The 55,965-nt window shown below is 65.3% G+C and carries 53 protein-coding genes (2 of these 53 cut by a window edge); 19 read left to right on the top strand and 34 right to left on the bottom strand.

Going from position 1 to position 55,965, the window contains the following annotated elements; translation table 11 throughout:
- The 3 genes from CLV78_RS02320 to CLV78_RS02310 all read right to left on the bottom strand — a co-directional run.
- Positions 1–466 carry the 5' portion of a P-loop nucleotide/nucleoside kinase family protein gene (locus CLV78_RS02320; RefSeq protein ID WP_106203147.1) on the bottom strand. 35 nt of this gene lie to the left of the window's left edge, so the window shows 466 of its 501 coding nt (coding positions 1–466); the start codon lies at positions 464–466; its stop codon lies beyond the left edge, outside the window.
- 300 nt (positions 467–766) lie between these two features.
- A complete protein-coding gene (locus CLV78_RS02315; RefSeq protein WP_106203146.1) occupies positions 767–1,996 on the bottom strand; it encodes a sigma-54-dependent transcriptional regulator in 1,230 nt (409 codons plus the stop codon).
- Positions 1,993–3,771 (bottom strand): sensor histidine kinase, encoded by a 1,779-nt coding sequence (locus CLV78_RS02310; protein WP_245924807.1) that lies wholly within the window; start codon positions 3,769–3,771, stop codon positions 1,993–1,995. The genes CLV78_RS02315 and CLV78_RS02310 overlap by 4 nt, the downstream gene beginning before the upstream one ends.
- A 384-nt stretch (positions 3,772–4,155) precedes the next feature.
- Here CLV78_RS02310 and CLV78_RS02305 point away from each other — a divergent pair, with 384 nt between their 5' ends.
- Together CLV78_RS02305 and CLV78_RS02300 are read left to right on the top strand one after the other, a co-directional pair.
- On the top strand, positions 4,156–5,340 hold the full coding sequence (locus CLV78_RS02305) for a cytochrome P450 (protein ID WP_106203145.1): 1,185 nt from the start codon (positions 4,156–4,158) through the stop codon (positions 5,338–5,340).
- Positions 5,341–5,484: 144 nt separating this feature from the next.
- On the top strand, positions 5,485–6,363 hold the full coding sequence (locus tag CLV78_RS02300; RefSeq protein WP_106203144.1) for a hypothetical protein: 879 nt from the start codon (positions 5,485–5,487) through the stop codon (positions 6,361–6,363).
- A gap of 48 nt (positions 6,364–6,411) precedes the next feature.
- Here CLV78_RS02300 and CLV78_RS02295 read toward each other — a convergent pair whose 3' ends face one another.
- Complete coding sequence (locus CLV78_RS02295) at positions 6,412–8,058, bottom strand: calcium-binding protein (protein WP_106203143.1); 1,647 nt, start codon at positions 8,056–8,058, stop codon at positions 6,412–6,414.
- A 289-nt stretch (positions 8,059–8,347) separates the two neighbouring features.
- Positions 8,348–9,088: a sulfite exporter TauE/SafE family protein gene (locus CLV78_RS02290; RefSeq protein ID WP_106203142.1), complete on the bottom strand. Its 741-nt coding sequence runs from the start codon at positions 9,086–9,088 to the stop codon at positions 8,348–8,350.
- 513 nt (positions 9,089–9,601) lie between these two features.
- On the opposite strand from CLV78_RS02290, the gene CLV78_RS02285 reads away from it, so the two are divergent.
- The 9 genes from CLV78_RS02285 to CLV78_RS02245 all read left to right on the top strand — a co-directional run bounded on the left by CLV78_RS02285 (position 9,602) and on the right by CLV78_RS02245 (position 17,910).
- Positions 9,602–10,594 carry an ABC transporter substrate-binding protein gene (locus CLV78_RS02285; protein ID WP_342751782.1) on the top strand — a complete coding sequence of 331 codons (993 nt, stop codon included), beginning with the start codon at positions 9,602–9,604 and terminating at the stop codon, positions 10,592–10,594.
- 100 nt (positions 10,595–10,694) lie between these two features.
- Complete coding sequence (locus tag CLV78_RS02280; RefSeq protein ID WP_245924806.1) at positions 10,695–11,495, top strand: ABC transporter ATP-binding protein; 801 nt, start codon at positions 10,695–10,697, stop codon at positions 11,493–11,495.
- On the top strand, positions 11,492–12,340 hold the full coding sequence (locus tag CLV78_RS02275) for an ABC transporter permease (RefSeq protein WP_106203141.1): 849 nt from the start codon (positions 11,492–11,494) through the stop codon (positions 12,338–12,340). The genes CLV78_RS02280 and CLV78_RS02275 overlap by 4 nt, the downstream gene beginning before the upstream one ends.
- A complete protein-coding gene (locus CLV78_RS02270) occupies positions 12,340–13,608 on the top strand; it encodes a cytosine deaminase (protein ID WP_106203140.1) in 1,269 nt (422 codons plus the stop codon). Before CLV78_RS02275 ends, CLV78_RS02270 begins: the two co-directional genes overlap by 1 nt.
- Complete coding sequence (locus CLV78_RS02265) at positions 13,605–15,008, top strand: FAD-binding oxidoreductase (RefSeq protein WP_106203139.1); 1,404 nt, start codon at positions 13,605–13,607, stop codon at positions 15,006–15,008. Before CLV78_RS02270 ends, CLV78_RS02265 begins: the two co-directional genes overlap by 4 nt.
- The gene (locus tag CLV78_RS02260) at positions 15,005–15,586 is read left to right on the top strand and encodes an NAD(P)H-dependent oxidoreductase (RefSeq protein ID WP_106203138.1); all 582 of its coding nucleotides are present in this window, start codon (positions 15,005–15,007) and stop codon (positions 15,584–15,586) included. Before CLV78_RS02265 ends, CLV78_RS02260 begins: the two co-directional genes overlap by 4 nt.
- Before the next feature lies 1 nt (position 15,587).
- Complete coding sequence (locus tag CLV78_RS02255; protein WP_106203137.1) at positions 15,588–16,226, top strand: NAD(P)H-dependent oxidoreductase; 639 nt, start codon at positions 15,588–15,590, stop codon at positions 16,224–16,226.
- Positions 16,223–17,140 carry an isopenicillin N synthase family dioxygenase gene (locus CLV78_RS02250; RefSeq protein WP_106203136.1) on the top strand — a complete coding sequence of 306 codons (918 nt, stop codon included), beginning with the start codon at positions 16,223–16,225 and terminating at the stop codon, positions 17,138–17,140. The genes CLV78_RS02255 and CLV78_RS02250 overlap by 4 nt, the downstream gene beginning before the upstream one ends.
- A complete protein-coding gene (locus CLV78_RS02245) occupies positions 17,137–17,910 on the top strand; it encodes a creatininase family protein (RefSeq protein WP_106203135.1) in 774 nt (257 codons plus the stop codon). Before CLV78_RS02250 ends, CLV78_RS02245 begins: the two co-directional genes overlap by 4 nt.
- A gap of 195 nt (positions 17,911–18,105) precedes the next feature.
- Here CLV78_RS02245 and CLV78_RS02240 read toward each other — a convergent pair whose 3' ends face one another.
- From CLV78_RS02240 to CLV78_RS02165, 16 genes are all read right to left on the bottom strand, one after another.
- Positions 18,106–22,119 (bottom strand): ExeM/NucH family extracellular endonuclease, encoded by a 4,014-nt coding sequence (locus CLV78_RS02240; RefSeq protein WP_106203134.1) that lies wholly within the window; start codon positions 22,117–22,119, stop codon positions 18,106–18,108.
- Positions 22,120–22,432: 313 nt separating this feature from the next.
- The gene (locus CLV78_RS02235; protein ID WP_106203133.1) at positions 22,433–23,497 is read right to left on the bottom strand and encodes a YeeE/YedE family protein; all 1,065 of its coding nucleotides are present in this window, start codon (positions 23,495–23,497) and stop codon (positions 22,433–22,435) included.
- 68 nt (positions 23,498–23,565) lie between these two features.
- A complete protein-coding gene (locus CLV78_RS02230) occupies positions 23,566–24,513 on the bottom strand; it encodes an MBL fold metallo-hydrolase (RefSeq protein WP_425427905.1) in 948 nt (315 codons plus the stop codon).
- Positions 24,513–25,430 carry an MBL fold metallo-hydrolase gene (locus tag CLV78_RS02225; RefSeq protein WP_106203131.1) on the bottom strand — a complete coding sequence of 306 codons (918 nt, stop codon included), beginning with the start codon at positions 25,428–25,430 and terminating at the stop codon, positions 24,513–24,515. Before CLV78_RS02225 ends, CLV78_RS02230 begins: the two co-directional genes overlap by 1 nt.
- 121 nt (positions 25,431–25,551) lie before the next feature.
- Positions 25,552–25,986, bottom strand: a complete 435-nt coding sequence (locus CLV78_RS02220) for a DUF302 domain-containing protein (RefSeq protein WP_106203130.1) — start codon at positions 25,984–25,986, stop codon at positions 25,552–25,554.
- An 83-nt stretch (positions 25,987–26,069) separates the two neighbouring features.
- Positions 26,070–27,341: an NAD(P)/FAD-dependent oxidoreductase gene (locus CLV78_RS02215; RefSeq protein WP_106203129.1), complete on the bottom strand. Its 1,272-nt coding sequence runs from the start codon at positions 27,339–27,341 to the stop codon at positions 26,070–26,072.
- A gap of 54 nt (positions 27,342–27,395) precedes the next feature.
- Positions 27,396–28,109 (bottom strand): c-type cytochrome, encoded by a 714-nt coding sequence (locus CLV78_RS02210; RefSeq protein WP_106203128.1) that lies wholly within the window; start codon positions 28,107–28,109, stop codon positions 27,396–27,398.
- On the bottom strand, positions 28,109–29,197 hold the full coding sequence (locus tag CLV78_RS02205) for a c-type cytochrome (protein WP_106203724.1): 1,089 nt from the start codon (positions 29,195–29,197) through the stop codon (positions 28,109–28,111). The genes CLV78_RS02210 and CLV78_RS02205 overlap by 1 nt, the downstream gene beginning before the upstream one ends.
- Positions 29,198–29,567: 370 nt before the next feature.
- Positions 29,568–30,851, bottom strand: coding sequence for a sulfite dehydrogenase (soxC, locus tag CLV78_RS02200; RefSeq protein ID WP_106203127.1), 1,284 nt, complete (start codon positions 30,849–30,851; stop codon positions 29,568–29,570).
- A gap of 68 nt (positions 30,852–30,919) precedes the next feature.
- Positions 30,920–32,623 carry a thiosulfohydrolase SoxB gene (gene soxB / locus CLV78_RS02195; RefSeq protein ID WP_106203126.1) on the bottom strand — a complete coding sequence of 568 codons (1,704 nt, stop codon included), beginning with the start codon at positions 32,621–32,623 and terminating at the stop codon, positions 30,920–30,922.
- A gap of 122 nt (positions 32,624–32,745) precedes the next feature.
- The gene (gene soxA / locus CLV78_RS02190) at positions 32,746–33,597 is read right to left on the bottom strand and encodes a sulfur oxidation c-type cytochrome SoxA (protein WP_106203125.1); all 852 of its coding nucleotides are present in this window, start codon (positions 33,595–33,597) and stop codon (positions 32,746–32,748) included.
- An 80-nt stretch (positions 33,598–33,677) separates the two neighbouring features.
- Complete coding sequence (gene soxZ, locus CLV78_RS02185; protein WP_106203124.1) at positions 33,678–34,007, bottom strand: thiosulfate oxidation carrier complex protein SoxZ; 330 nt, start codon at positions 34,005–34,007, stop codon at positions 33,678–33,680.
- 30 nt (positions 34,008–34,037) lie between these two features.
- Positions 34,038–34,454, bottom strand: a complete 417-nt coding sequence (gene soxY / locus CLV78_RS02180; RefSeq protein WP_106203123.1) for a thiosulfate oxidation carrier protein SoxY — start codon at positions 34,452–34,454, stop codon at positions 34,038–34,040.
- A gap of 53 nt (positions 34,455–34,507) precedes the next feature.
- Complete coding sequence (gene soxX / locus CLV78_RS02175) at positions 34,508–34,990, bottom strand: sulfur oxidation c-type cytochrome SoxX (protein WP_106203122.1); 483 nt, start codon at positions 34,988–34,990, stop codon at positions 34,508–34,510.
- Between the two features lie 200 nt (positions 34,991–35,190).
- Positions 35,191–35,763: a thioredoxin family protein gene (locus CLV78_RS02170; protein ID WP_211300928.1), complete on the bottom strand. Its 573-nt coding sequence runs from the start codon at positions 35,761–35,763 to the stop codon at positions 35,191–35,193.
- A gap of 26 nt (positions 35,764–35,789) precedes the next feature.
- The gene (locus CLV78_RS02165; protein ID WP_106203121.1) at positions 35,790–36,521 is read right to left on the bottom strand and encodes a cytochrome c biogenesis CcdA family protein; all 732 of its coding nucleotides are present in this window, start codon (positions 36,519–36,521) and stop codon (positions 35,790–35,792) included.
- Between the two features lie 72 nt (positions 36,522–36,593).
- Here CLV78_RS02165 and CLV78_RS02160 point away from each other — a divergent pair, with 72 nt between their 5' ends.
- Both CLV78_RS02160 and CLV78_RS02155 read left to right on the top strand, forming a co-directional pair.
- A complete protein-coding gene (locus tag CLV78_RS02160) occupies positions 36,594–36,977 on the top strand; it encodes a thioredoxin fold domain-containing protein (protein ID WP_245924805.1) in 384 nt (127 codons plus the stop codon).
- Positions 36,978–37,155: 178 nt separating this feature from the next.
- Positions 37,156–38,211, top strand: coding sequence for a YeeE/YedE family protein (locus tag CLV78_RS02155; RefSeq protein WP_106203120.1), 1,056 nt, complete (start codon positions 37,156–37,158; stop codon positions 38,209–38,211).
- A 25-nt stretch (positions 38,212–38,236) separates the two neighbouring features.
- Here the strand turns inward: CLV78_RS02155 and CLV78_RS02150 are convergent, their stop codons facing one another.
- From CLV78_RS02150 to CLV78_RS02125, 6 genes are all read right to left on the bottom strand, one after another.
- On the bottom strand, positions 38,237–39,235 hold the full coding sequence (locus tag CLV78_RS02150) for an ABC transporter ATP-binding protein (RefSeq protein WP_106203119.1): 999 nt from the start codon (positions 39,233–39,235) through the stop codon (positions 38,237–38,239).
- Positions 39,236–39,247: 12 nt separating this feature from the next.
- The gene (locus CLV78_RS02145; RefSeq protein WP_211300927.1) at positions 39,248–40,267 is read right to left on the bottom strand and encodes a Gfo/Idh/MocA family protein; all 1,020 of its coding nucleotides are present in this window, start codon (positions 40,265–40,267) and stop codon (positions 39,248–39,250) included.
- Positions 40,264–41,103, bottom strand: coding sequence for a carbohydrate ABC transporter permease (locus CLV78_RS02140; RefSeq protein WP_106203118.1), 840 nt, complete (start codon positions 41,101–41,103; stop codon positions 40,264–40,266). The genes CLV78_RS02145 and CLV78_RS02140 overlap by 4 nt, the downstream gene beginning before the upstream one ends.
- 12 nt (positions 41,104–41,115) lie before the next feature.
- Positions 41,116–42,039 (bottom strand): carbohydrate ABC transporter permease, encoded by a 924-nt coding sequence (locus CLV78_RS02135; protein WP_106203117.1) that lies wholly within the window; start codon positions 42,037–42,039, stop codon positions 41,116–41,118.
- A 314-nt stretch (positions 42,040–42,353) separates the two neighbouring features.
- Positions 42,354–43,610, bottom strand: a complete 1,257-nt coding sequence (locus CLV78_RS02130) for an ABC transporter substrate-binding protein (RefSeq protein ID WP_106203116.1) — start codon at positions 43,608–43,610, stop codon at positions 42,354–42,356.
- A gap of 33 nt (positions 43,611–43,643) precedes the next feature.
- Complete coding sequence (locus CLV78_RS02125) at positions 43,644–44,537, bottom strand: N-acetylmuramic acid 6-phosphate etherase (protein WP_106203115.1); 894 nt, start codon at positions 44,535–44,537, stop codon at positions 43,644–43,646.
- 208 nt (positions 44,538–44,745) lie between these two features.
- On the opposite strand from CLV78_RS02125, the gene CLV78_RS02120 reads away from it, so the two are divergent.
- From CLV78_RS02120 to nagA, 4 genes are read left to right on the top strand one after another with little or no spacing between them, the layout of a single operon-like run.
- Positions 44,746–45,612, top strand: coding sequence for a glucosamine kinase nucleotide-binding domain-containing protein (locus tag CLV78_RS02120; RefSeq protein WP_106203114.1), 867 nt, complete (start codon positions 44,746–44,748; stop codon positions 45,610–45,612).
- Positions 45,609–46,373: a GntR family transcriptional regulator gene (locus CLV78_RS02115; protein ID WP_106203113.1), complete on the top strand. Its 765-nt coding sequence runs from the start codon at positions 45,609–45,611 to the stop codon at positions 46,371–46,373. The genes CLV78_RS02120 and CLV78_RS02115 overlap by 4 nt, the downstream gene beginning before the upstream one ends.
- 8 nt (positions 46,374–46,381) lie before the next feature.
- A complete protein-coding gene (locus CLV78_RS02110; protein ID WP_106203112.1) occupies positions 46,382–47,410 on the top strand; it encodes an SIS domain-containing protein in 1,029 nt (342 codons plus the stop codon).
- The gene (nagA, locus tag CLV78_RS02105) at positions 47,407–48,564 is read left to right on the top strand and encodes an N-acetylglucosamine-6-phosphate deacetylase (RefSeq protein WP_106203111.1); all 1,158 of its coding nucleotides are present in this window, start codon (positions 47,407–47,409) and stop codon (positions 48,562–48,564) included. Before CLV78_RS02110 ends, nagA begins: the two co-directional genes overlap by 4 nt.
- 199 nt (positions 48,565–48,763) lie before the next feature.
- Here the strand turns inward: nagA and CLV78_RS02100 are convergent, their stop codons facing one another.
- The 3 genes from CLV78_RS02100 to CLV78_RS02090 form a co-directional block, all read right to left on the bottom strand.
- Positions 48,764–49,378: a ferric reductase-like transmembrane domain-containing protein gene (locus tag CLV78_RS02100; RefSeq protein WP_106203110.1), complete on the bottom strand. Its 615-nt coding sequence runs from the start codon at positions 49,376–49,378 to the stop codon at positions 48,764–48,766.
- Between the two features lie 18 nt (positions 49,379–49,396).
- Complete coding sequence (locus CLV78_RS02095; protein WP_106203109.1) at positions 49,397–49,885, bottom strand: peptidase associated/transthyretin-like domain-containing protein; 489 nt, start codon at positions 49,883–49,885, stop codon at positions 49,397–49,399.
- 228 nt (positions 49,886–50,113) lie between these two features.
- On the bottom strand, positions 50,114–50,650 hold the full coding sequence (locus CLV78_RS02090; protein WP_106203108.1) for a peroxiredoxin-like family protein: 537 nt from the start codon (positions 50,648–50,650) through the stop codon (positions 50,114–50,116).
- A 107-nt stretch (positions 50,651–50,757) separates the two neighbouring features.
- On the opposite strand from CLV78_RS02090, the gene CLV78_RS02085 reads away from it, so the two are divergent.
- The gene (locus tag CLV78_RS02085) at positions 50,758–51,519 is read left to right on the top strand and encodes a helix-turn-helix transcriptional regulator (protein ID WP_106203107.1); all 762 of its coding nucleotides are present in this window, start codon (positions 50,758–50,760) and stop codon (positions 51,517–51,519) included.
- Positions 51,520–52,139: 620 nt separating this feature from the next.
- On the opposite strand, the gene CLV78_RS02080 is transcribed toward CLV78_RS02085, so the two are convergent.
- Both CLV78_RS02080 and CLV78_RS02075 read right to left on the bottom strand, forming a co-directional pair.
- Positions 52,140–52,490, bottom strand: a complete 351-nt coding sequence (locus CLV78_RS02080) for an NIPSNAP family protein (RefSeq protein WP_106203106.1) — start codon at positions 52,488–52,490, stop codon at positions 52,140–52,142.
- 4 nt (positions 52,491–52,494) lie between these two features.
- Entirely contained in the window at positions 52,495–54,207 is a 1,713-nt protein-coding gene (locus tag CLV78_RS02075; protein WP_106203105.1) for a thiamine pyrophosphate-binding protein, read from the bottom strand.
- 595 nt (positions 54,208–54,802) lie between these two features.
- Here CLV78_RS02075 and CLV78_RS02070 point away from each other — a divergent pair.
- Positions 54,803–55,489 carry a fumarylacetoacetate hydrolase family protein gene (locus tag CLV78_RS02070; RefSeq protein WP_106203104.1) on the top strand — a complete coding sequence of 229 codons (687 nt, stop codon included), beginning with the start codon at positions 54,803–54,805 and terminating at the stop codon, positions 55,487–55,489.
- Between the two features lie 51 nt (positions 55,490–55,540).
- Here the strand turns inward: CLV78_RS02070 and CLV78_RS02065 are convergent, their stop codons facing one another.
- Together CLV78_RS02065 and CLV78_RS02060 are read right to left on the bottom strand one after the other, a co-directional pair.
- Positions 55,541–55,876: a cupin domain-containing protein gene (locus CLV78_RS02065; RefSeq protein ID WP_106203103.1), complete on the bottom strand. Its 336-nt coding sequence runs from the start codon at positions 55,874–55,876 to the stop codon at positions 55,541–55,543.
- Positions 55,869–55,965 carry the final stretch of a cysteine hydrolase family protein gene (locus CLV78_RS02060; RefSeq protein ID WP_106203102.1) on the bottom strand. 569 nt of this gene lie beyond the right edge of the window, so the window shows 97 of its 666 coding nt (coding positions 570–666); the start codon falls outside the window, past its right edge — the gene reads right to left on this strand; the stop codon is at positions 55,869–55,871. Before CLV78_RS02060 ends, CLV78_RS02065 begins: the two co-directional genes overlap by 8 nt.

Raw genomic sequence — 55,965 nt, 5'->3', positions numbered from 1 at the left:
ACCCCTCTTCGTCCCGCGGCGCGACATAGTGGCGGGCAATCCGCCGGAACTGGACCTCTGTGGCGGCAAACGGGTGCTCATCGCGCGCATTGCGCGTCTGTAGCCGGGCGAGGCAGACCTCATCGGGAACGTCGAGCACATGCAGCCTGTGGGCGGCGTTGGTCTGCTGAAGGAGGCGCTGCATCCAGCCTCGGGTCTCGATCGTGTTCGCCGGGAAGTCCAGAACCACCGAAACGCCAGCCGTCAACAGCGTCGCAACGTGCGGCTCCATGATCCGCCTCAGCTTCGCCGCGCAGCGCACGTAGTCCGACAGCGAGGCCATGTCATCGGCAAAGAGGGCCTCCAGCCACTCATCTTCGGAGATCACGATGGCACCGGATCCAAGGGCGAGTTCTGCTGCAAGGGTGGACTTTCCGGAAGCGGGCTTGCCGCACAACAAGTGCAGCATCGGAGATGTGGGGAACATGGGTCAGCCTCTTGTGGCGTGTGGTGTGCAACAGGGGATCGAAGCGCATTCACCCGGCCTGCGACGTCAGGCCGGGATGCTAATTCGAGCCTGCAAGGGCGTGTAAGATGTCCAGCACAAGGTCCGCATGGGGTTTGGATGGCACGTACGCGCGTCGAGGTCCAGATCTGTTGCACATCACACCCGGTCCGGATGCAACTCCAAGAACGGACGGGCGCCCTGTCACCCGCCTGTCGCGGAACGCGATCGGGACACCGTGGAGGTCATCGCCCGGCACCGGTCAGCCATGTCGCGCACCCCTCACACCTTGCGGTAGTCTTCCGCCCTCAGCCCATGCCGGGCCAACTTGTCATAGAATGTCTTGCGGGGAAGCTTCAGAGCCTCTGCCGCCTGAACCGCCCTGCCCTCGGCCTTCTCCAGCGCCGCGATCAGCAAGGTGCGCTCCACCTGGGTCATCTGCTCCGCCAAGCCCAGTTCCTCCGCCGGAGCCGGATCGCTCACCCCCATGGCAAACCGCATCGCCGCATTCATCAGGCTGCGCGCATTTCCCGGCCAGTCCTGCGCCATCAGCCGGGCGATCACCTCCGGCGAAATCTCCGGCTCCGGCAAATTCGCCTGTTCGCAGGCCAGGGCAACGTAGTGCCGGAATAGCGGCGCGATATCCTCCTTGCGCTCGTTCAATGGCGGGATGGCGACCCGCAGCATGTCCAGCCGCATCGCCAGATCGGCCGAGAACCGTCCAGCCTCGACCTCCGCATCGAGATCTCGGTAGGTTCCCGCGATTACCCTCGGTTCAGCGCCGGTATCCAACCGGTCGAGCAGCGCCAGTTGGGTGGCCGGACCGAGCGTCGTGACCTCGTCGAGGAACAGAGTGCCAGAGCCCGCCGCATCGCAGGCGTCTTCCAGCGCCTCGGGAGTCAACGCCGCCGCGGAGCGTTTCACGAAGGGATGTGGCGCGGCAGAGGACACCAGATGCACCACCTCCGCCACCTTGGCCGTGCCCGAGCCCAGCGGGCCGGTCACCAGTACTTCCGCGCCCGAACGCGCCACGAGCCTGACCCGCGCGCGCAACGCCTCCGACTGCGGCGATGTCCCGCGCAACATCCGCGCGGCCGCATCGCCCGAGGCAAGCTCCCGTTTCAGCCGACGGTTCTCCATCACCAGTTCCCGTGCGGCGAGGGCCTTGTGAACAACGGACAGCAAGACTTTGGATTCACATGGCTTTTCCAGAAAATCGAAAGCACCGTTCGACATCGCCTTTACCGCCATCGGCACGTCGCCTTCGCCGGTCAGCAGGATCACAGGCAGATCCTCGTCCACTTTCTGCACCCAGTCGAGAAGCGCGAAGCCATCCTTTCCGGGCATGCGGATATCCGTCACGACCACGCCGCCGAACTCAGGCGACACGTGGTCCTTCGCCTCGATATAGCTACCCGCGGTGACCGGGCGCAGGTCGGCCAGTTCCAGCGTCTGCCCAAGCGCCTCGCGCACGGAGGCATCGTCATCCACCACCAGAACCCTGTCGGTCATGCCGCCACCTCCTGTTCGGCCGGTTCAAGCTCCACCGTGAACACCGCGCCGCCCTCCGCTCTGTTCGCTCCACGGATCACGCCACCGAAGCTCTGCACGATCCCGTAGGAAATCGACAGGCCCAGCCCCATGCCCTCGGACTGGCCGACCTCCTTGGTGCTGTAGAACGGGTCGAAGATGCGGTCGGTGTCGGCGATGCCCGCGCCGGTGTCGGCAACGCTCAGCCGCACGACCCGGCCCCGCTCCAGCCCGATGGTCAGGACGCGGCGGGACCGGCCAGCCATCGCGTCCACCGCGTTGGAGAGGAGGTTCATCACCACCTGCTGGAGCCGCACCTCGCCGCCGCGCACCATCACCGGCGCCTCCGGGACCTGCCAGTCCACCGTCACGCCATCGCGTTTCAACCGCCCCTCCGAAAGCTCCAGCACCGCCACAACCACCGCACGCAGGTCCACCGGGCGCACCGGCTGAACCTCCTGCCGGGCAAAGGCGCGCAGGTTGCGGATGATCCGCCCCATGCGCCGCGCCATCTCGCTGATCCGTCCAAAATTCTCCGCGGCGCGGTCGGGCTTTCCCCGCCCAAGGAAGGCCGCGCCGTTTTCCGCGAAGGACGTGATCGCCATCAGAGGCTGGTTGAGTTCGTGGCTGATCCCGGCCGACATCTGCCCCAGCGCCGACAGCTTGCCAGCCTGGACCAGATCCGCCTGCGCCCGCTTCAGTGCCTCCTCAGCCGCACGGCGCTCGTCGACCTCTCGCCGCAGCGCCAGGTTGGCGGCCGACAGCGCCGCGGTGCGCTCTTCGACCCGCGCCTCCAGCACGACATTCGCCTCCGCCTCCATGGCCAGACGGTCCGCAAGCGCGCGCCGACGATCCGCAAGCACAAGCAGGAATGCACCGGTCACCAGTCCAAGGGCCGCTGCCACAAGTGCCTGCCATCCGGCAAGCGCCATCGCCGGCGCAAGGTCCACCAACGCCTCCCCCGTCATGCCGATAACCGGAAGCGGGCGGGTCAGGTGGATCGCCGTGTAGGGAAGGTATCGACCGGCATCGAGGCGCCAGATCTCCCGGTCCTGTACGTTCAGCACGCGGACGTTCGGAAAGGGCACGAGATCGGTGCCAATGTAGGCGGCGCTGGCATTGCGCGGCGGGATCTCCCGCGCCCGGTACAGCAATTCCGACCGGTTGGACGCAAAGATCACCCCGGCGTCGTCGGAAAAGGCCACCATCGTCTCGTCGCCGCGCCACTCGGCCTCGATGGCACCGATGTCGGCACGGACGATCACGGCGCCTGCCACCGGTCCGGCCTCGGAATAGACCGGCGCGGAAAAGGTGAAGTTGCGGATCCCGGTTTCAGGATCGACGGCATGGGCCGCGCCAAGCGCCCCGTCCTGCACGGCGCGCACGAGGTAGGGTGCCCCTACAACCGAGGTTACAGCCCCCGCAGACCGCGCCAGCACCTGCCCCCCCGGCGCCACGGCGAGGATTTCCAGCGACCCGGTCTTGTCCGCCGTTTCCTGCAAAACGCGCGCCGCAAGGGCGGCATTTCCCTGCCCGTTCAGCAACGCCGTCAGGTCGGGATGGTCGGAAAGCAGAACCGCGAGTTCCCGGAACCGCTGCAACTGGCTGACCAGCCGGTCGGACGCCACGGCGAGGTTCGCCTCTCCGCGTGCGGCCAGCGCGTCGAGGTCCGACGTCAGCGAAAACCACCAGACGCCGCCCGAAAACCCGGCCACGGCAAGCAGGTAGATCAGTGCGACAAAAGGGCGACGGATCACGGGCGGTCCTCCTGAAGGCTCACTCTAGAAGGGCCCGGCCGGGAAGGAAACCCGACGAACGGACACGTCGGGTTGGTGCGATGGCCCGTCTGCCTGCGGGGCTGCCAGCGTCATTGCCACTCGCCACGGCGTGGCCCGGACCTTGCCCTGCCACCACCGCGTCGATGCCGCCCGGCGGGTCCATTCCATCGGTCGCACGCAGCCCGCACGGAGGTCGCCATAGGGGTGTTGGCACGCCTCGGCGTCCTTCCCGCGCGCAGACTGGTTGTGCCGACCCCATGGACCCGCCCGGCCCTGTCGACCTCTCCCGATGTCCACCGCACATGGGGCAGCCGGACCTCCCCGGGCCTTGCCAAACCGCAACTTTCCGGCCACCAGACAGGAATGCACCGCCTAAGCCAATCCCCGACCGATCCGGCCTTCGTGCAGGACCCCTACCCGTTTTATGCCCGCGCTCGCGCGTCGGGCGACCTGGTCTTCTGGGAGGAGTACGGCATGGTCGCGGCCACGACCCACGCGGCCTGCAATGCGATCCTGCGCGATCGCCGCTTCGGCCGCGAGGTGCCCCCGGAAGTCTCGCCCGACATCCCGCCCCACCTGCAACCGTTCTACGACCTCGAGGCGCATTCGATGCTCGAACTGGAGCCGCCCCGGCACACCCGTCTGCGCGGGCTGGTGGTGCGGGCCTTCACAACGGCCCGGATCAATGCACTGGTCCCCGATATCGATGCCATCGCCGCGCAGCTTCTTGCCGGGATTCCGGATGGTCCCTTCGACCTTCTGGATGCGCTGGCACGCCCCCTGCCCGTCACGGTGATCGCCCGCCTGCTTGGGGTGCCGGAAGATCGCACCGATGACCTTCTGTGCTGGTCCAACGCCATGGTCGGCATGTACCAGGCCGGCCGCACCCGGCAGATGGAGGACGAAGCCGTTGCCGCGACACTGGCCTTCCGCCACTGGCTCGAAGGTGTCCTGGCTGACCGTCGGGCCAACCCGCGCGCGGATCTTCTCAGCCACCTCATCGCGGCTGAGGAGGATGACGGCGACCGACTGTCCTCCGACGAGCTTGTCGCCACGATCATCCTGTTGCTGAACGCCGGGCACGAAGCCACGGTGCACACGTTCGGAAACGGGATCAAGACGATCCTTGAACAGGGGCTCGGCACCGTCACGCAGGATGCCGCCCGGCTGCCCACGCTGGTGGAGGAAGTGCTGCGCCACGACCCGCCGCTCCACCTTTTCACTCGCTATGCCTACGAGGATATCGACCTCTTCGGGCACAGCTTCCGGCGTGGCGAACAGGTGGCCTGCCTTCTGGCGTCGGCCAACCGGGACCCGGAGGCGTTCCCCGACCCCGACCGGTTCGATCCCGACCGCCCCGTCACGACCAATGCCAGTTTCGGGGCGGGCCTGCATTTCTGCATCGGGGCGCCGCTGGCCCGGCTGGAGCTGGCCCGCACCCTGCCCGCGCTGTTCGCCGCCTGCCCCGGCCTGCGCCTTGTCGAACCGCCCCGCTACGCGCCGGTCTATCACATCCACGGGCTGGAGCGGCTGCTCGTCACCCGCTGAGCCGCGCGCCGGACGACCCAACAACCACAAATGCCGTTGAATTCCCGAGGGCTGGCCGATTGCAGTTTACCCACCGACCGCCGCACGGATAGGGTGCCGTGAAACCGCCCCCGCAGAGGCGGCAACGGAGGGCATCGAGCGTCCATGAAGGTCATCTACCACATCGGTCTGCATTGCACCGACGAGGACCGCGCCCTGCGCTGCCTTCTCAGGAATGCCGACACGCTCGCCCGGCAGGGCACCGTTGTTTCGCTTCCGGGCCGCTTCCGGCCGGTGCTGCGGCAAGCGATGATCCATTTGCGCGGCGCGGTGGCCGATACCCGGATGCAGGAACAGGTTCTGGACGCAGTCACCGATGTCGATCACCCCGAGCGGTTGATCTTCTCCAACGACAGCTTCCTGTGCGTGCCGCAGCGCGCCATCGACGGCAATGTGCTCTATCCGCTTGCTGGCGAACGGGCGCCGTGGATCCGCAACCTGTTTCCCGATCACCCGGCGGAATTTGCCTTCGCGCTCCGGAACCCGGCCACGCTGATCCCCGCGATGCAGGCCAGGTTTGCCGACAAGGAGAGCTTCGGAGAATTTCTGGCCAGGATCGAGCCGGAGGAGATCTCCTGGATCGACATGATCGAGCGGTTCCGCGCGGCGGTACCCGATTGCCCGGTGACGATCTGGGCGAACGAGGACACGCCGTTGATCTGGACCGACGTGCTCGAAACGCTGGCCGCCCCCGCGCCGGGCACCGATCTGGAGGGCAGCACCGACTTTTTGGCGACCCTCATGTCCGCCGAGGGCGTGACGCGGATGGAACGTTACCTCGAAGCCCACCCGCCTCGAACGCGGGAGCATCGCCATCGGGTGATCTCCGCGTTTCTCGACAAGTTCGCCCGGGAAGATGCGGTGGAGGTCGAATACGATCTGCCCGGATGGGACGCCGCGCGGGTCACCGCGCTGACCGACCGCTACGAAGCCGAGCTCTCCGTCATCGCCGAAATGCCGGGAATAACCTTCCTGCAACCGTGATCCCGGCTGTCAGTGCCGCCCGCCGGGGCACGCAACCGCGCTTCTGCGTCAAAACAGGAAATCGTCCGCCGACAGTTCCCGCGGGAGGACGCCCTCGATGACGATTTCTTCGTCTTTCCAGTGCACGACAGTGTGGAACCCGAGCCGCTCGAAAGAGAGATCCCGGAAATCGGCGCCATTGACCTGTACCTTGTCCCTGCCCTGTTCGAAATCCTTCACCCAGTCCCGCCCGGCGTGCCGCTGAAAGACGAACACATCGCCTCCCGCGCCTCCAAAAAGCCGGTCATTTCCGCCGCCGCCGCGAAGCGTGTCCCGGCCGTCGCCGCCAAGCATCCGGTCCCGACCGCCGCCGCCATTGAGCAGGTCCTGGCCTGCTCCGGCGAGTATCGTGTCGGCACCGGCGCCGCCCTTGAGCAGATCACTGCCGCGCCCGCCGTCCAGCAGGTCAGGGCCGCGCCCGCCCGACAGGGAGTCCTTGCCGCCACCGGTAAGCACCACGTCGCCCCCATTTCCGCCGATGACCGTGTCGGCGCCGCCGTAGGTATAGATCTCGTCATTGCCGGACCCGCCTAGAACCTTGGAGCGGCCATTCCCGTCATAGAAGACATCCGCCCCCTTGCCGAGCTGGATCCGGTCGACGCCGCCACCAAATTTCTCGTCGTCGTTGACAACGAGGTCATCGTAGCCGGAGCCGACGACCTTCCGCATTCGTTCGCCGATGACCGCTGTCATCCCTTCGCCGCTGGCCACGAGGGCCCGGAACGTGCGGCCGAAATCGGCGAAAACCGAATTTTCCTCGTGCTGCGACACGGAGAGTTCCTTCAGGAGCAGTCGCGCGCTGTCGGACACTCCGAGATCCTTGAGCCCGTCGTCCAGCGCGTCGCCGGGCAGGGATTCGATTTTTGCCTTGCGCCAAGCCTTTTCATGGTCGCGGTAGCTGGCTTCTCCACCTTCCAGCTCGGCTCTCAGATCCCGTGTCGGAGAGCCGAAGACGAAGTCCAACGCCTTGCCGAGATAGTCTTGCAGGAGGTTTTCCTTTCGCTCCAACCGGTCCTGCATCTCGTCGTAGCCGCGTCCGACGCCATACCTTCCCAGATCGTCGAGGTAGTTCAGCAATGCCCCCGCGAGAGCCGTGCCAAGTGCCTCTCCGGATCGTCCGTTGCTGGGCAGCTGGAGCTTGGGCAATTCCGCCGACCACGAAGGATCCCCTGCCGCGAACTTGTCGGACAACGCATCGAAATCGATCTTGTCTCGCAAATCGTCGCCCGGGTCCGTGCCGGGATCTGTTCCCGGGCCCGTGCCGGGATTGCCCGGATCGCCGGGACTGCCAATGACGAACGCGTCACCGGGGACACCGGTGGCCGCCAGTGCCCTCAGATCCATGTCGCCCACGGCATACTTGGTCTGGAACGACGCTCCAACCCTCACTACGGCGGTTGCAAACTCGTCGAAATCGGCCGGTCTCTCCAGATGATAGCGCTTCACCAATCGCTCGTAATACCCGGTTCCGTTCGGATAGCTCGCCACATAGGTGACGCCGTAGGGATTTCCCGAAAGCGTCACGCCCGCGATCGTCTGCGTACCGCCATAGGCATCGAACGGCGGGTTCACGGCCGGCGTCGGGGTCACGTTGTAGTCGAACTCGAGGTAAACCGTGTAAGCACCGGCTTCTGCAGGGGAAATGTAGATTGTCACAATGGTCGTCCGAGTCAGTTGTCAAAACATCGGGTCCGGACAAACCGGCCCCTTGCATCCCGGCGGCGGGCCGGTCCATCCGCAAACAGAATAGACCGGCGCCCGCACGCCGCAGTTTGCCAGACGTCATAATAGACCGGGTGGCGCCGGATCCGAGGGATTCCCCCTGGCGTCGAGCTTCATGACCCAACGTCACGTTGCGAAACTGCAACAATGTAGGGGCACGCGGATCGCCCCGGTCGCACGGACCTGACCGACGGTCCGCGGGCCGCATGAAGCACGTGGCGGGCTATCCCCAGAATACCTCGAACAGCAGTTTGAAGGAGACGGCCGCTAGCGCGACCTCGATCAGGATGAAGAACACGCGGTCCGACAACATCCGCGCAATCACCGCCCCGCTTCCGGCGCCAAGCAAAGCCAACGGAGCAAGCCAGATCGCCTGCAGGAACGAGTCCATAGTGATCTGGCCCGCGAGGATGAAGGGCGGCACCTTCATCGCGTTCACCACCGTGAAAAAGATCGTCGTGGTCCCGAGGTAGACCATCTTGTCGAGTTTCTGCGGCAGGACATAGGCTTGGAACGGCGGGCCTCCGGCGTGGCTGATATAGCTCGCAAGCCCGGCCAACGCGCCCCAGATCAGCCCGCGCGGCACATCCGCATCCCGTGGCGGCACCTCCCGCGCCCGCAGGCGGTTGCGCAGGGCATTGAAGAGGTAGGACAGGCCGATCGCCGCCACCAGCAGTTTGGCGAAATCGGGCGGGACATAGGCGACGGCCATGTAGCCGGTGAAAATACCGACAACGGCGCCCGGCAACATGATCTTCAGGATCCGGAGCGAAAAGGCCTTTCGGAACAGGTAGATCGCATGGAGGTCGGCGATATTGTAGATCGGCAGCAGCAGCCCGGCCGCCAGCGCCGGCTCCATGTAGAGCGACATGATCGGCACCGAGAGCATGGCGATCATCGGCACTCCACCTTTGGATAACCCCATGAGAAAGGCGGCCAGCCCGGCCACGATCCAGAAATCCATAGGCGTTCCCTTGTCTGTTGCACCGTATGCCCATGCCGCCCAATTAGAGGGCATTGGCAGCCACCGGTGTCCCGATCCCGCGGGGCGATTGGCAATCGGCCGCCCGTTCGTGGTCATCGCCGGGAATCCGCCAGATGGCAATGCGGCCCCGCGGCAGGTGAGGCATTTCTGCCGCATTGCCCCTCTGCGACGACGGGCGCAGACCCGCACCCAACCACGCGCCCCCTGCGCAGGTTCGGCGGGCCTGTCGCCCGGATTGCCGCTCGGTGATACTCCCCACGGATCAGGATCGGTCGCAGACCGTTGGCGCACCTTTCCGTCGATCCTGTCGCCCGCGACCGATTCCCGGCGAGACACCCGGAGAACCGCCCTGCTTTTAGGCAAGTGCCCAAATTTGCGCACACAAAGCCGCCTTTTTGACGCGTCCGGTGCATCGCTGACAGGGCCAACTGGTTCAGAAAACGATTTCCTCTTCATAACGTGCGGGCAAAACTCGCAACGGGGAACATTTCCATGAACCACATGACGACGGCGGTCTCCGCCCTGCTCGCACTCGCCGCCACAACGGCCGGCGCCGAAAACGTGAAAGCGACCTACGGCACCAACTGGCTTGCCCAGGCCGAGCACGGCGGCTTCTACCAGTCTGTCGCCGATGGCACCTACGCCGAATGCGGTCTCGACGTGGAGATCCTTCCGGGCGGGCCGCAGGTGAACAATCGCGCACTGATGATGGCCGGCAAGATCGATTTCCACATGGGCGGCGACATGCTGCAAGCCTTCAACGCAGTCAAGGAAGGCATCCCGGTCGTCTCCGTCGCCGCGATCTTCCAGAAGCATCCGCAGGTGATCATCGCCCACCCCGGAGAGGCCGACAGCTGGGAGGACCTGAAGGACCTGACGCTGCTCATCGGCGACAATGGTTTCGCCAGCTACTACCAGTGGATGATTGCCGAATACGGCTTTACCGTGGAGCAGCGCAAACCCTACACATTCAACCCCGCGCCCTTCCTCGCCGACAAGACGGTCGGCATGCAGGGTTACCTGAGCTCCGAGCCCTACGTCATTGAAAAAGAAGGCGGGTTCACTCCCAATGTCTTCCTGATCGCCGATGCGGGATACTCCACCTACGCCACCACGATCGAAACCATGAAGAACACGATCGAGACCAAACCGGAGGTGGTGAGCTGTTTTGTCGATGGTTCGATCAAGGGGTGGTACAACTACCTGTACGGCGACAATGCCGCCGCCAACGACATGATCAAGGCCGATAACCCGGACATGACCGACGAGAAGATCGCCTTCGCCATCGAGAAGATGAAGGCCAACGGCATCGCGGATTCCGGCGACGCGGAGACGCTCGGCATCGGCGCGATCACCGAGGAGAAGGTCGGTGACTTCTATGCCAAGATGGTCGCCGCCGGCGTGATCGAGGACGGGCTGGACTGGAAAGCCGCCCTGGACACTTCCTTTGCCAACAAGGGCGTCGGGCTGGACCTGAAGAAATAGCCCCTGACATGACCACGCGGCGGGACGGCCATGTGTCTCGCCGCACCACTGACCGGAGGCGCGGGCCACCCCGCCCTCCCGCAGGACCGAACGGAATTCCATGAGCCTCGTCACCACTCCCGGCGCGCTTGCGCCGCTCAACGAACGTCCGCGCCTGTTGACCATGGACCGGGTCGACAAGGTTTTCGGCGGCGATGTCGTCGCGCTGCGCGGCATGCACCTCGACGTGAACGAGGGCGATTTCATCTCGCTGCTCGGTCCCTCCGGCTGCGGCAAGTCCACCGCGCTGCGGCTGATCGCGGGGCTGATGCAGCCGACCGCCGGCCGTATCGACTGGGAAGGCGGGCAGCACAGGGGCGACCTCGGCGTCGTCTTCCAGGAACCGACGCTCATGCCCTGGGCAACAGTGGCGCAGAATGTGTCGCTTCCGTTCCGGTTGCGGGGCAAGTCCCACAGCTCGGTGCGCGACGACGTGAAGGAGGCGCTGGACCTCGTCGGCCTTGGCAAATTCGCCAATTCCTACCCGCGGGAGCTGTCGGGCGGCATGAAGATGCGCGTCTCCATCGCCCGCGCCATGGTCACCCATCCCCGCCTGATCCTGATGGACGAGCCCTTCGCGGCACTCGACGAGATCACGCGGTTCAAGCTGAACAACGACCTGCTGGAACTGAAGCAGAAGATCGGCTGCACGGTGATCTTCGTCACCCACTCGGTGTTCGAATCCGTGTTCCTCTCCGACCGGATCGTGGTGATGGCGGCGCGTCCGGGACGGGTCATCCGGGAGGTGCAGGTGGACGAACCTTACCCCCGCGACGAGGATTTCCGCACCTCTGCCGACTACGCCGCGCATTGCCGCGCAGCCTCGGACGCCCTCCACGAAGCCATGGGAGATGCCGCATGAGCGTTGCCGACACCATCCCCGAAATCGATACCGAAGAAGCCCGGCGCATCCGCAAACGGCAGATCGAGCGGGTTGCCCGCTGGACGATGCCCATCGTGGTAATGTTCGTCACGCTGGTGACCTGGGACTGGATCGTGACGGCGAACGCGATCCCGCACTACATCCTCCCCAGCCCGCGCAATGTCTGGGACAGCCTGACCGGCGACTGGGACATCCTGTTCGACTCCGCCATCCTGACCGGCCGCATCACGCTGATGGCGCTGGGGCTGGCGGTGCTGGGGGGCGCGGGGCTCGCGATCCTCTTCAACCAGTCGAAGATGCTGGAGATGTCCTTCTACCCCTACGCGGTGATCCTCCAGGTGACGCCGGTGGTCTCCATCGCGCCGCTGATCTTCATCTATGTCGACAGCAAGGTCGCCGGGATGCTGCTCTGCGCCTGGCTCGTGGCCTTCTTCCCGGTGCTGTCCTCGACCACGCTGGGGCTGAACTCCGTCGATCACAACCTGCGCGACCTGTTCCGGATCTACGGTGCCACGCGCTGGCAGCGGCTGACAATGCTGCAACTGCCCTCCGCCCTGCCCTACTTCCTTGGCGGGCTGAAGATCGCGGGTGGCCTGTCGCTCATCGGCGCCGTGGTGGCCGAGCTGGTCGCCGGTACCGGCGGTGTCGGCACCGGCCTTGCCTTCCGCATCCAGGAAGCCGGCTACAGGCTCAACATCGCCCGCATGTTCGCCGCCCTGTCGCTGGTCGCGGCCATGGGTGTTTTCATCTTCGCAGCCCTTTCGCTGATCAGCCACATGCTCCTGCACAAGTGGCATGAGAGCGCCCTGAAAAGAGATCACTGATGCAAGATTTCCGAACCCTTCCAACCGGCCCGCTGACGCTTTCCAATGTCGTCGTGCCGGCCTGTCTCTACGGCCAGACGGGCGACCTCGTGCGCACCGATCTCTCGATCGAGAATGGTCGGGTCGGCGCGGGCGGCGGCAAGGTCATCGACATGCAGGGCGCCATGGTGCTGCCCGCCTTCGTCGACATGCACACCCATCTCGACAAGGGCCATATCTGGCCGCGCGCCGGCAATCCCGATGGCACCTTCATGGGGGCGCTGACCGCGGTGGGAGAAGACCGCGCCGCCAACTGGTCCGCCGAGGATGTTCGCCGCCGCGCCGACTTTGCCCTGCGCTGCGGCTATGCCCACGGCACTCGCGCCATTCGCACCCATCTGGATTCACTGCCGCCACAAGACGACATCTCCTGGCCGGTCTTCCGTGAAATCCGCGAGGACTGGGCTGGCAGGATCGACCTTCAGATGGCCAACCTTGTGGCCTGCGACCGTGTCGAGGACGGGGGCGCATTCCGCCACACGGCCGACCTGGTGGCCGAGTTCGGCGGCGTGCTGGGCATGGTCACCTATCCGGTGCCGGATGTCGCCGAGCGGATCCGCACCTTTTTCCGCATGGCTGCGGAGCGTGGCCTCGCCGCGGATTTCCACGTCGACGAGACCATGGATGCAAGTTCCGAAACCCTGCGGGCGATTGCAGAAGCCGTGCTTGAAACCGGCTTTTCCGCGCCGGTCGTCGTCGGGCATTGCTGCTCGCTCTCCACGCAGGACGAGGCTCGGGCGCTGGATACGCTGGACCTCGTGGCAAAGGCCGGGATCAACGTCGTCTCCCTTCCCATGTGCAACCTCTACCTTCAGGACCGCCACGACGGGCGCACCCCGCGCAACCGTGGCATCACTCTGGTGCACGAGATGGTCGCCCGCGGGATCAACGTGAGCTTTGCATCCGACAACACCCGCGACCCGTTCTATGCCTATGGCGATCTGGACATGCTGGAGGTGCTGCGGCAGGCGACCCGCATCGGGCACCTGGACCATTCGCGTTCCGACTGGCCGCTCGCCTTCACCGCCAACCCCGCGAGGGCCTGCGGCTTCGACGCACCGAGCCTCGCGCCCGGTGCCCCGGCCGACCTCGTGGTGTTCAACGCGCGCAGCTGGACGGAGCTTCTGGCCCGACCGCAATCCGACCGTATCGTGCTGCGTCGAGGCAAGGCCATCGACCGCACCCTTCCCGCCTATTCCGAACTCGACGACCTGATGGAGTCCGCATGACCGCCGATATCGCCGCCGCCAAGGCCGCCCTCGCCTACCTCGACCTCGACGAGAACCCGATCTCCATCCGCGCCAAGAGCCGCGATTTCTTCTGGTACTCGCCGGCGCTGAAGGACGCGCTGGACCACGTGGTCGGGGATTTTGTCGTCACGCCACGCAACGAGGCGGAGGTGATCGAGATCCTCCGTGTCTGCTATGCCCACAACGTGCCGGTCACGACGCGGGGGGCCGGCACCGGCAACTACGGCCAGGCGATGCCGCTCTCGGGGGGGTGCATCCTGCACATGAAGGCCATGGACAATGTGAAGGAGATCCACCCCGGTCGCGTGATCGCGGAGCCCGGCTGCATCCTGAAAGACCTCGACGCGGCGACCAAGGCCCATTCCGGGCAGGAACTGCGCATGATGTCCTCCACCTACGCCACCGCGACGATCGGCGGGTTCATCGCCGGGGGGTCCGGTGGCATCGGCTCGTGCAAATGGGGCGCGCTGCGGGATCTCGGCAATATCATCCGCCTGCGGGTCGTGACCATGGAGGAGGAGCCGCGCATCCTCGAATTCACCGGCGAGGAACTGGCCCGCGTGTCCCACGCCTACGGAACCAACGGCATCATCACCGAGATCGAGATGCCGCTTGCCCCGGCCTACGACTGGACCGACCTTTTTGTCACCTTCGACACCTTCCCCGCAGCCGCGCAATTCGCCGCCGACCTGGCCGAACAGGATGGCATCCTGATCAAGGTCGCCTCCGTCTTCGAGGCGCCGGTGGCGCATGACTACTTCCTGCGGGTGAAGCCCCACGTCACACCAGAGACGCACCTGGTCGCGCTCGCCGTGGCGCCACATTCCATGGACGGGTTCCTGACCTTCCTCGGCCGCCGCCCGGAGGCCTCGCTGCTCTATCGCTCGGATCAGGAAAACGACTGGAAACGCGGCCCCGGCCCGATCTTCGAATACGGCTGGAACCACACCACGCTGCGCGCGCTGAAGGTCGACCCGTCGATCACCTATCTTCAGGTCCGCTACGGCTTCCCCGATTACATGGAGAAGATCGAGACCATCCGGAAGGAGTTCTCGCCGGAGATCCTCCAACACCTCGAAGTCATGCGCGAAAGCGGCAAGGTGATCTTTGCCGGGCTGACGATGGTGAAATTCACCACCCAGGAGCGCCTGGACGAGATCATCCGCCGCCACGAGGAGATCGGCGCGCTGATCTTCAACCCGCACCGCTACACGCTGGAAGAAGGCGGCCGGCAGACGGTCGACGACCGCCAGCTCCGTTTCAAGCAGGAGGCCGACCCGAAGGGATTGCTGAACCCCGGCAAGATGATTTCCTGGGACGACCCCGACTGGACATTCGACGGCATGTATTCCTACCCGAAGATCCAGTCGCCGGCATGACCCGCGCGCTTGTCCTGTTTGCCCATCCCTGCCCGGAGAGCTTTTCCTCTGCGCTGCATTCCCGCGTCGTCGACTCGCTGTCGGCACGGGGGTGGGAGGTTGACGATTGCGACCTGAACGCCGAAGGCTTCAGCCCGGTTCTGACCGAGGCGGAGCGGCGCGGCTATCACGAGGTCGGCCCCAATATCGAACCCGTCCGAGGCTATGTGGAACGGCTGCGGGCGGCCGATGCGATGGTCATGGTGTTCCCGGTGTGGAACTTCGGCTACCCCGCGATCCTGAAGGGGTTTCTTGACCGGGTCTTCCTGCCCGGCGTCTCCTTCAAGCTGGTCGATGGCAAGGTGAGGCCCAACCTCACCCACATTCGCAAGCTCGCGGCGGTGACGACCTATGGCGGCACGCGGGTCCGCGCGCTACTGGCAGGCGACCCCCCGCGCCACTGTGTGAAACGCGCGGTCTGGCATGTCTGTCGTCCCGACAGCATGAAATACCTTGCGCTCTACGACATGAACCGCGCAGACGATGCCAGGCGCGGTGCCTTTCTTTCGAAGGTCGGCCGCGAAATGGAGACATTCTGACATGCGCGCGGTCGTCATCTATTGCCACCCCCGCCCCGAAAGTTTCACCGCCGCCATTCGTGATGTGGTCGTCGGCGAACTGGAGGCGCGGGGCGCGGAAGTACGGCTTCTGGACCTCTATGCCAGCGGCTTCCAGCCGGTGCTGGGTGCCGGCGAACTGGAGCGCTATTTCGACTATCCCGACAGCATCGCGCCGGTCGCCGGGGACGTCGAGGCGATCCGCTGGTGCGATACGCTGATCTTCGTCTACCCGACCTGGTGGTACGGGCTGCCGGCGGTGTTGAAGGGCTGGCTCGACCGGGTCTTGCTCCCGGAGGTCGCCTTCCTGATGCCGGATGCGACGCACAGCACCATCCGCCCGGCGCTTCAGCACATCAAGCGGCTCGGCGTCTTCACCACCTGCGGGGCCAGCTGGTGGCTGACCCGGTTTGTCGGCGCACCGGGGAGGCGGACGCTGCTGCGCGGGGTCGGCGTGCTCTGCGCACCGCGCCGCCGCGTCGCGTTTGCAGCGCACTACCTGATGGACAGCTCCACCGATGCCAGCCGGGCGAAACACCTCACGCGGGTCCGACGCAAGATGGACAAGCTGTTGCGCGGCGCGACCGCTGCCGCCCCCCGGACGACGGAGGATCCCGCATGATCCCCATACTCGACTGGTCGCGCTTTGCAGACGCCACTGACCGCGACGGCTTCGTGGCCGATCTGGGCCGTGCCTGCCGGGACACCGGGTTTTTCCTGCTCGCCAACCACGGCATTCCGGGGACGCTGATAGACCGGGTCTTCGCCCAGTCTGACGCCTTCTTCGCCCGCACCGAGGCCGAGAAGACGACGCTCGACATCCGGCGCAACCGGCACAACCGGGGCTGGGCCTGTATGGGGTCGGAGGCGCTGGACGACACCAGTGGCCAGATGGACCGCAAGGAGGCGTTCAACGTCGGCTTCGACCTGCCCGCCGATGACCCCCGCGTGATCGCGGGCGACCCTTTCCGAGGCGTGAACGTCTGGCCGGAACAGGACGGGTTCCGGGAGACCATGCTGGAGTATTACGGCGCCGCGCTGTCGCTCGGCGTGGCGCTCCATGAGGCATTCGAGATCGAACTGGGATTGCCGAAAGGCTTCTTCGCACCGCATTTCACCGAACCGATGGCAACATTGCGGGTTCTGCGCTACCCGGCTGGCGGCGATGGGATCGGCGCCGGTGCGCACAGCGACTACGGCTCGATCACGCTGCTCACGACCGACGGCGTGGCCGGGCTTCAGGTCCGCCCGCGCGGGGGCGACTGGATGGATGTTCCCCATGTGGCGGGCGCCTACGTGGTCAACATCGGCGACTGCCTGATGCGGTGGACGAACGACACCTATGTCTCCACCCCGCACCGGGTGCTGGCGCCGGAACGCGTCCGCCGCTCCATCGCCTTTTTCCTCGATCCGAACCCCGACAGCGTGGTGGCGGCCCTTCCGGGCACCGGCACGCCCAAATATGCGCCGATCACCGGCGCCAACTATCTGCGCTCGCGGCTTGACGCGACCTACACCCCGCCGGAGACGAAATGAGACGTTTTGACTGGGCCCAGCACCGGGCCCCCGAATTCAAGGCGATGGACCCCGAGAAGGTCATCGCGATCCTGCCCACGGCCGCCATCGAGCAGCACGGGCCGCATCTGCCCACAGGCACCGACACGACGATCGCCGAAGGCATGCTCGCCGAGTTCCGTCGCACCTGCCCCGACGACCTCGACGTGGTGATCCTGCCGACGCAGGCCGTCGGAAAATCGAACGAGCACATGCACATCGGTGGCACTCTGACGCTCTCGGCGGAGAACGCGCTTCGGATCTGGATCGAGATCGGCCAGTCCGTCGCCCGCGCCGGGCTACGCAAGATCGTCATCGTCAACAGCCATGGAGGCAACCTCGATCTTGTCTCCATCCTCTCGCGGGAGTTGCGGATCCGGGAACGGATGCTGGCGGTGAAATGCCAATGGGGCGGGTTTGGTCGCCCCGAGGGGATGTATTCCGAGCGTGAGAGCAGCTTCGGCATTCATGGCGGCGACGTGGAAACCTCCCTCATGCTGACGTTCCAGCCGGACTGCGTGGACATGACCCGCGCAGGGGACTTCGCCTCCACGGCAGAAAGCGGGCCGATCTCTCCCATCGGGCCGATCTCCTATGGCTGGATCTCCACCGACCTGAACCCCGACGGTGCCGTTGGCGAAGCGCATCTGGCAACGGCGGAAAAGGGCGAGGCCACCTGCCGACACCAGGTCGCGGGCTTCATCGAGTTGCTGCGCAAGGTGCGGGATACATCGCTCGACAGCTTCACGTGACCCACCCGCCCCGACCCTGAGCCACCCGGTCGGCGCGGCTCAGACCCCGGTCCTCTCTCGTGCCGCGCCGCGGGGCATGCCGCCGCCCCGCGACAAGGCGCCGGATCGCAACACGCTATTTCAAAAGAAAAAATTCGCGCCGGTTTCCCGGCGCGAATGCTGTTTCACCTGACCGTCGGCTCGGGACACCGTGCCTCAGACGCCGAAGTAATCCTGCTCGACCAAACGTCCGAACTCGACGGCCGAAATCTCCAGTTCGGTGCCGTTTTCAACCGACAGGGCCACCTTGTCGAAGGACGTGTTGCCCGCCAGATCGTGGGACACGCCGCCGTCGACGATGTTCAACTCGGCAACCTCGACCAGCGCGCGGCCTTGGTAGAACTCCAGCGTGACATCGCCCGGCCCGGAGATATCGACGAACTCGAAGGCCACCTCCAGCGCATCGCCCAGACCACCGCGATCCCTCAGGGAGAAGCTGACGGACTCGCTGTTGTCCACCGACGTGTCCTTCCACCAGCACCACCCCGTCGGGTTTGCCACCGAAAGGCCATCGCCAAGCGTCGACAGCAGGTCCGGCGTCCAGCGCTTGCCGTCCTCCGCATCGATCCTGATGCCGGCCTTGTTCACGTTGATCCTGCCCTGAACCAAGCCCAGATGCCGGGCGCCGACTTCTTCGCCATCGACGGAATAGACCGCCTTGGCGCCCCAGCGATGGCCGTCCACGAAATCCAGCCGCGCGGCAATCGTCGGATCGTCCAGTTCGACGCCGATCACCATCGGGTCGTGATCGGATGCCGCGAAGAGGTCGTCGTTGTAGAAGGCCGGGTTGTTGAAACTGGTGTCATACCCCAGCAGACCGGGCTCGTCGGCATTGATATGCCACTCCGCCACGCCGGTGATGTTGTCGAGGATGCCACCGGAAGCAAGACCATAGTCCAGCGTGCCGCGCTGGCCGTTGAAGACAAAGCTGTAGGCGTCCTCCCCGATGAAGGCAGCCGCGAGGTCCGTGTAGCCAGCCCCGAGCAACGCCTGCACCGGGTCTTCCATGGCATAGGCATTCAGGTCGCCAAGCGCGATGATATTGCCGGGATCGGCGGCACCTGTCGGGTTGGTTTCCAGCCACCCGGCCAGTTCCAGCGCCGCATCGGTGCGCACCCCGTTCCAGAACCCCTGACCGTCGCCCTGATCGTAGTTCGGATCGGCCAGCAGCGCGTCGATCAGTCCCTGCGGCGCGCCTGCGTTCACAGCGTCAAGGTAGAGGTCCTGCAGGTTGCTGTCTCCCTTGGACTTGAAGTGGTTGGAGACAACCGTGATCTCGCTGCCGTCCTCGTCGGCGAATGTCGCGACCGTCGCCGGACGGTTGCGTTGCAAGTCCGCCACCTGATCGTCCGAAGACGCATAGGGGTTAAGGTCTTCCGCGACAGCCAGCGTTGTCGCAGCCGAGGCTTCCGCGAAGGTCAGCGTGTCGGCACCCACAAGGCTGACGCTGTCTGCCTTGTAGATGATGCCCGTCATGATCGCGTCCGTGCCGACGAAATCGTCTCCCGGATCGACGAAGGCATAGACCTCGGCGCCGAGGGCGGTGTTGAGTTCATCGACCAGCGTGGCAATCGCGCTGCCGGTGCCGAAACCGTTGTTCTCCAGCTCCTGCAGGCCAATGATATCGGCGTCGAGCTCGGTCAGGGCGGCGACGATCTTGGCGGTCTGGCGCACCAGCTCGCCTGCATCGTCCGCACCGCGCGGGTCAAGCGTGCCGTCCGGCCCGGTTCCGGCGCCGGGCTGGTCCAGCGTGGTGAAATAGTTCAACACGTTGAAACTCGCCACTTTCAACTCGCCACCCACCTCGGGAACGTCGGGTTCCCGGGCGCCTTCGTTGGTGCCCGCGATCGTGTCGAGTGGCCCGTCGGCATTCAGACGGAACTGGCCGAAGCTGTAGTCCAGCACGCCAACAACGGTCTCCGTCTGCGCGCCGAGCCGCAGGGTCGGTCCAGCCTCCGTGATTGGATCCCCGGCTTCGAGCGGCGTACCGTCGCCGCTGTCGATCAGCCGGTAGATATCCGGGTTCTGGCTGGTGATGCCGTCGTCGATGGTGATGCGGTTGGCGGCATTGGCGGCGGCGAGGTCGGCGACCTCGGTGGCTTGGGACTGCGCATCGAAAAGCTGGGTCGGCTGGTACTGGTTGCCCTCCGACATGACCACCGATCCGAAGCGGCCGAGGTTGAAGTTCTCGATCACCGTCAACGGGTCAGTCGAGCCGGAGATCAACTCGACGCGCATGCCCTCGTAGGCCTCGAAGCCGTCGGACATGCCAATGGTGATGACGCTTGTCGTGGGCAAAGCGTTGCCGGTCGACAGCACCAGGGTTTCCTCGACGGAGGTCAGTTCGGTCAGGCCGTTGAACTCGTCCACGCGAGCGGTCACCCGCAGGTGGTCGCCGACCGAGACCGTGGCGCCGAAGTCAAAGACGTAGATCCCTTCGGACGTCGCCGCATCGCCATCGGCGTCGGCGTCCTCCTCCTGCAGGAAGTATCCCACGACACTCCCCGAATTGGTTTTCACGAGGCTGGTGACGATCGCTTCCACTGTCACGACATGGTCGTCGAGCGCGGAGGCCGCTCCGCTGCCCTGAACAGTGTGGATCTTCATCACGTCATTGTCCTGAACCGACACGCCCAGATCGCTCAGTTCCAGCCCGTCATACTCCGGGTCGGCGCTCGAAACCGTGAACGACAATGCGCCCAGGTGCGGAATGGTCTCTCCGATGGCATCGTCCACCGCCCGGACCTGCACCGTCTCCGCGTCGGTGTCGGACAGCACGACATTCAGGGTCTCGGAGAAGTTCACGCCATCGAGGCTGACGAGGCTCTGGCCGTCGCCGGCGATTGTCACCGTCACGGCATCGCCGGGCACTGTGCTCAGCGCCAGGGTAAAGCTGTCCGTGAGCGTGCCATTCTCATCCACCAAAAGACCGTCGCCGGCGTCCGCGATCACGGCCGGGGTAACCGTGCCGCCGCTGGTGCCGACGATCCTGAAATTGTCGACAGCAAAGTCCTCGTCGCCGGCATTGACCGAGACCTCCAGCCGCAGATCCAGGGTCAGGCCGGTTCCCGCGATGTTTGCCGCGAACTCCGTCAGCGCGTCGGACAGCACGGCGCCGTCCCCGACATCGTCGCCGTCCGTGTCGAGCCGGAAGTTGCCGTTGAAGTCGCCGGAGGTGAAATCCGCTCCGCGGAAATCCAGCAATTCCTGCTCCGGGCCGCCGTCGATCACCGCGACGAGGCGGATGTAGTCGCTGTCGTCGATATCGCCCGGGGAATCAAAGGCTTCGGCGAAGTCGCCGGTGAATACCAGATCCTGAAGCCCGGCGATGTCGAGGCCGGTCCATTCAACCGTGATCGGCAGCGTGGCGCCTTCGCCGTCGAGGTCCATGCCCGTCAGGTAGGCGCCATCGTTGCCGGTGTAGCTCTTGCGTTGGGACGGGATCGGATCGCCGCCGAAATCGCCTCCGCCCGCCCCGTCGGAGAGCCCAAGGTAGTCAGCGGATCCGTCAGAGAAGAAACCGACGGAGGTGGTGAACTTGCTGGCGTCGTCAAATGTCTCGTCCAGCACCGCGGGCGCCGCCGGGGTCCCGCTGAGCATCAGGTTGTCAAAGGCGATATCCTCGTCTCCGGCAGACAGCCCGTCGATCGACAGGCGCAAGTCCAGCACGGAGCCCGTACCCCCGATTGCCGCCGCATAGGCAGTGAAGACGTCGGTCAGCGCCGCCCCGTCCGCCACGCCGTCGAAATCTGTATCGAGCCCCGGCGCGCTGTTCGTCCCGCCGCTCTCTGCGAACTGGAGGACGGGGACCCAGCCGCCGCCGTCAATGCGGACCTCGATCAGCACGTTCGAATCGGCATCCCAATCCTCGTTGCCGTCGCTGGAATCGTCTTCGGCGAACAAACCGGAGAAGACGAGGTCGCTGTAGCCCGAGATGTCGATGCCGGAGAACACGATCATGGTCGACCCCGGCCCGCCCTCTCCGTCGATGTCTTGCGCGGCGAAGAAGGATGCGCCCGACTGACCGCTGACCTCGTAGGCGGACCCGATACCCGCGCCGTCGGTCCGCAGGAAAAAGTCGAAAAAGCCATCGCTGAACTCCGGCGTGGCCGTGAAATAGCGCACGCCGTTTCCGTCGGTCTCAAAGTCTTCCCTGAAAATGATCGACACCGTGTTCGTCCTTCCCGTTCAATGTGACCCGCAATGCGGCATGGCCTGCCCAGACTACAGCTTTGAAAGAAACACGTGACAAATCACTCGGCAATTCCGTCCAGACAGCCGCCGCGCGCGGCCTCCGGTACGGCGAGGAAATCGTGCAGCCCCCGGGCATTCCGGGCAGCCTAGCACGGCAATTTGCGGATTTGATACATCTTTTCCGATCCACCGGACCGGAGACCGGATCGGGCGCGGCCGAGGGCGCTCATGGCCGCTCGAACGGCATTCGCGGCAGGGGCGCGCGGGGCCCCGCCCTGGGGCATTCGGCCTAGCCGGGGCTGGCCCGTGCCGCAAGCGGGCGGTGCAGGCTCAATTGGGTCGCGACCGCACCGATCCACATGCAGAACACGGCAAGCCAGGCGGTCAGCGCAAAGACAGACCCGCCCGCCATGCCCGCGCCGACAGCACAGCCACCGGCAAGCATGCTGCCAAAGCCCATCAGCACGCCGCCAACGAGATAACGTTCCATCGGCGTGTCGGTTTCGAACCGCTGTATCCGCGCCTCGCCCTTCAAGACGGACACGACCATGGCGCCGGCAAAGACGCCCGGCACCAGCCCCAGCCCGAAACTCAGCGGCATGACGCTCTCGTTGACCAGCGCCATGAGGGTGTCGGTCGATGGGCCGGTGAATGTGACCGACTGGACCTGCACCACCTCGAAGGAGGCATTGGCAATCAACCAGGTCAGCCACCAGCCGAGAGAGATCGCCAGCCCGACGACAGCCGCCGCCAGCAGGTCCCATGCCCGCACGCGGCGGGACAGCCCATAAGCCACCGACGCCAGGAAGGCGATGACGCAGGCTGCCACGATAACCGGGAAGACCTCGGTTTCAGGGTCGACAAGGCGCCGAAAATCGATCCCGGAGACTGTCCAGAGCCCCGCGAGCGTCTCGCGCAGGGGGGACAGCACGCCGCGCAGGGAGGCCTGGGCGCTGAGTGTCAGCACCAGCCCGGTAACGATGGCCCGCAAGTTGCCGGAGGCCGACAGCACCAACAGGCGGCTGGCGCATCCCCGGGCCAGGATCATCCCGCACCCGAAGAGAAGCCCACCGATGATTGCCCCCGAAAGGCTGCCGGTCCCGGTGAGTTGCCGTGCCGCGCTGACGTCCAGGACCCTCAGCAGGAGGGCCGCCTGCACCGTGGCAAGGGCCGCGAAGAAAGCCACCAGCCAGATGCCGAGCTTCGGGCCAAGCTGGCGGTTCGCCACCTCCACCGTCGCGGCGCGCAGGCAGAACCGGGACTGGTAGGCGGCGGCGCCGAAGATCAGGCCGACCAGCACGCCAGAGGCCAGCATCAGCCAGTCTTCGCCAAACCTGTCGATCAGCATCTCCATGACACCCTTGTCCTTCTGCGTGGCTGCCGCTCAGCCTGCTCGACGCCGTTCAGCCCTGCCTGCCCGGGTCATTCGAACTCCATCTGCTCGTAGACCCGGCCTGCGTTTTTTGTCGCCAGTTCCTCGAAGGTATCGAGTTGGGCATAGGGCGACTGGTCGACGTAATAGGCTTCCGCTAGGTCGCCGCCCGCATCCAGATGCGCACCGATCTTCTCCCGCAGGTAGACGAGGTAGTCACGGGTGTAGCGGCGCACCTGGTCCATGTTCGTCGGGTGGCCGTGGCCGGGGATCACGTAGGTGGCGCCGAGCGCCTCGAAGCCGGTCTCCCAGGTCTCGATCCAGTCGGCGGTCATCGTGTCTGCGAAGATCGGCAGCATGCGTTCGTGAAAGGCCATGTCACCGGCGATCACGAGGCTCTGCTCCGGCAGCCAGACTTGGGTGTCACCGGGACCATGCGCGGGGCCGAGGTGCAGCACCTCGATGCGGTAGTCGCCCATCTCGATGACGTGGCTGTCCTCGAATGTCTGCGTTGGCAGCGCGACAAAGGTGCCCTCCGCCTTGTCGCGGTTGTAGCGTTTCATGTCGTCCAGGATCGCCTCGCCGCGGTCCTCGAACTCCTGCGCGGCCTCCACGTGGGCCAGGATCGGCACGCCCTGCTCCTGCCAGTAGGAATTGCCGAGCATCGCGTGGCCCTGCCCGTTCTCGTCGATCACCAGTTTCACCGGCTGGTCGGTGATCGCCCGGATCTCCTCATGCAGCGCTTCGGCCAGCACATAGGCAGCGCCGCCGTTGATCACGACCACCCCGTCGCCGGTCACGATGAAGCTCAGGTTGTTGTTATGTCCGCTGTTTTCATATGTCGGCGGGGCGGTTGCGCCGATGGCGGACCAGACGTTGGGAATGAACTCCACCGGCTTCGAGTAAAGCGGCGAGCCGGGATAGAGGTCCGCAATGTCCTCGTGGGCGACCGCCGGAAGGGCAAAAGCCGCAAGGGTCGCGGCGATGGCAATGCGCATCATGCGTCTCCTGGTAGAAAGATGAAACCGTCGTCGAAATGGTCTGCCCGACCGATCCCGCCGCCCGGCAAGTGGAACCCCACGAGGCGCATCCTCTCGGCGGTCAGGCGGTCGAAGAGGCTGCGCCGGGTTTCTGCCGCCATCTCCGCGTCCTGATCGGATCCGCTGTGCCAGCCGGGCTTGCGAAACGCGACGTGGTGATTGCCGATTGCATCGCCCAGCACCATCGCCGCCTCGGATCCGTTGCGAATCTCGAAACTCATGTGGCCCGGCGTGTGGCCGTGGCTTGCCACCGCGGCGATGCCCGGAAGAATCTCCTGTCCGTCGTCGAACATCGCCACCGAACCCTCGATGGCCTCCATCCGGCGTCGGGCGCCGACCGCGAACGTGGTCCGCGCCGCGCCAATGGTGTTCACTGTCTCCGGGTTCCACCAGTAGTCCCACTCGGCCCGGCCCATCATGTGGATGGCGTTCACAAAAAGCGGGTCGTCGAAATCGTCCAGCACCCCCCAGATGTGATCGGGATGGGCGTGGGTGAAGACGACATGCGTGATGTCCTCCGGGGTCAGCCCGACAGCCTCCAGACCGTCGAGGATCTTCCCGGCGGTCGGCATGAAATCCGGGCCGGAACCTGCATCGAAGAGGACCGTGTTGGACCCGTCCCGATAGAGGGTCAGGTTGCATTCCGGCTTCAGGGGGCCGGCGGGATCGACGCCGAGGTCACGCAGGACCGGGTCAAGCTGATCCTGCGGCATCGGGCCAAATATGAAATCCGCGGGCAGGACGAGGTGGCCGTCGCTGACCGTCGTCAGCGTGGCCTCACCGATGCGGATTTCGGCAAGGCTCGGCCTGGGCAGCGCGGCCAGCATCGGAAGGCTGGCGGCGCCTGTCAGGAAGGTACGGCGGGTGATGTGCATCGGCAGATCTCGCGGGTTCGTTTCGGATTGCGGCGGGAGCGCGGCTCCGGATCAAAGCCCGGGGCGGCCTGCCGGAGCGGCCACCCCGGGATCGCGCCGAGATTTCAGCGCGGGCGCCCCCTCAATCGCCCGCGGCTTCGGCAACGATGTCGGACAGAAGGGCCTGAACCTCCTGCATGGCTCCGTCGGGATAGGTGGGATGGCCGATCTGAACCTTGCCATCCACGTCGGTGACGAAGATGGAATATGGGCAATAGGCGATGTTCATCGGGTCGGCCTCCATCACCGAACGCGACACCTTGGCGGAGCAGAAAAGGAAGATGTCGGCGGCGTCGAAGATCCTCTTGTCCGAGCCTACGTCGGCGCCGGTGCGGTTGAGCATGTCGCCGGTGTGGCTGACGTAGTCGATGACAAGCCCCTGGCCGACGATCGCGCTCTCCACGGCAAATGTGGCGTCTTCGAATTCGCCGTCGAAATCGGTGATCATCGCGTCTCCGGCGAAGGCTGCGCCGCAGAGGGCGAGGGTCGCAACGGCGCTGGTCAGAAGATGTTTCATGAGTGTCTCCGTTGAAAGGATGTCGAGTGTGGTCCGGGGGACGGTGCGCGGCCACCGGCCGCGCCCGCACCGCCCCGATGCTGTCAGCCGAACATGTCGGCGGTGATGCCGGAATACCAACCCAGCGATTCCTCGTAGGTCGCCTTGCGCAGGTCGGCTTCCTCGCCGGTCTGGCTGATGAAGCCGTCCACCTTGGCAATCTTCTCCTCCGTGGCCTCGTAGGTGGCCCCGACCTTGATGCCGTTGTCGGTGGAGACCAGCGACCAGCAGGTGTTGGTGAACTTCGCCGGGAAGACCTTTGACCCGGTGAGCGCGCCCCGGATCGCCATTGCGGCGACCTTGGCCTGGCTGTTGGCGGCAAAGCCGGACTTCGGCATGTCGCCCTGGTTCGTGGCGTCGCCCAGAACGTGGATGTTCTCGTCGAGGCGGCTCTGCATTGAGGCGGAAACCACAGGGCAGAATCCCGTGTCGTCGGCAAGTCCGGCAAGCTCCGCGATCCGCCCGGCCTTCTGCGCCGGGATCACGTTGCAGACGTCGACCTCGGCCACCTCGCCGTCGATGTCCACGGTCATCGCCTCCGCATCCACGGAGACGTTGCCGCCACCGAAATCGGGACCCAGGCGCTCGATCATCCCGCCGTAGTGGGTATCCCAACCCTCTTCGAACAGTGCCTGCTTGGAGAATTTCTCCTTCGGGTCGGCGATCAGGATCTTGGCGGTCGGGTTCACCTGCGACAGCCTGTGCGCAACCATGGAGATCCGCTCATAAGGCCCCGGCGGACAGCGGAACGGGTTGGGCGGCGCCACCATGCAGAACAGCCCCCCCTCCGGCATCGCCTCGATCTGCGCCTTCAGCAGTTCGGTCTGCGACCCGGCCTTGTAGGCGTGGGGCATGGCATTCTGGGTCGTGAGATCCCAGCCGGGCACCGAGCCCTCGACGAAGTCGATGCCCGGAGAGACCACCAGCCGGTCATAGGGCAGCACCGCGCCCCCGGCGAGCGTCACCGTCTTTGCATCGCGGTCGATACCGGTCGCCCAGTCATGCACGACATTGACGCCGAATTGTGCCGCCAGCGTGCCATAGGAATGCCGGATGGAGGCGATGTCCCGGAAACCGCCGAGAACCAGGTTGGAGAAGAAGCAGGTATAGTAGTCCCGCGACGGCTCGACGAGTGTCACATTCAGACCACCGTCGCTGTCCTTGGCGAGGTAGCGTGCCGCCGTCGCGCCCCCTGCCCCGCCGCCGATCACGACAACCTTCGGCTTGCCATGGCTGTCGCCCCAGACCGAAGGCGCCGCCAGCGACGCGGTGAGCGCGGCAGAAGTGCCGATAAAATGGCGTCTGTTCAGTTTCATGGGTCGTGTCCTCCCTCAGGTGCCGGCATGGGGCCGGCGGCTCCCCTTGCGGGGTCAATCCACGCCGAGCGCGGCGAAATAGGCGGCCAGTGCCGCGATTTCCTCGTTATTCAGACGCCCCGCCAGCATCTGCATCACCGGATGGTCACGGGCCTTGTCCCGGTAGGCATGCATGGCGATGACGAAGCTGTCCTCCGGCCAGCCGGTGACGGACGGGATGCCTTCCATCTCTCCATCGGCGCGGTGGCAGGTCAGGCACTCGCTGGAAAGGTACTCGCCGTACTCCGGGTCGCCCTGGATCGCGAGGATTGCGGGATCGACGTTGTGGTCGGTGCCGATGGCGGTGGGCGCGGCTTCGGGGATGTCCTGCGGGTTGTCGGAATTGGCACGCAACCACGCCAGCACATCTGCGCGTTCCTGCGGGTCCCGGATGCCCTTGAAGGTCATCTTGGTGCCCTTCAGAAAGCCTCGGGGGTCGGTGATGTAGGCATCAAGCTGGTCGAGGTCCCAGACCCGCCCGGCCGCGCCCGCGGCCCGCATCGCATTGGAATAGCGATAGCCCTCGGCGGCACCGAAGGCTCGGCCGAAGATGTAATTGAGGTTCGGCCCGACCTTGTTGGACGCATTGGGTCCGATGCGGTGGCAGGTCCGGCACTGTTTCCAGTATTCCGCCCCGCGCTCCACGTCGCCGAACTCGCTCGCGCCGGACGATCCCGCCGGCGCGAGCAAGGCCACGGCAAGCCCCGCAAGGATCCGCAGCCCGATCATCACGGATGCGACTTCAGAAAGGCGGTGATCGCCGCGATGTCGTCATCCTTCTTCAACCCGGCGAAGGCCATCTTGTTGCCCTTCAGGAAGGTCTTGGGCGCGGCCAGATAGCCCGCAAGATTTGCTTCATCCCAGACCATTCCGCCCGCGCCGGCTTCGACCATGGCCTTGGAATACTTGAACCTATCGCCGGTGCCCGCCGCACGGCCGACGATCCCGTTCAGGACCGGGCCGACCTTGTTCTTCGCTCCGTCACCAACCTGGTGGCAGGCCTTGCACTTCTTGAACACCTTTTCCCCCGAGGCGACCAGCGCCGGATCGACCTCGCTGGCAGGGGCGGCGCCCTCGGTGGCCTCAGGGGCCGCCTCGGTCGCCGCGGCCGTGTCGGCTGGCGCCGCCGCAGCCGGCGCCAGCGTCACCGGATCGGCCGAAGCCACTTGCGTGCCGTCGTCGGCAGCCGGGGCGACGGCCGCCTCCTCGCCGGTGTCCTCGCCGTCCTCGTCAGGGGTCACATCGAGAACGGCGGCGCGCATGGTGATCTCCACGCTCTCCTTGCAATTCTCCATGCACGGGTCCTGGCTGAACAGCGGGTACTCCGTCTCCGCCCGGTCATCGACGATGAAACCGCCGGCATTGGGCATCTCGACATCGAAGAACGTCTCCTTCGACAATGTGAAATCCTCGTCCACGAGATCGTTCGAATAGAGGATGTAGGCGGTGATGGCATAGACATCATCGTCGCTCATCGTCTGCGCGGCACCGAACGGCATGGACCTGCGCACGTAGTCGAAAGTCGTGGAGAGATAAGGCCAGTAGGATCCGACAGTCTTCAGCGGATCCTCGTGGTCCAGCGTGTCCATACCACCGGCAAGCTTGGGCCAGTTGTCCACACCTTCGGCGAAATCGCCATGGCAGACGGCGCAATTGTCGGCAAAGACCTCCTCCCCGGTCCAGACATCGCCCGATCCCTCGGGCAGACCTCGGCCATCGGGCATGATGTCGACATCCCAGGCGGCGATTTCCTCGGGGAGAGCCGCACGGCCGAGGCCGAACTTGCCCTGTGGCGCGGCGGTGTCTTCGCCGACCATGGCCGTGGTATCCCCCTGCCCGTCGAGCGTGTCGGTGCTGCCGTCGATCACGACAGCGGAGGCGGTCGCCGCGGCATCGGCAGCCGCAGTCCCGGCGGGCGCGGCGGCGATCTCTTCGGTGGCGGCCTCTCCCGGGGCCACCGCTGCTTCGGCGGTCGCGGTCGCTTCCGCCGCAACCTCCGGTGTGTCGTCTGCGGCGACCTGCGGCGCGGCCTCCTGCGTCTCGTGTTCGACGACGGAGGATTGCGCGGCTGCCGCGTGCATCTCGGCCTCGTGCGCGGCGAGGTCTGCCGTGTGGGCCGCGCGTTCGCTCAGGCCGACCGACAGGGCGATGGCCGAGACGCCGACCACGCCCACCAGGGCCAACTGGTTAGGAAATTTCGACATTCTCTGCCTCCCCGTTCGCGTTGACCCACCAGGTCTGGATGCAGTTGTTGTGATAGATGGAGTTCAGCCCGCGCACCTCGCGCAGCTGCGCCTTGGTCGGCTGGACATAACCTGTCTCGTCCCGGGCGCGGGATTGCAGGAACATCTCCTCCCCGGTCCAGACATGATCGAGATAGAACCGGGTCAGTGCCTTGTCCTGACCGGGCGCGCCGAGCCGCGCCTTTGTCCAGGTCCTGCCGCCATCGACAGTCACGTCCACCCCGGTGATCGCGCCCCTCCCGGACCAGGCCAGTCCGGTGATGACCAAGGGACCGTGGCCGTGCCGGATCGGCATCTGCGGGCTGGGCGAAGTGATGACCGACTTGGCGTCCATCTCCCAGGTCCACTTGCGCGAGGTCCCGTCTTCCAGCGTGTCGGTGTATTTGGAGGTCTCTTCGCGGCTTTCGACAGGGCCGTCGGTGATCTCCACCCGGCGCAGCCACTTGACCCACATGTTGCCCTCCCAGCCGGGCACGACCAGCCGGGCCGGATAACCATGTTCCATCCGCAGAGCCTCGCCGTTGGCCTTGAAGGCCACAAGGCAATCGTCCATCGCCTTTTCAAGCGGGATCGACCGGCCGTTGGAGGAAGCGTCCGCCCCCTCGACATAGACCCACTTGCCCTCGGTCTTGACGCCGGCCTCGTTCAGCAGCGTGCGCAGGGGCACCCCGGAATACTCCATGTTGTGGATCATGCCATGGGTGAACTGGGCGCCGTTAAGCTGCGCACCGGCCCATTCCATCCCGGTATTGGCCGCGCATTCGCAGAAGTAGATCCGGTTCTCCCTCGGGAAGCGCTCCAGGTCTTCGTAGGTGAAGACCAGCGGCGTATCGACGAGGCCGTTGATCATCAGCCGGTAGTCTTCCTTGCGCAGTTCGATGGCGCCGGAATGGTGCCGCTCGAAGGCGCAGCCCTGCGGCGTGATGGTGCCGTCAAGCGCGTGAATCGGGGTGAAATTGATTGAGGAGATCGTGTCAGCGGTCAGCCATTCCACGTTGCGGCGCACGACGTCGCTCTCGAACTCGATGGGCAGGCCGTAGGGCGTGGCATCGACGCCGGCGCCGGTTGAGGTGGCCCAGTCCTGCACGTCAGTGATCAGCGGGTCGGGCCCCGCTGCCTTCGCGGCGGTGGCCGCCACAGCGCCGGCACCGGCCGCGGCCGCACCGCTCAGGAACTGTCGACGCGACGGGGAGATGCCGCCGTCCCTGCGCTTTCCCTTGGTGGTCATCGGTGATGTCCCTCTTTCGGTTTCGTTCTGCCGCCGGCCGGGCCGGCAGCCTGTACGGATCGACCGGCTCAGACGCCAGTGACGGTGACGGATGTGTTCGGCGGGGTGGAGACGGTACCGATCTTGCGAATGTGGTCCTCGACCACGTCCCAGATCAGCGGCCCCTCGGTGCCCTCGTTCACGCTGGCCCAACCCGCGACCATGTAGGACTTGGCCGGGTCGATGGCCTCGCCGGTCTTCAACAGCGTCATGTTGGAAATACGGCTGCCCTGCGGTTTGGAGATATCGATGTCGTAGCCCATGCCGCCGATGCGGACCATGTCGCCGCCCTGCTGGTAGTAGGGGTCGGTGTTGAACAGGTTGTCGGCCACGTCCTCAAGGATGACATGGATGAATTCTCCGGTCATTTCCGTGCGGTAGGCCTTGCCGTAGGTCATCGAGGTCACGTTCCAGATGTCCTCCCGGGTGATGTCCTGCCCCGGCAGGATCGACGGCCCCCAGCGGACGCCCGGCGACATTGCGATGTCCGCCTCCCGCTCCGAGATCAGCGCATCGCAGATCAGGTCGTCCCAGGTGCCGTTGAAGTTGCCGCGCCGGTAGAGGACGGAGTCCATGTCGAGCTGCCCAATGACTTCTTCCAGTTCGGCGAGGTATGGCGCGCGTTGCTCGTCGATCAGCGCGGTCATCTCGGCATCCGGCGTGATCACGTCGGACAGGATCGGGATCAGCTTGTGCCGGAACCCCATCATCCGACCGTCGCGCACATCGAGGTCGACGCGGGAGACGAACTTGCCGTTCGAGCCGCTGGCAACGATGATCGTCTCTCCCACCAGCACCGGCTCGGGCACGGCGTCATGGGTGTGACCGGACAGGATCACGTCGATCCCGCTGACCTTGCTGGCCATCTTCTTGTCCACGTCGAAGCCGTTGTGCGAGAGCACCACGATCAGCTCCGCCCCTTCGGCGCGGGCTTCGTCCACCTGCTCCTGCATGCGCTCGTCGCGGATACCGAAGGAGTATTCGGGGAACATCCAGCCGGGATTGGCGATGGGCATGTAGGGGAAAGCCTGACCGATGACGGCGATCTTCGTGCCGCCGCGTTCGAAGACCTGGTAGCTTTCGAAATTCTCCGACGGCTCGTCCCATTCCTTGTCGAAGATGTTCTGGCCAAGTGCCGCGAACGGCAGATCCTCAAGGATCTCGTGCACCCTGTCGCTGCCCAGCGTGAACTCCCAGTGGAAGGTCATTGCGTCGGGCGCCAGCTTGTTCATCACGTTGACCATGTCCTGGCCTTCGGTCTGATAGCAGGTGTAGGAGCCGTGCCAAGTGTCGCCACCGTCGAGCAGGATCGCATCGGGACGGTCTGCCCGGATCGCGTTGACTACGGTCGCCACGCGGTCCAACCCGCCAACCTTGCCGTACTCCTTCCCGAGGGCGGCGAAGTCGTTGAAGGTCAGCGCATAGGCAGCCTCCGACCCGTCCTCGATCCCGTACATCTTTCGGAATGCGGCGCCGGTCACATGCGGGATCTTCCCGCGCGCATCGCCGACGCCAAGGTTGATCTCCGGTTCACGGAAGTAGATCGGCTTCATCTGCGCGTGAATATCGGTGATGTGGATCAGGGTCACATTGCCGAAGGTGTCGAACTGCAGGAGCTCATCCTGGGTCAGCCGCTGCTGCGCGGCCAGCCGGGAGAAGTTGCCGAAGCCCGAGGCGCCAACGATGGCGGTTGTGGCCATCGAGACCTGCAGAAAATCACGGCGCGAGATCATGCGAGTCGATCCTTCTTGATGCGCCGTTCATCCTGTCCATGCGACAAACATGCGCTTTGTTGAATATTTCAGGTCGGAAAAAACCCGCGCCGCCAGAGGACGGCGCGGGAAGTTCCATCAGATCAGTTGCGGACCGAAGGTCCTTCGACAGAGAGGCCATTGCCACGAGAAGCGACGTAGAGCTCCAGCGCGACGAACTCCGGACTGCCAGGCGCGTAGGTCTCTGCCCGCGTGTCGCGCACGCATCCCTTGAAGCGGGCATGGACCGAGTTCAGCTTGGCATTCTTCAGACGGTAGGTTGGGAAACCGTTGATCTGGCCCTGGCTGAGGTGGTCGGCCCGGATCATGTTGCCGTAGTTGTCTTCGTGGCAATTGGCGCAGGACAGTTCCAACTGGCCGGTGCGGGTATAGTAGAGTTCCTTGCCCTGCTCCCACATCTCGGCGGCCGGCCCGTCGATGGCCACGTTCACCGGCATCCCGCGGGACACCGACGAAATCAGCGCCACCATGTTGGTGATGTCGGCGCCGGTGTAGTTCCAAGCCTCGGCGCCCATGCGCTCGGTCCGGCAATCGTTGATCACCATCTCCAGCGTCTGCACCTCTCCCGCGGCCTCGTTGTACTTCGGATATACCGCACGCACGCCCTTCATCGTCTCTTCGACGCTCTCGTGGCAATCGGCACAGGCCTTGCCCTCCGACCCCTCGGCCGTTTCCCAGACCTCCATGGCCGCCTCGACGCCGAGCATGCCCGGATTGTCGAAATCATCCATCTCCAGCGCCTGCGTCTCGTCGGCGCGGAAATGCCATCCGGAAATCACTTCCGACAGCCCGTCCACATGGTCCGGCGCCGCGGTCCTGGTCACGATCTCGATCTCGCCGTTGATGGTCAGCGTATCCTCGTCCGCATCTGCGTTGGCGAGACCGGCCGACAGGGCAAGCGCACCCGCGAGCGCCGTCATTGCCTTGAAATTCATCTGGTGTCCTCCCTGTGGGTAGACCCGCCCCGATCATTCCCGCCGGGACAGGCGTTCCTGCAGGCCCCGAAGGGCGGCGATCAGCCGATCGCGATCTTCTTTGCCGTGTCGTAGACAGAGCCGTCGTCATCGTACCAGGTGAACTTGAACTCACCCTCCTCCGGGACGACAGCCTCGAATTCCACATACGGGTTGGTCGAGATCGCGGGCTCCATGGTGACGTCGATCACCGGCGTGCCGTTGAACTCGGCGGTGAAGCGGTTGATGATCGAGCGCGGAACAAGGTTGCCGTCCTTACCCTTGCGCTGACCGCTTTCCATCTTGTGCGAAATCAGCGTCTTGATGGTGATCGTATCACCGGCGGCGGCTTTCTTCGGCACCTTGACGCGGGGCTTTACACCTTCTGCCATCTGTCTGTTCTCCTTGGAATCTCTTGGGGATCAGCCGCCGCAGCCGCCGATGGTGACCTTCACGGTCGAGGCTGTCTTCACGAAGCTGCCGTCGGCCATCTTCGCCACCGCCACCACGTCCTGCGTGCCGGCAAGCCGGATGCGCGTGGAGGCCGACTGGGAGCCTGCCAACTCACCGAAATTGAACTGGGCCACGCCCGGGGTCGGGTTGCCGCTGGCAAGGACCAGGATCGACACCGCGCCCGGCGCATCGACCGAGATCGGAACCGTGTTGCCGTTCTCGGCGATCTCGGGGGCGGTCAGGGTGACTCCCCCCTCTCCGGCCTCCGCACCGCCGGTAAAGGCGGCGATGGCGTCTTCGGCGGCAGCGTTCGCACGGAAGGGCATGAAGCCCAGGGCAACCGCGCCAAGGCCGAGCACCAGTGTCTCGCGACGTGAGAAGCTCATTTCTCTCTCCTTGGGTTGTCTGTTGGTCCGGACCTCGCGATCCGGGCGTTCGATTACTCGTCCTTGAGCGTCACCAGGAAGGCGACGACATCCTCGATCTGCTGTGCCGACAGCAGCGGGGTGATTTCCTCGGCCGGGATCGCCTTGCCGGTGTAGGCCTTGCCCGGGCGGATGAAACCCGAGACCTTGTAGAAGGACGGCATGACCGTGCCGTCGTAGGTCTTTTTGGCGTCGGCCACGATCCCGCGGATCTCATGCTCCGTCCACCGGTCCGCCACGCCGTCCAGCGAAGGCCCGACGTTGCCCTGAAACGGCACGTCCGCCAGCGCGGTGACCTCGTGGCAGGAGACGCAGTTGCCGACCGACTTGGTGGAAAAGACCTTGGCCCCCTCCTCAGCATTGCCCGGCTGGCCGGTCAGCGACGCGGCGACGGCACCGGCCTCGTCGTAGGATACGTCGCCCGGGGCGACGCTCTCGGCCTGTGCACTGGGTGCAAGAATGCATGCGGCCAAGGCCGCGTGGAATGCGCGTTTCATGTATCCTCCCGTAGCGACACTATCGCGAAAGCTGCGTGTTTCTTCCGTTCGCTCGGCATACCGTAGCGCACAGGTTCGCGCGATAGCAACAACAAATTCAACTATCTGAATTTTGTCGCTTGAGTACGATAAGTTTGAAAAGCAAAAGCTGGTCGAACAATAGTTGCGTCAAGGCGCAAGGATTGTTCACCTTTGCCTTATTATCCTGCGCGTTCCGCAATTTTCCGCGCGTGGTAGCGCTGGAACTCCGCGTCCTCTGAATCGCTCTCATAGAGCTTTTCGCGGACCCATGTGAGCATGTCGAGAGTGGTCCCCGCCTTGAAGGCGCCGGGCATCATGGCGACCGCCGCCTGGGCCGCGGTCTGCCCGTCCGGCAGGTCCTCACCGAAAAAGAGAATCGTCGGCGTGAACATGATTCCCCACTTCCGGGCCATCTCCTTCTCCGTGCCGGTGTCACCATCGAAATCGGTGACTTCGACGTCACCATAGAGGTTCATCTGCACGACGAAGTAGTTTTCCTCGATATAGGAGGCGATCTCGGGCTTCGGGAAGACCTCCTCGTGCATCTGCCGGCAATAGATACAGCCGCGTTGCTCGAAGATCAGCATCAACCGCTTGCCCTCGGCGTTTGCCTCTTCAAGGTCCTCGGCCAGGTCCTTGAAGGTGTCCCGCATCCAGTCGGCCTTGTGCAGCCCGTCCTCGCCCACTTCGGCCAGCGCCAGAGGAGCCGCGAGCAGAAGTGCGGCCATTGCCCCCAAGAGACGTTTCAGCATGTCTATTCCTCCCGAAATCGCCCCCATCACCCGATGGTGGGCATGAAATTCAGCATCCATTGCGCGATCAGGTTCACCGAGTTGGTGCCGATCAGGATCCCGAAGGTGACCAGCAGCAGGCCCATGATCTTCTCGACCACCGGCAGGTGTCTGCGGAAACCCTTCATCCAGCGCATGAACGGCCCGATGAAAAAGGCGGCCAACACGAAAGGTGCCGTCATCCCGACGCCATAGGCCAGCAGCATGAAGGCACCTCGCGTGGCGTTTGCCTCTTGCATCGCCAGCATCAGGATTGTGGCCAGCACCGGGCCGACGCAGGGTGTCCAGCCAAAGGCGAAGGCAAGGCCGATCACGTAGGCGCCGAGGAAGGACATGTTCGCGGTGTCCCCCGCCTCCGCCCGGAACTGGCGATACAGGATCCCGATCCGGATCACGCCAAGGAAGTGCAGCCCCATCGCGATGATGATCACCGCCGCCACGATCCGCAGCGTGTCCATGTATTGCGAGACCATCTGCCCGAAGGCGGAGGCCGAGGCGCCGAGAGCCATGAAAATCGTGATGATTCCAGCAGAGAAGAAGATCGCGGAGATCACGGCGCGGCGGCGTACGCCGGGCGGTACCTCGCCTTCCTCCGTGATCTGGTTCATCCCCACCCCAGCCATGTAGGACAGGTAGAAGGGCACGATCGGCAGGATGCAGGGTGACAGAAACGACAGCAGACCGGCCAACACGGCCCCTGCCCAGCTTACATCGGGCACGCAGTCCCCTCCCTTGTCTCATTCACATATTCAAATTAGGTTACGCAAAGTGATCCAGTCAATGCGGTGACCATGCGACCGATCCCCCTCCTCCCGCGCGGCCTGCTTGTCAGCGCGGCTTTTGCCCTCGCGCCCTGCCCGGCACTCTCCGAAGACCTCGTGATGATCGAGCAGGCGGGCTGTCACTATTGCGCCCAATGGAATGCCGAGATTGCACCGATCTATCCGAAGACGTCGGAAGGCGCCTTCGCGCCGTTGCGCCGTGTGACCCTCGGAAGCGACGAGATGGACGCCCTGATGCTGGCGCGGCGGGTCAACTTCACCCCGACCTTCGTGATCGTTGACGACGCCGGACAGGAACTGGCGCGGCTTGAAGGCTACCCGGGAGAGGATTTCTTCTGGAGCGTCCTGCAACAACTTCTGGTAGAGGCGACCGACTACACGCCCGACCCGTGAAGCGTCCCTCCTGCTGCTGCGCCCTTGCCCAAGGCCCGCTCTTGACCGGTCTGCGGCGGCACAAGATACTCCCGTTGCCACAGCAGACACCCGCCCAAGGCGCGGGGGCTGCACAGAGGCTCGGGACGATGGACGCAGCAGATGTCCCGCCCGGTCCGCCGGCATGGGAGGAGGAGACATGGGCGAAGGGCTAGGCGACGCCGCACTGGTCGCGATCCTTGGATTTGCCGGGGGATTGGGGCTTGGCCTCGCCGCCCGCATTGGCCGTTTCTGCACGCTGGGCGCCATTGAAGACGCGTTTTATGGCGGTTCCGATATCCGCATGCGGATGTGGGCCGTGGCTCTCGGTGTGGCCATCATGGGCGCCTTCGGACTGGCCGGGGTCGGCCTCTTGGACCCGGAGGCAAGTTTCTACCTGAACCGGGGCTGGAACCCCGTCGCGCATGTCACCGGCGGCCTGGTCTTCGGCTATGGAATGGCGCTGGCCGGGAACTGCGGTTACGGCGTTCTGGCCCGGGTCGGCGGGGGGGATCTGCGTGCCTTCGTTGTGGTGCTGGTGATGGCCATCTCCGCCTATGCCGCGATCTCCGGCCCTTTCGCCTCGCTCCGGGTCACGCTCTTTCCCGACGGGCTGGTCGGCACCGGGACCCCGGCAGGCTTTGCCCACCTTCTGTCCGGTGCAACGGGCTTGTCTCCTGTCTTTCTCGGCCTTGGGATCGGTGTTGCCATCGCCATCGCCGGGCTGGCGCCGGCGCGAATGCGATCAGACAGGCGAGCCATGGGCTGGGCCACCGTGGTCGGCTTCTCCATCGTTGCTGGCTGGGCCGCGACGGCCTTCGTCGCCGACCGGAGCCTTGGCGCCGTGCCGGTCGAGAGCCATACCTTTTCCGCCCCGCTCGGCGACACGGTGCTCTATGTCATGCTCGCTTCGGGGATGAAGCTGAACTTCGGCGTCGGGTCTGTCGCGGGCGTGCTCTGCGGCGCGTTGATCGGCTCCATCCGGCGCGGTCATTTCCGCTGGGAGGCCTGTGAGGACCCGCGCGAGTTGCGCCGCCAGATCGGTGGGGCCGTGCTGATGGGATTCGGCGGGGCCATCGCTGTCGGCTGCTCCGTGGGACAGGGCCTCTCGGCCTTCTCCCTGCTGGCCTTCTCCGCGCCGCTGACACTTGCCGCGATCATGATCGGCGCATGGCTCGGTCTGCGCCAGTTGATCCACGGATTCGCACCGTCCTGAACAGGGCATGCGCCCGGACGGGCTGCTAGCGCAGGCGCTCCCCGGCGGCCGAGAAGCGGTAGAGATCCGTTTCGTCGAAGAGCAACCCAACGGAGGTCTCCGGAGAGACATCGTGCTGTCCGAACAGGCGGACCGTCACCACCTCACCATCGGCCAGCTCGACCAGAACGTTCGTATCGCCGCCCAGTTTCTCCACGTGGGTCACCCTGCCGGACACCCGACCCTCGGTCCCCAGGCGGATGTTCTCGGGCCGCACGCCAACGCTGTGATCCCCGCTTTCGCCGATCCGCGCCGCGGACAGGAAGTTCATCGACGGCGCGCCGAGGAACCCGGCCACGAACTGGTTGGCAGGATCATTGTAGAGCTCCATCGGGCTGCCGATCTGCTCCACGCGACCGTCCCGCAACACGACGATCTTGTCGGCCAGCGTCATCGCCTCGGTCTGGTCGTGCGTGACATAGACCATCGAGGCGGCAAGCTGCCGGTGCAGGCGCGCGATCTCGATCCGGGTGTTCATGCGCAGCGCCGCATCGAGGTTCGAGAGCGGCTCGTCGAACAGGAACAGCTTCGGCTCCCGCACGATGGCGCGCCCGATGGCGACCCGCTGCCGTTGCCCACCAGACAGCTCCGACGGGCGACGGTCGAGGTAGTCCTCCAGCGACAACATGCGCCCCGCCATGGCGACCCGCTCGTCGATCACCTGCCGAGGCTGCTTCTCCTGCTTGAGCCCCAGCGCCATGTTCCCCTGCACGCTCAGGTGCGGGTAGAGCGCGTAGGACTGGAAGACCATGGCAATGCCACGCTTCGCCGGCGGGATCTGGTTGACGATCTGGCCACCGATCTCGACGGTGCCTTCGGTCGCATCCTCCAGCCCGGCGATCACGCGCAGAAGCGTGGACTTGCCGCAGCCGGACGGGCCGACGAAGACGACGAACTCGCCTTCCTCCACCTCCAGATCGATATTCTTGAGCACATCGACCTGGCCAAAGCTCTTGCAGACATTGGTGAGTTTCAGGGCAGTCATCGGGCGGCTCCTTCAAAGGTCGATCGCGCGGCCGGAGCGGATGCTCTCGTCGGCGGCAAGGCAGATGCGGAGCGATTGCACCGCGTCACTGGCGTGGCGGGAAAGGTCGAGGTCCTCGGCAATGGCGCGGAGCATGAAGGCCTGTTCGGCGTCACACAGCTCCTGGTGCCCGGGCTCGCCGGGAAAATCGACCAGCTCGTCGCCGCCTTCGCGGTGGATCTTGAGCGTGCCGACCTTGGTGTGCCCCTCGACGGAGTCGGAATCATGGTCGGACAACGTGACGATGGAGACCGCGCCATTGGGCGAGACGATATCTTTCACGAAGTGGGCGGTCTCCGACATCATCGGCCCCCACCCCGCTTCGTACCAGCCGATGGAACCGTCGTCGAAAACGACCTGGAAGTGCCCGTAGTTGTACATGTCCGGCGCGATCTCGTCCGAGAGGCGCAGCCCCATCCCATGCACCCGCACCGGCGCGCCATCCGTCACCTGGCACATGACATCGACATAGTGGACGCCGCAATCGACGATGGGCGACGTGGTCTGCATGAGCTGCTTGTGTGTCGCCCAGGTCTCGCCGTCGGATTGCTGGTTCAGGTTGAGACGGAAGACATAGGGCCCGCCGAGGGCGCGCGCCTCCTCGATCAGCCGGATCCAGGAGGGGTGGTGACGCAGGATATACCCCACCATCAGCTTTCTGCCGAGCCGCGCGGCGGTGTCCGCGACCCGTTGCGCGTCCGCAACACTGGTTGCGAGCGGCTTCTCGACAAAGACATGTGCCCCGGTTTCCATCGCTGCTACGGCATAGTCGGCGTGGCTGTCGGAATAGGTGGCGATGCAGACGAGGTCGGGTTGGGTCTCTGTCAGCGCCTCCTCGAAGCTGGCGAAGCGGGGATAGCCGGCAAGCGCCTCTGGCACGTCGCGACCGGAGCGGTCGACCAACCCGACGATCTCGCTGTCGGAATGGTGGTGGTGGGCGAGCGCGTGGCTGAGGCCCATGTTGCCAAGGCCTGCGATCAGCGTTCGGATCATTTGACGGCTCCCGAAGTGATGCCGCGGATCAGTTGCCGCGAGAAGATGACATAGAGGATCATGACAGGCAGAATCGCCATCGAGAGCGCCGACAACACCGCGTTCCAGTCGGTCACGAACTGGCCAATGAAGACCTGGGACCCGAGGGTCAGCGTCTTGGTCGCCTCCGCCGGTGCCAGGATCAGCGGGAACCAGAGGTCGTTCCAGATCGGGATCATGTTGAACACGGCAACCGTTGCCATGGCCGGACGCACCAGCGGCACGACGAGACGGAAGAAGATCGTGTATTCCGACAACCCGTCGATCCGCCCCGCGTTTTTGAGGTCATCCGAAACCTGCTTCATGAATTCGCTGAGAATGAAGACCGCAAGCGGCAGCCCCTGCGCTGTGTAGACGAGGATCAGTGCCAGCAGCGTGTTGACCAACCCGGTCGCGACCATCATCTCCAGGATCGCCACGGTGCCGATCCGGATCGGGATCATGATGCCAAGCGCGAGATAGAGCCCCATCAGCGTGTTGCCCTTGAACCGGTACTCAGCCAGCGCGAAGGCCGCCATGGCACCGAAAAGCAGCACGAGAAACAGCGAGCAGACAGTCACGATCATCGAGTTCTGGAAGTAGAGGAAGAAGTCCCCCTGCTTGAACACGGTCTCGTAGCCGATGGTCGAGAAGGTCTCCGGCGATGGCAATGCGAGCGGCTCGCGGAAGATCGCTTTCCGTGTCTTGAAGGAGTTGATGACGATCACGAAGACCGGAAACAGCGCAATCAACGTATAGGTCAGCAGGATCGCGTGGGCGGCTGCGGTGTTGAGCGGGTTACGGCGTGCCTTGTTCATGGGTCTGGCTCCTCAGAACTGGTAGCGGCGCAGCCGCGTCTGGATGCCGAAAAGGTAGATGCAGACACCGATCAGGATGATGACGAACATGGCCGTGGCGATGGCAGACCCCATGTGCGGATCTCCCAGTTGCAGCTGGAACCCGAAGAAGGTGCGGTAGAGGAAGGTGCCGAGGATATCGGTGGAGAAATCCGGACCGGCCAGGGCGCCTTGCGCCGCATAGATCAGGTCGAAGGCATTGAAGTTGCCGACAAAGGTCAGGATGGAGATGATCCCGATCGAGGGCAGGATCAGCGGCAGCTTGATCTTCCAGAAGGCGGCCATACCGGTGATGCCGTCGCATTCGCCCGCTTCGAGGATTTCCTCGGGGATCGACAGCAGCGCGGCGTAGATCAGCATCATCGGGATGCCAACGAACTGCCAGACGGACACCAGCGCCAGCGTGGTGAGCGCGTATTCCTCCTTGCCCAGCCAAGGGGCATAGAGAGACTTGAGCCCGACCGCGTCCAGCATCGAGGGCGCGATGCCCCAGATCGGCGACAGGATCAGTTTCCAGGCGAAGCCCACGATCACGAAGGAGAGGATCGTCGGAATGAAGATCGCGGACCGATAGAGATGCGCAAACCGCAGGCGCGGATGGCTCAGGATCGCTGCCAGCAAGACACCAATGGGGTTCTGAACGATCATGTGGATGAAGAAGAACCAGAAGTTGTTGCCGAGCGCGTTCCAGAACTGCTCCGACCAGATCGCATCGCCAAAGAGCGTGTAGAAGTTCTGCAGGCCGACGAAGACCCGTTGCTGCTCGACCTCGGTGTAAAGCGCCAGTCGCAGCGTGTTGAACAGCGGGAAGATCATCACCGCGGTGTAGACAATCACGGCAGGCGCGAGGAACACGACGATATGCCAGCGAAGCCGCGAGGAACGTTGCTCAGCCATGGGGAAAACACTCCGGCTCCAGCCAAGGCGCCGGAGTGCCATCACCTTTCGCGGTCATCGGCGTCCCCGCCTGTACCGCAACGCCGAGCTTGGCGGATGTTGGTTGATATAGCATGAACGGATCGCCTCTGGCTGACGTTTCGCTGCCTCCGGCGGGGATATTTGCGGAAAGATGATGGGCATGGGGCGCTCCACACCGCTTGTCGGGTGCAACGCAGCTGGCCCAATCACTTTTCCCAAAATATCCCCGCCGGAGGCTCCCGAACTTTCGGTGGGGAGGGCGCCCGGACAGCCGGGCGCCCGTTTGCAGGTTTCTACTGCTGAGGTTCGTACCAGCTGGCCAGCCCATCCTGCAGGCGCTTGCCGGCGTCGGCCGGGCTTTCTGCGCCCTTGATCACCTGCGCGGAAGCGTTCCAGGTCTCGTTTTCGAGGTTGGGCGTGCCGCGCGACAGGATCTGATAGGTCGAGCGGATCGTCGACTCGCACTCTCCACGCCAGGAAACGAATTCCTGCGCCAACGGGTCTTCCATAGCGATCTCGTGGTTCGACAGCGAGAAGAAGCCTGGCAGCGCGTTGGCATAGATCGTGGCGAACTCCTCGGTGCCCATCCAGTCGAGGAAGGTCCGTGCAGCCTCGGTATTGGCGGAAGCGGCATTGAGGCCCATCGCGATATCGGTGTGATCCGAGATGTAGCAGGTGTCACCGGCGTTCAGGACCGGCGGCTTGAAGGCGCCCATCTCGAAATCGGCCTGCGCGTTGAAGCCCGAGATCTCCCAGGAGCCGGCCGGGTAGATTGCGGCGCGGCCAAGGGTAAAGATATTCTGGCTGTCCGGATAGGTCTGGGCTTCGAACCCGTCGCCCAGGTAGTCCTTCCATTTGGCAAGATGCTCGTAGGGGGCGACCCATTGCGGATCGGTCAGCTTCTGTTCGCCCTTGATCAGCGCCAGCCGGCCTTCCTCGCCCTTCCAGTAGTTCGGGCCGATGTTGTTGTAGCCCATTGTCGCGGCTTCCCACTGGTCGTTGGTGCCCATCGCCATCGGGATATAGGTGCCGTCCTCCTTGATCTTGTCCAGCACCGCGAAGAACTCGGCTTCGGTCGTCGGCACCTCGACGCCAACCTCTTCGAAGGCTTCCTTGTTGTAGATGAAACCGTGGATCACGGAGGCCATCGGAACGCAGAAGGTGGCGGAGCCGTCGTCGGTCTGCCAGGCGGATTTGGCAACGTCCGAAAAGTTGGCCATGCCTTCGAGGTCGCTCAGGTCGGCCAGGTGGCCGGCATCGTAGAGCGCCAGGGACGCGTCGAACGGACGGCAGGTGATCAGGTCGCCAGCCGAGCCCGCGTCCAGCTTGGAGTTCAGCACGGCGTTGTATTCGGCCGGCGCGGAGGGCGTGAACTCGACCTTGATGCCGGGATTGGCGGCCTCGAAGGCGGGAATGATCTTCTCCTGCCAGAGGGCAAGGTCATCGTTGCGCCAGCTCTCGATGGTGAGCGTGACATCGGCGGCGCTTGCCGCCCCCGCAACGAGCGCGGTGGACGCCATCAGCGTCACGAAGGACATCGTCTTTTTCATGTTGGTGTAACCTCCTTGTTGGCCTTGTTTCGTTCAGGCAGTTTCAAGTTCCTGCAAGGCGGCGCGCAGGCGCCCCCCCGTGGTGTGGAGCAGCGCTTCCGCTGCATCCGTTGTCATGGCTCCCGCAGCCAGAAGGACCGCGGGCTTCACCTTTCCGTTGCAGCGTTCGAGGCACCGGGACGCCTCCTCCGCCGAAACGCCGGCGATCTGCGAGACGATTCCGGCCGCCCTGCCGCGGAGCTTTGCATTGTCGGCGACCACGTTGACCATCATCCCGTCGTGGACATGGCCAAGCGCAATCCCCATGAGGGTCGACATCATGTTGAGCGCGACTTTCTGCGCCGTCCCCGCCCCGAGCCGGGTCGATCCAGAGATCACCTCCGGCGGTGTGGCCAGCAGGATCGCCACGTCGGCGGCCTTCAGCAATGGCGTGTCTGAATTGTTGGCGATCGCGATCACGCGGGCGCCTTTCGGCCGTGCGGCCTCGATGAAGGACAGCGGATAGGGCGTCGTGCCGCTTGCACTGAGCGTGACGATCAGATCCTCTTCGCGAACATCCCGGGCCGCCGCCGTCGCGGCATCCGCATCGTCCTCGGTATCCCCGGGCATGCAGGCGTCCACCGGCACCCCTCCCGCCATGTGCAGGACGATCCGGTCCGCGGAAATGCCGAAGGTCGCACCGAGCTCGGCCGCATCCGCAAGCGCCATGAGCCCCGAGGACCCCGCCGCAACATAGACCAGCCGACCGCCATTGCGCAGCGTGTCCGCCATCAACTCGGCACCGCGGGCGATGTCCTGCACCGCCGGAGCAACCGCGGCAAGCGCGGCAGCCTGGCCGGCATGCAGAATCGTCGCAGCCTCCGAAAGCGGGCGGGCATCGAGGCCCGCGGCATCGGGGTGCAGGGTTTCGGTCGTTGGCAGCGGCATGCGATTCTCCCCTGTCGCGTGCTTTTGACTACGATACCTTTTCAATACCAGTTGTCTACCATTTTTTCGCCCCGAGGTTCGGCAGAGCGAAAACCCGCAGGATTCCGAGCAATTGCAAAACCTCAAGACCCGATACCTACCGATAATCCCGACAATCGCACCAAGAAGGGGCTTCCCGGACTCTTATAGGTATTATATAGGTATCTACATGATTGAGTCCTTTCCCTCCCTATTCCTTGGCGTCGATGGTGGCGGCACCTCCTGCCGCGCTGCGCTTCTGGCAGACGGGAAACGGCACGAGGTGCAACTGGGATCGGCGAATGTCTCGACCGATTTCGATGGCGCAACGGCCACGGTAACGGCTGCGCTGGCGCAACTGGCGGACCGCGCCGGGATCCCTGTTGCGGTCCTTGAAAACGCCCCTGCCCATGTCGGCCTTGCCGGGGTGATGAGCCCGGCCATCGCGGCGGACGTCGCCGCCGCCCTGCCCCTCCGGCAGGTCACGGTCACCGACGATCGCCCGACCATGATCGCAGGCGCCCTTGGCGACCGGGAAGGTGCCGTTGCGGCCATCGGCACCGGCTCCTTCGTGGGCCGGCAGGCCGGCGACCGGATCACCGGGCTCGGCGGCTGGGGATTCTACATCGGCGACCAGGCCTCCGGCGCCTGGTTGATGCGCCGCTCTTTCGAGGAACTGATGCTTGCGGTCGACGGACTGGCCGAGATGACCCCCTTCGCAAGACTGCTGCTGGACCAGCACGGCGGCGATCCCGGCGCGGTGGTACAGTTCTCCCTGCGGGCACGTCCCGCGGATTACGGCAGGCTGGCGCGGAAACTGGTTGAGGCAGCCGAGGCAGGCGACCCGTTGGCCGCAGGGCTGATGACCGAGGGGGCGGAGTATATCCGCCGTGGCCTCGACCGCCTTGGCAAGACGACCGACGAGGTTCTGTGCCTGACGGGTGGCCTCGGCCCGGCCTATGGGCGCTGGCTCGGGCTGGACACGGTCGCGCCGCTGGGCACCGCCCTCGACGGCGCGCTTGCGCTGGCCCGCAGACAGCAGGAGACCGCGCGATGAACGTGGCAGAATTCCTCGATCCGGGGGCCTGGATGGAGACCATGGTCGGCCCCCGCTACGTCCGCCTGCGCAAGCGGATCGAGGAGGGAATTGCCACCGGCGTCTTCCCGAACGATGGCCCCCTGCCCCCCGAACGTGAACTCGCCAGCCTTACTCACCTGTCCCGCGTCACCGTCCGCAAGGCAATCCAGGAACTGGTCGAGAAGGGGATCGTCGTCCAGCGTCAGGGGGCGGGATCCTTCGTCACCGGCACCGAGCCCAACCGCCGGGTGGAGCAATCCCTGTCCCGGCTCACCTCCTTCACAGAGGACATGGCACGGCGCGGGCTTGAATCCCGGGCGACCTGGCTCGAAAAGGGCATTTTCTTTCCGTCGCCACAGGAGGTCGTGGCACTGGCGCTGTCCTCGGGCGATTCCGTGGCGCGCCTCGCGCGGCTGCGACTTGCCGGCGACCGGCCGATGGCGATCGAACGCGCCTCCCTGCCGCTCGACATCCTGCCGGACCCGGCCTCGGTAAACACCTCCCTCTACGAGGTTCTGGAGGCCGCGGGGAATCACCCCGTGCGGGCATTGCAGAAGATCTCCGCCATCAACCTCGACGCGGAGGAAGCCGGGCTTCTCGGCCTCGACCCCAATTCCGCCGGGCTCAAGATCGAACGCACCAGCTACCTCGAAAACGGGCGGGTCGTCGAATACACACGCTCAACCTATCGCGGGGACGCCTACGATTTCGTGGCCGAACTGCGGCTTGCCAACAGATAGGACAGATGATGAACGCTCCAGGCACCCAGATGCGGCGCGAGATCCGGGAGATCCCGGACGCCGTCGAACGGCTTCTGGCCGCCCCCGAGGCCGTCCAGGCCGCCGCAGCCGCCGCGCGCGACCTCGACCCCGCTTTCGCGGTGACGGTGGCCCGTGGCTCCTCCGACCACGCCTGCACCTACCTCAAGTATGTTTCCGAGCTGATTCTGGGGGTGCCGGTCGCCTCTGTGGGGCCGTCCATCGCATCGATCTACGGCGCGGAACTGAAGCTCGCCCGGTCGCTCTGTCTCGCGGTGTCGCAATCCGGCAAGAGCCCCGACATCGTCGAACTGGCGCGCACGGCAGAGCGGGACGGCGCCTGCACCGTGGCGATCACCAACAATCCCGGCTCGCCGCTGGCGGAGGTTTGCGCCCATACGCTGGACATCCAGGCCGGTCCGGAGCGCAGTGTCGCCGCCACCAAGACCTTTGTGACCTCCATCGTCGCCGGGCTGATGCTGATGGCGGAATGGAAGCAGGACGACGCGCTGCGCCGCGCGATTCACCGCCTGCCCGACCTGCTCGATGGCGCGACGCGGACCGACTGGTCGGAGGTCGCCGAGAGCATCGGAGCCGAGCAATCGTTGTTCACCCTCGGGCGTGGCCCGGCCTGGGCGATTTCCAACGAGGCGGCGCTGAAGTTCAAGGAAACCTGCCAGCTTCATGCGGAAAGCTACTCTTCCGCCGAGGTCCTGCACGGGCCGGTCTCGATTGTCGACGAGGGGTTCCCGGTTCTGTGTTTCGCGGCCGCCGACGCCGCCGAAAGCGCGCTGACCGACATTGCCGATGCGCTTGCCGCAAAGGGCGCGAAGGTGTTTGTCACCTCCGCCCGCGCCAGCACCGCCAGCCGGCTGGAGCATGTCCGCACCGCGCACCCGCTGACCGATCCGATCAGCCTGATCGTGTCCTTCTACGCCATGGTGGAGCAGTTCGCGACCGGGCTCGGCATCGACCCCGACGCCCCGCGCCACCTCAAGAAAGTGACGGAAACGCTATGAGCCAGCCGGGCCGGGCGATCGTCGGCGCCCGCATCTTCGACGGAAGCACGCTGCACGATGGTGCGGCCCTGCTGGTCGCGGACGGACGCGTCGAGGGGATCGTTCCCTGCGACGCGATCCCGCCGGATCACACGCGCGAGGACCTCGGCGGCGGCACGCTCGCGCCGGGCTTCATCGACCTTCAGGTCAACGGCGGCGGCGGGGTGATGTTCAACGACGCCCCGACGGTCGAGACGCTGCGCACCATGGCGGAGGCCCACGCCTCGCTTGGCACCACTGCCCTGCTGCCGACGCTGATCACCGACACGCCGGAGATCACCCGCGCCGCAATTGCCGCCACCTCGGAGGCCATCCGACAGGGTGTTCCCGGGATCGTCGGCCTGCACCTCGAAGGGCCGCACCTGTCGATTGCGCGCAAGGGTGCACATGATCCGTCTCTCATCCGCGCGATGACCGATGAGGACGAGGCCGCCCTGTGCGCGGCCGCCGCGCAACTTCCGGTGCTGCTGCACACCTGCGCGCCGGAAAGCGTCACTCCGGCGCAGATGCGGCGCCTCGCCGACGCCGGGATCCTTGTGTCGATTGGCCATTCGAATTGCACCTTCGAAGCCGCCCGCACCGCGGCAGAGTCCGGTGCGCGATGCGTCACCCACCTGTTCAATGCCATGAGCCCGCTGGGGCATCGCGACCCCGGCGTCGTCGGAGCCGCGCTGCGGCGCCCCGACTTCTCCGCCGGTCTGATCGCCGATTTCGTCCATGTGCACCCGGATGTCGTGCAGATCGCGCTTGCCGCCAAGGTCGGCCCGGGACAGATCTTCCTTGTCACAGACGCGATGGCCCCGGCCGGCACGGATCAGGCGGAATTCACTCTTAACGCGCGAACGATCCGGCGCGAAAACGGCCGCCTCACGCTTGCCGACGGCACCCTTGCCGGAGCCGACCTCGACTTCCCGACCGCCATCAGCAACTTGCTTTCGATCGGCGTCGCGCCTGCACAGGCGCTGGCCATGGCGACCTCCATTCCCGCGGGCCTGATTGGCGCCCCGGGCGGGATCGGCACGCTGATGGCAGGGGCTCCGGCAGACCTCGTGCACCTTGACCCGACCGGCCGTCTTCTCTCGGTCTGGCGGCGGGGACAGGTGAGCTCTCCCTAGGCGCGGCTCCCCTTTCGACGACAAAAAACGCCCACATGGGTGGTCGCCCCGACGCCGCGCGGGTGCGGGGCGTGCATGGGTGTCGCCCGGATTCCTTGCTGCCCTACCCCGAATTGATCCCGGATCCGTCGCACTTGACCCACACACCGCGAGAGGCAGCACGCCTATCCGGTGCCTGACCAGCACAAGCAAGGACGTTTCACTCCTTCGGCTGGACTGGTCCCACCGCCCAGATCCGCAGCGCGATCATTGTCCGCGCCGTCGCGGCAAGAACCAGACCGCAGAGCACCGCTTTCGACCAGGTCTCCATCGTCCCTTCGATCCGCAACGCATGTACCACGCTGCCGGTGACGACCACGATTGCAAGCGACGTGTGGGCGAGCCGCCAGATACGCCACCGCCATCGCAGCCGGCGCCGCAACCCCGCCAGAAGCGCCGCGCCAAGAAGCGCCCACATCGCCAGCACCCCCCAGACGGAGAACGGCGTCGGCGATCTGAACAAGAGGGCATCGACCACGTCCGGCGGGCTGGTCATCCATAGCCCGGCAACGTGAACAGCAGTCGCCAGAATGATCAGCACGCCGACCCGGCGATGCCAGCGCCGGTTCTGAATGGGGCGCATCCCCGGCAGGACCCCACCCGCCAGCAACGGTTGAAGCAGCAGCAGCGCCATCGCGCCGATCCCCGCAAACCCGGCCGCGATGTAGACGGGATCGCGCCATTGCAGCAGCGGGCTGGTCGCCGCGAGCGCCACCGGCACGACGACAGCCACCGCAACCGCCAGCCACGTCAGGATCCGGCGCGCCGGTATCATGCCACAGCGATGTCCGGTTCAGGCGGGTTGAAGGACGAAATGCGCCTCCAGCGTGGTGTCGCTGGAGCGGCGCATCACCGGGCGGAGGAAAACCGTCTCGAACTCTTCACTGTCATAGGCAAGATGCCCGTGGGGCTGACCGAAAGCCGGGACGATCTGTGGCATCTCCAGCCGGAACACGCCGTTGCCATCGGTGAGCGTGGCACCATGGCTGTGCGGGTCGCGCTCGTGGCCTTCGGTTGTGTGCGCCCATATCTGGATACGTTGTCCGGCGAGCGGCACCCCGTCGCCGGCACGGCGCACGGTGCCGGTCATCCAGAAGCCGCCGCCGCCGATCCGGTCCACGATCGGCGCGCCGGCACGGTAGTTATTGGCCCCTCCGCGCATCGACGGCGTCGGGGCAAGGCCCTTTGCCCGCGCCGGAACCAGCAACCCGGAGCCGCCGGTCGCAAGGACCGCGCCCCCTGAGATGAGGAGTGAACGACGGGTGACTGCGGCCTTGGGCATTGGGGCACCTCCTTGCAAAATCTCCGCGACGCGACCGGACAGTCGCGCGCTGTTCGTCGGGAGGATAGCACGCCACCGGTGGATTCCGAGGCCGGGCGGAGGCGCCACTGGGCCAATTTCTCTCAAGGTTCCGTGAGCAGCGGCGGCGCGGACGGGGCAAGACGCCCCCTTCCGCGCTCCTGTGACCCGGCACCGCGAGGGCGCCGGGCAAAGCGCCAGTCGCAGACGTCAGACTGCGCCGGTGTATTCTCCGCGTGCCGGATAGTCGTTCTTGATCGCGAAATCGAGCGCACCGACAAGTTCGGAGAAATGCGGCCGGGAGAAGGGCATCGTCTGCACCGATCCATAGTAGAGCGTCTGCTGCGGCGTCACCATGAACAGGCCCGGCTCGGAGAAGAGCGCCGGTTCGTCGATGCCGATGGAGGTCTTGCCGCGCGAGGTCGAGATATAGAGGCCCCATTCCCGCGCCACGTCCAGCGGCAGGTCATAGGCAATGCGTAGCCCATCGGCGCCGATCTTGTCGGCCATGTCCTGTGCGCGGTCGCGACCATCCGAACTGATGGCGATCGTGGACACGCCACGTTCGGCGAAGGCGGGCGTCTGCTTCTGCAACTCGCCGAGGTAGGTCGCGCAGATCGGGCAATGCAAGCCCCGGTAGAAACAGATGATGGTGCCGCGCTCGGAGGAGTCCGCGGAGAGGTCGAAGTCTCCATGGGACAGTGTTGGCAGCTTGAGGTCGGGAGTTTTCTGGCGGGGAAGCAGCATGGAAGGTCCTTTGATGTCGGATCACGGGCGTGATCGGGTGCGTGTCCCGGACAATCTGCCCGATATTTCCATTTGAAAAGATCCAAAAATCGGGCCAAAAGTCCGAAATGGAGAGATTTGATCGCCTGACGACCCTCATGGCCCGGTTCCGGGTGTCCGCACGGCTTGCCCCGCTGAGCGAGGCCACGCTCGTGGCAACCCGCCCCGCCACGCACGGCCCGGGCAAACTGTACCTTGGCGCCCATCCCGTGGCGCCCGAGGACCCGGAGAGCGACATCCTGCTCGCCGCGCGTGTCGATTGGGGGGGCGCGGCGAACCCGCTATTCCTCGCGTTGCCGGACCTGATGGTTCACGACCTCGCGGGCGACGAAGGCACGGTGCAGCTTCTGTCGCTGATCGACACCGAGATCCGCAGCCCGCGATGCGGGTCGGAAACCGTGATCGGACGGCTGACCGAAGTATTGCTGGTCCGGATCCTGCGCGGGCAAATCGAAGCGGGATCGGTCGAATCCGGCCTGCTTGCCGGCCTGTCCGACGCCCGGTTGAGCCGCAGCATCGTCGCCATCCATGACCAGCCGGAGCGGCTCTGGACCAGCGACGATCTCGCACGGGAGGCGGGCCTGTCGCGCAGCCGCTTCATGGAGTTGTTCCAGGCCCGCGTGGGGGAAACGCCCGCGGCCTATCTCAGGCGCTGGCGGCTGACGCTCGCCAGCCAGGACCTCGCGCTCGGGGCGCGCGTTGAACGTGTGGCCCACCGCTATGGTTTCCGATCGCCGGAAGGGTTCTCCAAGGCGTTCAAACGCCAGTTCGGCCGGTCCCCCATATCCATGCGCAAACCGCAGCGCCCCACCCTGCAGGACGTCTCCTGATAGGGCGGTCCGTGGGGCCCAATGCCAGTGAGACCGGACAATGCCCCGAAATGGCTCCGGAAGTGCGGAACGACCGGACTGCCGCCATTGCCGAAGCCAGTGGGAGACCCGGCCAGAAAATCTAACACGCTGCGAGGTGGGACCGGGCTCCGAACAGATGGGGCAAGGGTACTGCCCCCGGTCTTGCGCCGATCCGCGTGTGTGGTTGGTTTCGGCGTCAGCGTTTGGAACGGATGCACCCTGCAACGAAGGTGCGCGCCAATTGCCGGGCCCCATCGGACCGCCGCCTGTACCGGTCGCGCTCTCGCGCAGATGTTGGCGCGGCAGCGATAGCAATTGACGTTTGCCCAAGCGGGCCGTGCTTCGACGCGGCTCAACGGCAAGGCGATGCGCTCTGAACCCGGCACTGGGCTCGCTCGAACGGGCTTCGGTGCGACTGCCACCGCTGTCGCGCGACCGGTGCGCAAGAGGCCTTGCTTGTACGCGGTCAAAGGCTCCGCCATCCTGTCGGAAGGCGTTTTCGCGCGGGACCTACCTCAATTCTGCTTTTCTGGACTCGGCAGTGTGTCGTCGCACGAAACGCAGGATCGCCCCGGCCGGAATGGCGTCCCCCGCCGGCATCAGCGGTCAGTGGCCATATCGAGCGCTGGATCGTCCTCCGCCCAGGGGCTGAAGGGCGCGGGTACGAGTATCTTGTTCTCCTGGCTTATCTGGAGCGGCCGGGTCTTTTTCGCGTAGTCGATCCAGCGCTGATCGGCGAGCAGCCGCGCCCGGCGTTCTGACCGCTCCGCAAGATCCTTGTAGGCCCACATGTGCACGATCTGGTGCTGCGGCCCGATCTCGGTGCGGAAATAGCCCACCATGCGGCCAAGGATCGGGCGCTGGATAGCAAGCCCTTCCGCCTCGTAGAGCCTGAGGTATTCCGGCACGGCGCCGATCTGCAACGTGTAGATCCGTTCTTCGACGATCATCCGGCTATCCTGTTTTTTCAGCCTCTCCCTGCGCGCGAGCGGCAGAGAGCGATTGGGTGGGTGTCAGTGCCTCGGGATCAACCCTGAGTTCGATGAGGTATCCGTCGTCGGAGGCGCGTGCCCGGTCAAGGGCGGCGGCGAACGCCTCCGTTTCGGTGACGACCTCGCCCGGGATCCCGAAGGCCCCGGCAAAGGCAACGAAATCGGGGTTCGTCAGCGCCGTGGAAATCACCCGCCCGGGATGGTTGCGCTCCTGATGCATACGGATCGTGCCGTACATGCCGTTGTTCACCACGAGATAGATGATGGCGAGGCCCTGCGCGCGCGCGGTGGCGAGCTCCTGTGCCGTCATCAGGAAACAGCCGTCGCCGGAAACGGAAACGACGCTGCGATCCGGATGCACCAGTTTCGCCGCCACGGCGGCCGGCACCGCGTAGCCCATGGAGCCAGACGTCGGTGCCAGTTGCGTGCGGTAGCCCCGGTGGGAATGAAACCTGTGCAGCCAGACGGCATAGTTCCCGGCACCATTGGTATAGATCGTGTCCGCTGGCAGCGTGTTGGAAAGGTGCCGGATGACCTCTCCCATATTGAGCGCGCCGGGCACCTGTGTGGGGGTAAGGAAGGCCTCGTAGTCGGCCCGGAACCCCCGTGTCCAGCCGGGATCGGCGCGATGGCCGACCTTCAGGTCCAGCATCGCGCCAAGGAATGCCTCCGCGCCGCTGGCAATGGAGAGATCCGGGGCATAGACATGGCCCAGCTCCTCCGGGCCGGGGTGGACATGCACCAGGCGCATCTGCGGGACCGGACTGTCGATCAGGGTATAGCCCTGGGTCGTCATCTCTCCCCAGCGGCTGCCGACCGTGATCAGCAGGTCGACCTCCTCGCGCACCTTCCGGGCCAACTCCGGCACCGGCGCGATGCCGATGACGCCGCCATAATTGGGATGGCCGTTGTCGATGTAGTCCTGGCAGCGGAACGTCGTCGCGACGGGCAGGTCGAACCGGTCCGCGACGTCCGCGGCCAGCCGGGCGGCCTGCGCGCTCCAGCCCGGCCCGCCAAGCACGAGCAGCGGTTTCCGGGCCTCCGACAGCATATCGCCAAGGCGCGCGATTGCGGACGACTCCGGCGCGCCGCGCGCAACACTGGCCGGCCGTGCATCGTCGACCATGGCGCGGGCGGAGAGGACATCCTCCGGAAGTGCGAGCACGACCGGCCCCGGGCGGCCCGACATGGCCACGTGCCAGGCACGGGACAGGTATTCGGGGATGCGGGCGACATCGTCGATCTGCGCAATCCACTTGGCCATCTCGCCGAACATCCGGCGGTAGTCGATTTCCTGAAAGGCCTCGCGGTCCATCATCTTCCGCGAGACCTGCCCCACCAGAAGGATCATCGGCGTACTGTCCTGGAAGGCCGTGTGTACCCCATTGGAAGCGTTGGTGGCACCGGGGCCGCGGGTCACGGCGCAGATTCCCGGCCGACCGGTCAGCTTGCCATAGGCATCGGCCATGTTGGCGGCGCCGGATTCGTGACGGCAAGTGACCACGTCGATGCGGTCGCGATGGTCATAGAGCCCGTCCAGCAGGCCGAGGAAACTCTCCCCGGGCACGCAGAAGACCTTCTCCGCCCCGAGAATCGCGAGCTGGTCAGCGAGGATACGTCCACCGTGTCGGACAGCCGGCCCGGGCGCCGACGGGGTTCGATCGTGGTTGGGCATGGGATTGGCCTCCGAATCGTCCCGCTCTCCGGGCGGGTATCTGGCCCGCAACCTAACCTGCGAACTCCGACCGGCGGAAGCCCGTGGCGGCGACAAATCCAACGGTCAGGCCGTGCCCACGGGCGGTCCGCGCGGCCTTCGCAGAACGCGACCATCGGGCCGCTGCCGCCGCCACTCCTACTCACCGGTCCGCCAGCGGTTCCGGCATCGCGACGGCGCAGGCGGTCGCAGGGTCACGGCCCCGGTGAGCCGATGACGAAGCGATCGGCACCAGTGTTGGCGTGAACCTTCGCATTCCCGTGAGGAACAACCACGGGAGCACGCGCTACATGCCGCAGCGAGCCGACAACCGCCGCCCGGCAGAACAAGCGCGGCCCTCCTCCGCCCACGAACGGAGCGCCGGGAAGTCCGTCCCTGCACCTTCAAAAATGCCTCGCGCGCAGGAAAACCAAGGCAGGTCGACGGTCAGCCTGCCAAGGAGGCCGATCGCAACTCCGCAACACCGCCTGCCCCTGACAGGCTTCGGATTGCTCAACACCGCCAAGCTGGTCCACACTCGCCGCATACGCCCCCGACCCCATCCACGGAGACCGCCATGACGCCCCACGTGATAGATCTGCCGCCCGTCGTGGGCCTGCCCGTGGTGGGAACCAAGGCCACCTTTCCGGTGCGCCGCGTCTATTGCATCGGCCGCAACTATGCCGCCCACGCCATCGAGATGGGCCATGACCCCGACCGGGAACCGCCGTTCTTCTTCCAGAAAAACCCCGACAACCTCGATCCGTCAGGAGACTTCCCCTACCCGCCGCAATCGAGCGATGTCCATCACGAGGTCGAGATGCTGGTGGCGCTGCACTCCGGTGGGCGCGACATCCCGCAGGGTCGGGCGCTGGACCACGTTTATGGCTATGGCGTGGCGCTGGATATGACGCGACGCGATCTTCAGGGGCAGATGAAGAAAATGGGACGACCGTGGGAAATCGGCAAGGCGTTCGAACGCTCCGCGCCGGTTGGTCCGATCCATACCGTGGACTCGGTCGGTCATCCCGACACCGGCGCGGTGCAGTTGAAGGTGAACGGGGAGCTCCGCCAAAAGGGCAACCTGAACCAGATGATCTGGAAAGTGGCGGAAATGATCTCCTACCTGTCGACCTACTTCGAGCTGGCGGCTGGCGACGTGATCCTCTCCGGCACCCCGTCAGGCGTGGGGCCGGTGGCGCGCGGTGACAGGCTGGAGGCCTCAGTGGACGGCCTCGGGACGCTCGCGGTCCGGGTGACCTGATCCCGGTCACCCGGGCAAACCCGGCGGCACCGATCAGCACACCGTGTCCACCTATTCGAGAAACTCGACCGGTTTTTCCCACTGGATCAACACGGTACACCCATCGGTCGACCAGACCCTGTGGTCGGTGCCCACCGGATTGAAAACGATCGACCCGGCCGGGTAGGTCCCGCGCTCGTCGCTCTGGCTGCCGGAGAGGACAAGGATGGTTTCCAGTCCCGTGTGACGGTGCCGCCGCACCGACGCGCCCTCGCAGTACCGCAAGAGCGCTACGTCGGGCCCGCCACTGAACAGGCGACAGATCTCGACCCCGTCACTGAACGGCTCGAACTCCAGGGAGGCCCAGCCCTCTGGCAGCAGCTCCGCGATGCTCATGCTCTCAGCCATCCAACCCTCCCAGGATCGCGTCGGTCGGCGCGGCCCATCCGACGATCCCGCCCTGTGCGGTGATCATGTCGATGGCCGCCGCCTTGAAG

This window comes from Aliiruegeria haliotis, from assembly GCF_003003255.1.
GTDB lineage: Bacteria > Pseudomonadota > Alphaproteobacteria > Rhodobacterales > Rhodobacteraceae > Tropicimonas > Tropicimonas haliotis.
This window is presented reverse-complemented; position numbering and strand designations above follow the sequence as displayed.

Excerpts from the sequence above, each read along its gene's own strand:
- CLV78_RS02095 (WP_106203109.1), bottom strand. The coding sequence starts at position 49,885 with ATGCCCAAGGCCGCAGTCACCCGTCGTTCACTCCTCATCTCAGGGGGC.
- CLV78_RS02080 (WP_106203106.1), bottom strand. The coding sequence starts at position 52,490 with ATGATCGTCGAAGAACGGATCTACACGTTGCAGATCGGCGCCGTGCCG.
- CLV78_RS02155 (WP_106203120.1), top strand. The coding sequence starts at position 37,156 with ATGGGCGAAGGGCTAGGCGACGCCGCACTGGTCGCGATCCTTGGATTT.
- CLV78_RS02100 (WP_106203110.1), bottom strand. The coding sequence starts at position 49,378 with ATGATACCGGCGCGCCGGATCCTGACGTGGCTGGCGGTTGCGGTGGCT.
- CLV78_RS02135 (WP_106203117.1), bottom strand. The coding sequence starts at position 42,039 with ATGGCTGAGCAACGTTCCTCGCGGCTTCGCTGGCATATCGTCGTGTTC.
- CLV78_RS02210 (WP_106203128.1), bottom strand. The coding sequence starts at position 28,109 with ATGATCGGGCTGCGGATCCTTGCGGGGCTTGCCGTGGCCTTGCTCGCG.
- CLV78_RS02170 (WP_211300928.1), bottom strand. The coding sequence starts at position 35,763 with ATGCTGAAACGTCTCTTGGGGGCAATGGCCGCACTTCTGCTCGCGGCT.
- CLV78_RS02270 (WP_106203140.1), top strand. The coding sequence starts at position 12,340 with ATGCAAGATTTCCGAACCCTTCCAACCGGCCCGCTGACGCTTTCCAAT.
- CLV78_RS02160 (WP_245924805.1), top strand. The coding sequence starts at position 36,594 with ATGCGACCGATCCCCCTCCTCCCGCGCGGCCTGCTTGTCAGCGCGGCT.
- CLV78_RS02260 (WP_106203138.1), top strand. The coding sequence starts at position 15,005 with ATGACCCGCGCGCTTGTCCTGTTTGCCCATCCCTGCCCGGAGAGCTTT.
- CLV78_RS02235 (WP_106203133.1), bottom strand. The coding sequence starts at position 23,497 with ATGGAGATGCTGATCGACAGGTTTGGCGAAGACTGGCTGATGCTGGCC.
- soxX (WP_106203122.1), bottom strand. The coding sequence starts at position 34,990 with ATGAAACGCGCATTCCACGCGGCCTTGGCCGCATGCATTCTTGCACCC.
- soxY (WP_106203123.1), bottom strand. The coding sequence starts at position 34,454 with ATGAGCTTCTCACGTCGCGAGACACTGGTGCTCGGCCTTGGCGCGGTT.
- CLV78_RS02315 (WP_106203146.1), bottom strand. The coding sequence starts at position 1,996 with ATGACCGACAGGGTTCTGGTGGTGGATGACGATGCCTCCGTGCGCGAG.
- CLV78_RS02090 (WP_106203108.1), bottom strand. The coding sequence starts at position 50,650 with ATGCTGCTTCCCCGCCAGAAAACTCCCGACCTCAAGCTGCCAACACTG.
- soxZ (WP_106203124.1), bottom strand. The coding sequence starts at position 34,007 with ATGGCAGAAGGTGTAAAGCCCCGCGTCAAGGTGCCGAAGAAAGCCGCC.
- soxC (WP_106203127.1), bottom strand. The coding sequence starts at position 30,851 with ATGACCACCAAGGGAAAGCGCAGGGACGGCGGCATCTCCCCGTCGCGT.
- CLV78_RS02125 (WP_106203115.1), bottom strand. The coding sequence starts at position 44,537 with ATGCCGCTGCCAACGACCGAAACCCTGCACCCCGATGCCGCGGGCCTC.
- CLV78_RS02145 (WP_211300927.1), bottom strand. The coding sequence starts at position 40,267 with ATGATCCGAACGCTGATCGCAGGCCTTGGCAACATGGGCCTCAGCCAC.
- CLV78_RS02230 (WP_425427905.1), bottom strand. The coding sequence starts at position 24,513 with ATGCGCATTGCCATCGCCGCGACCCTTGCGGCTTTTGCCCTTCCGGCG.
- CLV78_RS02300 (WP_106203144.1), top strand. The coding sequence starts at position 5,485 with ATGAAGGTCATCTACCACATCGGTCTGCATTGCACCGACGAGGACCGC.
- CLV78_RS02275 (WP_106203141.1), top strand. The coding sequence starts at position 11,492 with ATGAGCGTTGCCGACACCATCCCCGAAATCGATACCGAAGAAGCCCGG.
- CLV78_RS02085 (WP_106203107.1), top strand. The coding sequence starts at position 50,758 with ATGGAGAGATTTGATCGCCTGACGACCCTCATGGCCCGGTTCCGGGTG.
- CLV78_RS02065 (WP_106203103.1), bottom strand. The coding sequence starts at position 55,876 with ATGGCTGAGAGCATGAGCATCGCGGAGCTGCTGCCAGAGGGCTGGGCC.
- CLV78_RS02130 (WP_106203116.1), bottom strand. The coding sequence starts at position 43,610 with ATGAAAAAGACGATGTCCTTCGTGACGCTGATGGCGTCCACCGCGCTC.
- CLV78_RS02215 (WP_106203129.1), bottom strand. The coding sequence starts at position 27,341 with ATGAAACTGAACAGACGCCATTTTATCGGCACTTCTGCCGCGCTCACC.
- CLV78_RS02250 (WP_106203136.1), top strand. The coding sequence starts at position 16,223 with ATGATCCCCATACTCGACTGGTCGCGCTTTGCAGACGCCACTGACCGC.
- CLV78_RS02205 (WP_106203724.1), bottom strand. The coding sequence starts at position 29,197 with ATGGTCGGCGAAGACACCGCCGCGCCACAGGGCAAGTTCGGCCTCGGC.
- CLV78_RS02225 (WP_106203131.1), bottom strand. The coding sequence starts at position 25,430 with ATGCACATCACCCGCCGTACCTTCCTGACAGGCGCCGCCAGCCTTCCG.
- soxA (WP_106203125.1), bottom strand. The coding sequence starts at position 33,597 with ATGAATTTCAAGGCAATGACGGCGCTCGCGGGTGCGCTTGCCCTGTCG.
- CLV78_RS02120 (WP_106203114.1), top strand. The coding sequence starts at position 44,746 with ATGATTGAGTCCTTTCCCTCCCTATTCCTTGGCGTCGATGGTGGCGGC.
- CLV78_RS02305 (WP_106203145.1), top strand. The coding sequence starts at position 4,156 with ATGCACCGCCTAAGCCAATCCCCGACCGATCCGGCCTTCGTGCAGGAC.
- CLV78_RS02220 (WP_106203130.1), bottom strand. The coding sequence starts at position 25,986 with ATGAAACATCTTCTGACCAGCGCCGTTGCGACCCTCGCCCTCTGCGGC.
- CLV78_RS02245 (WP_106203135.1), top strand. The coding sequence starts at position 17,137 with ATGAGACGTTTTGACTGGGCCCAGCACCGGGCCCCCGAATTCAAGGCG.
- CLV78_RS02110 (WP_106203112.1), top strand. The coding sequence starts at position 46,382 with ATGAACGCTCCAGGCACCCAGATGCGGCGCGAGATCCGGGAGATCCCG.
- CLV78_RS02255 (WP_106203137.1), top strand. The coding sequence starts at position 15,588 with ATGCGCGCGGTCGTCATCTATTGCCACCCCCGCCCCGAAAGTTTCACC.
- soxB (WP_106203126.1), bottom strand. The coding sequence starts at position 32,623 with ATGATCTCGCGCCGTGATTTTCTGCAGGTCTCGATGGCCACAACCGCC.
- CLV78_RS02290 (WP_106203142.1), bottom strand. The coding sequence starts at position 9,088 with ATGGATTTCTGGATCGTGGCCGGGCTGGCCGCCTTTCTCATGGGGTTA.
- CLV78_RS02285 (WP_342751782.1), top strand. The coding sequence starts at position 9,602 with ATGAACCACATGACGACGGCGGTCTCCGCCCTGCTCGCACTCGCCGCC.
- CLV78_RS02070 (WP_106203104.1), top strand. The coding sequence starts at position 54,803 with ATGACGCCCCACGTGATAGATCTGCCGCCCGTCGTGGGCCTGCCCGTG.
- CLV78_RS02115 (WP_106203113.1), top strand. The coding sequence starts at position 45,609 with ATGAACGTGGCAGAATTCCTCGATCCGGGGGCCTGGATGGAGACCATG.
- CLV78_RS02140 (WP_106203118.1), bottom strand. The coding sequence starts at position 41,103 with ATGAACAAGGCACGCCGTAACCCGCTCAACACCGCAGCCGCCCACGCG.
- CLV78_RS02150 (WP_106203119.1), bottom strand. The coding sequence starts at position 39,235 with ATGACTGCCCTGAAACTCACCAATGTCTGCAAGAGCTTTGGCCAGGTC.
- CLV78_RS02075 (WP_106203105.1), bottom strand. The coding sequence starts at position 54,207 with ATGCCCAACCACGATCGAACCCCGTCGGCGCCCGGGCCGGCTGTCCGA.
- CLV78_RS02265 (WP_106203139.1), top strand. The coding sequence starts at position 13,605 with ATGACCGCCGATATCGCCGCCGCCAAGGCCGCCCTCGCCTACCTCGAC.
- CLV78_RS02280 (WP_245924806.1), top strand. The coding sequence starts at position 10,695 with ATGAGCCTCGTCACCACTCCCGGCGCGCTTGCGCCGCTCAACGAACGT.
- nagA (WP_106203111.1), top strand. The coding sequence starts at position 47,407 with ATGAGCCAGCCGGGCCGGGCGATCGTCGGCGCCCGCATCTTCGACGGA.